Source organism: Cupriavidus sp. HMR-1 (assembly GCF_000319775.1).
In the GTDB taxonomy this organism is placed as follows: domain Bacteria; phylum Pseudomonadota; class Gammaproteobacteria; order Burkholderiales; family Burkholderiaceae; genus Cupriavidus; species Cupriavidus metallidurans.
Window position 1 is genome coordinate 1 of sequence record NZ_ANKP01000252.1, and the last position, 57,282, is coordinate 57,282.

Genomic DNA, 57,282 nt, shown 5'->3' on the forward strand with positions numbered 1-57,282 from the left:
TGTGCGTGAGCACGAGATTCGATGGATGCGCGAGCACGGTAATTGATGGTCGGCTGCGGCACCGTCCATCACCAATGTTGCGTGCCGTCGGGCAACGCTGATGGACGTGGCGATCTATCGCGGTGGACCGGATGCGGAGCAGCGGCACTGATGTAACAAGGGGCCCGGCGGGCCCCTTGTTACTGGATCAGAAGTCGTTATCTGCGAGATCGCCAAGGCCATCAGGATGCTCCTGCCGATCTTCGGCCAGCCACTGGGCCAAGGCCAATTGATAGTGAGCATGCAGACGGTCGCGCAGATCGTCGAGCAATTCGATCACAGCCCAGGCCTGCGCGGGCGTCCAGTTGGCATCAATGAGCAGGGGCAGCCCCTGGGCGATGCCGGATGGCTGGTGGAAGGTCATGGTGATGTCGTCGTTGTGTTGATGGACGTGGCGGCGATGGCCAACGGCGCCACTCACCGCCTGGCGCGGCGGTTCAGGGTTGCGCTGTAGGTTTCCAGATAGAGCTTCTCGTCGATCTGCGGTAGCTCCCGCTGCGCGGCCTGGGCCAGAAGCTCGCCCGCCAGGTTCATCAGGATGCGGTAATTGCCGGCGGCGTGCTCACACAGGGTCTGGCGCAATGGCATGGTCATCAGGGTGGCGTTGCCGGCGGCGGCCAGCAAGTGGTCCAGGCAGGCCTGCAGCTCGTCGATGCTCGCACTCTCCAGCGCCAGACGGCAGCGGATGCGGCTGCCCAGCGGGATCAGGTCCTCGCGGCTGAACTTCTCCGGCAGGCGAGCGTCGCCGGCAAGCACCACGCACAGCAGCAATTGCGAGTCGAAGCGTGCCTGTGCGAGCAGGCGCAGTTCCGAGAGGGCTGGCACCGCCATCTCCTGGGCTTCATCGATGAGCAGCACGCAGCGGCGGCGGCTGGCCTCCATGTGGGTGAGCCAGCGCTCGCGCAGCGCCTTGAAGCCGCCCCAGCGATTGTGGGGCTTGAGCGGTACGGTAAAGATGTCGCTGAGCTCGCGATAGAAGTCCGCCAGATTGCTCTGTGGGTGAGCGATCGAGCCGACCATCAGATCGGGGACGCGCATGAGGCGCTGATGGAGCAGGCGCAGCGTGACGCTCTTGCCGCAACCGGGGTCGCCATGCACCATGGCGAAGCCGCCTTCGCGGGCCATACCGTTCTCAATGCGCCAGCAGAAGTGATCGAGCTTGGGTGGCACGAACACGGCCTCGACGGGGATGTCCTGGGCGAAGGGGTTGAACTTCAGACCGTACAAGGCCAGCAGGTTGGGTTGATTCATAGCTTGGTGGGTGCGGGTGGGAGATAGGCCGGCGGCAGGCCGGTGGCGGCGTGTTCGGCGAGCAACTGACGCAGCAGCGGCGCAGTGCCAGCCTGCGCGGGTTCCTCGTTAGCAGGCGAGGCACCCTTGGCCGTGAGATGCGCGCGCCGTGCGTCGGCATTGGCAGACTTGTCCAGCGGGAACACGGCGGCCAGGATCGCGCCGATGCGCGCATCGATCAGGTCGACTTGGGAGAGATCCCAGCGCGCGTAGCTCAGGCAGACTTGCTCGAGGTGGCGGTAAGCGCCGGGGATCTCGAAGCGCACGCCGTCCAACGTGAAGGTGCCGTCGGTTCTGCGCTGGCGGCGATGCTGGCGGATACGGAAGGCCCGGCGCAAGGCCAGCGCCTCGGGACTGGGGCGCGAGACGTCGGCACAGGACAGGTAGCGCTGCAGAGGCGTCGCCTCGAGTTCGGCGTGTTCCTTGTGGTGGTATTCCTGCTCGACCCAGGCCTGCGTGGCGAGGTTCAATTGCTCCAGGGTGAGGTGCGACTCACCTTCGAGCATGGCCATCAGCCGGGACTCGAGCTGTCCCCAGAAGCGTTCCTGCTTGGCATTCTGGTATGGGCTGTAGGGCAAGGTAGTCTGGTGCAGGATGCCCAGACTGGCCAGCCCCTCGACGAACTCGTCGGCCATCATGGCTGCGCCGTTATCGGTCATGATGGCCCGCGGCAGCCCTCGCTTCATGATCGCCTGCGAGACGCCGTGCACCAGCGAGGCAGTGGTCTCGTCGAGGAACCACTGCAGGTGGCAGACCAGCCGCGAATGGTCGTCCATAATGCAGAGCAGCAGCGGCTTGTGCCACTGCCCATCGGGGGTGAGCACCTTGCGCGAACCATGGTGGAAGTCCAGGTGCCAGAGCGCGGCCACGTGGTCGACCTCGTAGCTACGCACCTCGCGTGCCTCGCGGCGAGCCGCAGCAGCGATGGCCCCATCCGTGCTCGAGCGCGGGGTTGGCTTGCGCACCAGACCCTGCGCCTTCAGATACCGGCACACCGTGGTGTAGGACGGCAGCGTGTCCGGGCCATCCTTGGTCGCGACGCGCAGGTTGTCGTAATGCAACTGCATGGTCCAGCCGGGGTGCTGACGGTACTGCTCGACCAGCGCTTCGATGATGGCTGGGCTCAGACTGACGAAGTGGCCGCAATCGTCGCGCAGTCGGTTCTTGAGTTGATCGACCGGATCCTGGACGTGACGGGCCCGGTAATACCAGCGTTCGATGGAAGACGCGCCGAACTGAACGTCGGCGCCGGTGATGGGGTGCCGCCAGACCTTGGCGGCCAGTGCCTGGAACGCTTGCTGCAATTCTCCTTTGGCAGGCGGCGAAGCCAGCAAAGGGCCAATGACCGAGAAGCGCAAGCGCGCCCATCGGTTGCGATGATCAATCGATAGTGACATGACTCTCCGTTGGGGGGATAACGGGAGCAGGCTACGGGCAGTGCGGGTGACCCGCCATCGACATGTTCTGCGGGAGATTCCCCTATCTGGCGCATCCCTCAGCCAGCGTGGTCAGGCCGGGCCCAGCAGCAGAAGCAACACCGCGGCCAGACGCTCGTCTTCGCTGTCGTGCTCGACCGATTGCAGCAGGCAGTCGGGATAGATGAACGGCTCGGGCGTTGGCGGGATGAGGCCACGCAGCCACCGACCGACGGGGGTCTTGGGGAAGGTCTCGGTCCACCACTGACGCCAGCGCTTGAGCGTGGCCCAACTGATCGCCGGCAGGCCGTCCAGGCAGGCGCCAGTGGCACGGCTCGATCGCAGTACCAGGACAATGGCCAGCCAGACACGCCGGCCGAGAAAGCGCACCGAATCGGGCGTCATGCGTTTGCGGCATCCGGCACAGCACAGGCTCAGGCGCGTATTGCAGTCCGGGTGTGCTGCCGGTGGGCATCCGCGCGGCTTACGCGGATAGTTGGCACTGTGCAGCACAGAGCCGCAATGGCAGCAGCCCCTGTCTCGCGCCACCTTCATCAAGTCTTCGTCGATCCGGCGCAACAGGGCAAAAAACGCTGGCGTTTGTAGCAAGGCATGGCACACTGCTGAGGTCTCCTTCATTGCTCGACACAATAAAGGCGACATCTTCCCTCAGGCGCGTGCATGCACGCTCCCTGAGGGAACCCCTCCAGCGTCCATCACCGTTCTTGCTCAAATCCCCACGCTTTCGGCATCACGAAAGCTGCTTATGCACACCAGCCAAGTGGCGTGAACACGATACTGCGTACCCGGACGGGGGATGTCGACCGGCTGGAAGGCGGTACCGATCCACGGCGCGAGGGTGTGGTGCTGGGCGACACCGTCAGGCCCTGAAGCGGGCAGGTAGGAGGAGGATTGTACGAATCTGTGACACCAGCTTCGCCATTGTCTGGCGCTTGACTTGCGTCAAGCCGAGGGGGCGATTCGGTGGCTACTATTCAAACCGTCATGGAGATGCGGGGGCGCTCTTCATGACTTGTCTACCCGTTTCCGGAATGGAAACTTAACCCGCTGCACCTCCCGGTGCCGCGGGTTTTTCTTTTTGCGGGCCGACGCTTGTGACCCTATTCTTGACCCCGCTTTCCCGGGGCTGAATCAGGCGACGCGCAGGCTATCCACCACCTTGTGCAGAAAGCTCTCGCACGCGGTGAGCTGATCCAGCGAGACGAACTCGTCGGGCTTGTGCGCCTGCTGGATATCGCCGGGGCCGCACACCACGGCCGGAATGCCCGCGCGCTGGAACAGGCCAGCCTCGGTGCCGTAGGCCACCTTGTTGGTATCGCGGTCGGCGGTCAGCGCGCGCACGAGCTGGGTGATGGCATCGGTCTCGGCGGCATCGAGCGAAGGCGCGGCGGCGATCTTGCTGATAGCCATGCCAGCATCCGGATGCTCGTTGCGCATCTTCGGCAACAACACATCGTTCGCGTGGGCCTGGATGCGCGCCAGGATCGCTTCCGGATCCACGCCAGGAAGATTCCGAAATTCGAAGACGAATTCGCACTCGGCGGGAATGGTGTTCAGCGCGATGCCGCCCTGGATCGTGCCGGTCGAAGCGGTCGTAAACGGCACATCGAAGGCCTGATCGTAAGGGCCATTGGCCTTGAACTCGTCGGCGATATCGCGAATGAAACAGATCAGGCGCGCGGCGTACTCGATCGCATTGACGCCCTTCGGGGTCAGCGACGAGTGCGCTGCCTGGCCCTTAACGCAGCACCGGTAGGCATTGATGCCCTTGTGCGCCACGATCACGCGCATGCTGGTCGGCTCGCCGACGATGCAGCCCGAAGGGCGCACGCCACGGTCACGCAGCTCGGCCAGCAGGTACGGGGCGCCCATGCAGCCGATCTCTTCGTCGAACGACAGCGCGTAGTGGACCGGCTCGCGCAGCCTGGCATCAAGGATGGTCGGCAGCAGCGCCAGGCTCGTGCCGATGAACCCCTTCATGTCACAGGTGCCGCGACCGTAGAGCTTGCCGTCGCGTACCACCGGCTTGAACGGGTCGGTGCTCCAGTTCTGCCCGTCGACGGGCACCACGTCCGTGTGCCCGGACAGCACGATGCCGCCATTGGTGGCGCCATCGGCTGCGGGAATCGTCACGAACAGGTTGGCCTTGTCGCCCTGCGGGTTGTAGCTCAGATGCGGGCGCAGGCCCTTGGCCAGGAAGTGGTCGCGCACGGATTCGATCAGGCCCAGATTCGAATGGCGGGAAGTGGTATCCATCGATACCAGGCGCTCGGTCCATTCGAGCGCGCTGCCACGCGCGGGGGCATTGGTGGCGGCGGATCGGTTGTCGGGTTGGGCTGGCATGGGGCGTTGGAACGTCTGATTCATTGGGGGTTTGATCGTACACCTGGCCCGGCATCAGGCCAACTGGCGCAGCGTGTGCTTGATGGTTTGCGCGCGGGTAGCTACGTCGGGCATCTTTGCCTCGATGCGCAGCTTGTCCTGGCCGGCCAGCTTGATATGCCGATTCTTTTGTACGAGGTCGATGATGCGGATGGCGTCGATCGGTGGATTCGGCACGAACTGCATGCTGACCGTGGCTTCGCCTGCGTCGATCTTGCGCACGCCCAGCGGCGCCGCGGCGATACGCAGCCGGTGCGTCTCGATCAGTGCCTGCGCCTGCGAGGGCAGCCGGCCGAAGCGGTCAATCAGCTCCTCCTGGATGTCGTCGACGCGCTCGCCGGCCTCGCAGTTGGCCAGGCGCTTGTAGATCGACAGGCGTTCGTGGACATCCGCGCAGTAATCATTCGGCAGCAGGGCAGGCGTGCCGAGGTTGATCTCTGTCGTGGCGGCCAGCGGTGCCATCAGGTCCGGCTCCTTGCCGGCCTTCAGCGATTTCACGGCGGCATTGAGCATGTCCGTGTAAAGCTGGAATCCGATTTCGTGGATTTCGCCTGACTGCTTGTCGCCCAGCACTTCGCCGGCGCCACGGATTTCCAGATCGTGCATGGCCAGATAGAAGCCGGAACCCAGTTCCTCCATCTGCTGGATGGCTTCGAGCCGGCGTTGCGCCTGGCGCGTCAGCCCCTCGACATCATGCACGAGCAGATATGCATAGGCCTGGTGGTGCGAACGACCCACGCGGCCGCGCAACTGATGAAGCTGGGCCAGACCGAACTTGTCGGCGCGATGAATCAGGATGGTGTTGGCTGTCGGCACGTCGATGCCGGTTTCGATAATCGTCGTGCAGAGCAGGATGTTGTCGCGGCGCGAGACGAAGTCCCGCATCACGCGTTCGAGTTCGCGCTCGTGCATCTGGCCATGGGCCACGGCGATACGGGCTTCCGGCACCAGTTCGGCCAGCTTGGCGCGCTTGTTCTCGATCGTTTCCACTTCGTTGTGCAGGAAGTAGACCTGACCACCGCGCTTCAACTCGCGCAGGATGGCTTCGCGGATCACGCCGTCTTCTTCGCGTCGGACGAAGGTCTTGATGGCCAGTCGCTTCTGCGGCGCCGTGGCGATCACGGAAAAATCGCGCAGGCCTTCCAGAGCCATGCCCAGCGTGCGCGGGATCGGCGTGGCGGTCAGCGTCAGCACGTCGACTTCGGCGCGCAGTGTCTTCAGCGCTTCCTTCTGGCGCACGCCAAAGCGGTGTTCCTCGTCGATGATCACGAGCCCCAGGCGCTGGAACTTCACTTCGTCGGACAGCAGCTTGTGCGTGCCAATGACGATATCGACGGTTCCTTCGTTGATCTGCTTGATCGCAGCGTCGATTTCCTTTTTCGTCTTGAAACGCGACAACTCGACGATACGCACCGGCCATTCGGCAAAGCGGTCGGAAAGCGTCTGGAAATGCTGCTCGGCCAGCAGCGTGGTTGGCGCGAGCATGGCGACCTGCTTGCCGCCCAGCACCGCCACGAACGCCGCGCGCAGCGCGACCTCGGTCTTGCCGAAGCCGACGTCGCCGCAGACCAGCCGGTCCATCGGCTTGCCCGACGTCATGTCGGCGATCACGGCGGCGATGGCCGCGGCCTGGTCAGGCGTTTCCTCGAAGCCGAAGCTCTCGGCAAACGCCTCGTAGTCCTTGGGCTGCAACGGGAAGGCAAAGCCCTCGCGCAGGGCGCGGCGCGCGTACAGGTTCAGCAGTTCGGCGGCCGTATCGCGGATCTGCTGCGCGGCGCGGCGTTTGGCCTTGTCCCACTGGCCCGTGCCCAGCGAATGCAGCGGGGCCGTCTCCGGATCGGCGCCCGAATAGCGCGAAATCACGTGCAACTGATGCACGGGCACATAAAGCTTGCTGCCTTTGTCGTAGTCCAGGTGCAGGAATTCCTCGTCGCCCTGACCCATGTCCAGCGTGACCAGACCCTGGTAGCGGCCAATGCCATGCTCGCTATGCACGACGGGGTCGCCGATCTTGAGTTCGGCCAGATCGCGCACCATCGCATCGACGGTACTCGCCTGTTCCTGCTTGCGCCGGCCCGAGCGGCGTGCCGTGCCGGCGTAGAGTTCGGCCTCGGTTACGAATGCCATCTGGGCCGACGGCAGCGCGAAGCCGGTCTGCAGCGGTGCCACCGCGATCGAGAAATGCGAATCCCCCGCCAGGAAGGCGGCGAAGTCGTCAACGATCATCGGGCGCAAGCCGCTTTCCGCGAACAACTGCAACAGCGTCTCGCGTCGGCCGGCGGAGTCGGCGCACATCAGCACACGCGTGGCCTTGTTGAGCAGCAGCGATTCCAGGTTGACCAGCGGATCTTCAGCGCGGCGATTGACCGATACATCGGGCAGGTGTCCGGCGAAGGCGGGCGCGTCGGCAGGCGCGGCGTCGCGCTGCAGTACCAGTCGCGCCAGCGGCTTTGCGCCGACGAAGAACTGTTCTTCCGACAGGAACAGGTCCGCTGGCGGCAGCAGCGGCCGCTCGCGGTCATGACGCATGAAGTTGTAGCGCTGGGTAGTGTCGGCCCAGAAGCGGCGAATGGCCTCGTCCACATTGCCCGAGAAGGCAAGCTGGGTGCCCTCGGGCAGATAGTCGAACAGCGTCGCGCTTTGCTCGAAGAACAACGGCAGGTAGTACTCGATACCGGCCGACGGCACGCCATTGCCGATGTCCTTGTAAATCGGTGATTTGGTCGGGTCGCCCTCGAATAGTTCGCGCCAGCGGCCCCGGAAGGCGGTGCGCGCGGTTTCATCGAGCGGGAACTCGCGGCCGGGCAGCAGGCGGACTTCCTTGACCGGATACAGGCTGCGTTGCGAGTCGGGATCGAATGCCCGGATGGTCTCGATCTCGTCGCCGAACAGGTCGATCCGGTACGGCAGGGCCGACCCCATCGGATACAGGTCAATCAGGCCGCCGCGCACGCTGTATTCGCCGGGGCGCATCACGGCGCTCACGTGCTCATAGCCGGCCAGCGTGAATTGCGCCTTCAAGGCCGCTTCGTCGAGCTTGGCCCCCTGCTTGAAGAAGAACGTGTAGGCCGCCAGGAACGCGGGTGGCGCCAGCCGATAGAGGGCGGTCGACGCCGGCACGAGCATCACGTCGCACTGACCACCCTGGATGTCGTGCAGGGTCGCCAGGCGCTCGGAGACCAGGTCCTGGTGCGGCGAGAAGCTGTCGTACGGCAGGGTTTCCCAGTCGGGCAGCAGACGCACGCGCAGTTCCGGGGCGAACCAGGGGATCTCTTCGGCCAGACGCTGCGCATCGACGGCATGGGCGCAGACGACGGCCACCATCGGCGCGCTGCGGCGATGCTGCCGCGCATAGGCGGCAACCGCGAGCGCGTCGGCGGAACCGGTCAGGCCGTTGACGGCATGACGCAGACCCGGTTTGATCAAGGGGAAGCTGGCGAACGGAAAAGCGGCGTGGTTGTCAGGCATTGGCAGCAGAGGCGCTTGAAACGACAACACCCCGCCGGCGTTTGCGAGGGCCCCTTGTTGCCCTGTGACGGGCGGGGCCCGGGCTGTTCACGGGCGAGGATCATGGTTCATGCCCACTGCATCGGCAGCGCCAGATGGCGGCGGGCGAGGGCCGTATTATAGAATGCACCCCGGCCGGTTTGCCGGCCGGTTTCCGATATTCCATTTCCCGCAAATCCGTGTCAGATCGCCGCTTTGCCCTGATTCCCTGTGCCGGTACCGGCAGTCGTGCCGGAGGCCCCATCCAGAAGCAGTACCAGACCGTGGCCGGACGGCCGATGCTTTGGTATGCACTGGCCGCCTTTTCCGCTTGCGATGCCATCAGCGCCACTGCCCTGGTGCTGGCCCCCGACGACATGCCGCTCGAGTCCCGTTTCGGCGCCGCCGCCTTTGCCGGGCTCCGCTTCGATACGGCGTTCGTGGGCGGCGATTCCCGCCATGCCTCGGTACTCGCCGGTCTCCATCATCTTGGGACCATGGGCGCAGTGGATACCGACTGGGTGCTCGTGCATGATGCGGCCCGGCCCGGCCTGACGCCCGCGATGATCGACACACTTGTGCGCGCGGTCGAGTCCGACGATGCTGCCAGCGAGCCGATCGGCGGCATTCTTGCCGTGCCGGTGCCGGACACGCTCAAGCGTGCCGACGCCGCTGCCCGCATCGGCGCTACCGTGCCGCGCGAAGGGCTGTGGCAAGCCCAGACACCGCAGATGTTCCGAATCGGCGTGCTGCGCCATGCGCTGGAGGATGCGCTGGCCGCGGGCGCGGTGGTGACCGACGAGGCGAGCGCGATCGAGCGGCTTGGACTGCATCCGCGCCTGGTCAATGGTTCGCTGCGCAACTTCAAGGTGACGTACCCCGAGGATTTCGCGCTGGCGGACGTACTGTTGCGCACTGGCACACCGACTTCCAACACGTGACAAACGTGATCCATCCAGACAAAGGAGCCGCATTGAACCCGTTCGATATCCGCATTGGCCAAGGCTATGACGTGCACGCCCTGGTGCCGGGCCGCAAGCTGATCCTCGGTGGCGTGGACATTCCGCACGACCGCGGACTGCTTGGTCATTCCGATGCCGACGCGCTGCTGCACGCCGTGACAGATGCGTTGTTCGGTGCCGCGGCACTGGGCGATATTGGTCGCCACTTTCCCGATACCGATCCGAACTTCGCTGGCGCCGACAGCCGGGTACTACTGCGTGAGGCGGCCCGCCGCGTGCGCGAAGCGGGTTACGAGATCGGCAATGTCGACGCCACGGTCATCGCGCAGAAGCCCAAGCTGGCACCGCATATCGGCGGCATGGTGGCCAATCTCGCGGAAGATCTTGGCCTGCCCGTCACGCGCTGCAACGTGAAGGCGAAGACCAACGAAAAACTGGGCTTCGAAGGAAAGGAGGAGGGGATTGTGGCGCAGGCGGCGGTACTGATCTACCGCCGCAACGGCGACGCCCAGGACTGAGCTTTGTCGCCTGAAGTCTGAAACGCGCTGTTGGCCGTCAGGCCTTCGGCGCTGTAGTTGCCGCCGCTTCTGCGGTGATCGGATAGACGTAGTCGATCAGCCGCGCCATGGCACCGTGACGCGCGCCGGCTTCCGTGCGTTTCTCGAATCCCATCTGCTGGCACAGGCGGTTGGCGGAAGCCATTTCCGGCATGGTGCGGCAGACCAGCGTCTTCGACCCGATGTCGCGCGCACGCTGGATGCAGATCTGCATCAGTCGGTGCCCCAGTCCAAGTCCCCGTGCCTGCGGGCTGACCGATAGCAGCCGCGCCTCGGGCTGCGTGAGCGTGACCATGCTGCCGTCGAGGGCCGGCACGGTTGCGTCGGGGTGGCAGAACAGCACCGCGCCGCTGATGCCGTGGTCGGTCTCCGCGACCCACCACTCCATGTCCGGGTTGTCCTTGGCGGCCAGCACGGACTGCATGCCGCGCTGGAACGACGCGCGACAGTCCTCCATGATTTCGAGCTCATATTGCCCGTAGGCATGTTGCGTGACGGCGGCGATGTCGCCCCAGTCGTAGGTCGCGGCCAGGCGAAACCGGAAGCGAGGCGAATTTTGCGAAGGCAGGGTGCTCATGGCGGTAACGATGACGTGGCCTTGGGTGGATTGTAGGCCGTCCGGTGCACAAATGCATCGGTACAACGATGTCTGATGTGTGACATTTCCACGATGCGTGCGTATTCACGTTCGCCGCGCAGCAAAGGAAAAGCCGGCGGCACCCGTGAGGGTGCGCGCCGGCTTGTATCCGTCACGCAGGTAATTCACCCGCGTACCTTTCGGATTACTCGGCAGCGATCACATTCGCGGCAGCGCCGATCACCGCAGCGATGCGGCCCACATCGCGCAGTTGCTGAGCAGTCATGCCTTGCTCGGTCTTCAGCAGCTGGTAGTGCGATTTGATGCAGAAATGGCACTTGCCGATGACCGATGCGGCCAGCGCGTACATCTCGAAGCGCCGCTTGTCCACGCCACCATGGGTGGCGTAGGCGTTCATGCGCAGGCCGGCAGGCTGGCTGGCCAGATCGGGGTCCTCGGCCATCTCGACGTAGGGATACCAGAGGTTGTTCATCCCCATCAGCGCGGCGGCCGTCAGCGCGCCGTTGACTTCTTCCGGCGACAGCACGTGCGCATTGCGGATGGCATCGACCAGGACCTTGCTCTTGGCGGCAAAAGCGGCCGCAAGCGCCACGCCAACCGCGTCGTTGCCTTCCAGCGACGAGCGTGCAATCGTGCCGTCCACGTTCAGACGGATGTCCTTTGCATAGTCAGGGATCAAATTCTTGATCGTGCTGAGGAATTCCATTTATTTCTCCTATCGTCGAGGGCTCAAAAAACCCGCGCGGGGCGGGTTTCGACGTGAAAGGGCGCTGGCCCTTCCACGCTTGATGCGCCAGTTTGCTCGAGGCGACTGGCAGGCAGGCCGATTACAGCGTGGCGCCGCCAACTGCACGGTTGCACGGGCAGAGTTCGTCCGTTTGCAGGCCGTCCAGGATACGCAGGACTTCTTCCGGGTTACGGCCGACGTTCAGGTTGTTCACCGAAACGTGCTGGATCGTGTTGTCCGGGTCGACGATGAACGTGGCGCGCAGTGCAACACCGGCGGCCTGGTCGCGCACGCCCAGTTGATCCACCAGCGAACCGGTCACGTCGGCGAATTGCCACTGGTTCAGCTTGTTCAGGTCCTTGTGTTCGCGACGCCATGCCAGCTTCACGAACTCGTTGTCGGTCGAGCCACCCAGCACGATCGCGTCACGATCGGCGAAGTCGCCGTTCAGCTTGGCGAAGGCCACGATTTCGGTCGGGCACACGAACGTAAAGTCCTTCGGGTAGAAGTAGATGACCTTCCACTTGCCTTCGAACGACTTTTCGGTGATGTCTTCAAACGCCGACTGGCCGTTCTCTTCGTGGTTGTTGAAACCGGGCTTGACGCCAACGACGTGGAAGGCTTCGAGCTTGTCACCAACGGTCTTCATACACTTCTCCTGATACGGTTGAACAGAATGAGGCGCGCATTCGCATGGCGAGTTCCCTGATGCAATGGAAATGTCACTTGTGCGAGTGCAACAAAAGGGGATTATGCGTCGTCGGAGGCGCTGCGGCCAATTGATATTCTCAAACAGCCCGATAGGCAGCGCCTAGGGGGAGAGACGAAGCACGGGGGAGTATGCCATGCACGGACGCGCAAGGCGGGGACACCGTAGAAATTCAGGGGGATCTAAAACGGGTCACGCCGCCTTCACGCTTGCCTGCTATGCGATACGGCAGGAATGTGAAGGCGGCGTGTGGCGTCAGGTGACGCGCGATGCGTGCCGTGTGATGTTATGCGGCGCTCAGCGCGGACTGCTCGCGACGTGTGCGGAAGATGATGATCGTGGCGACCAGACCGCATGCAGCGGCGAACATCAGCCACAGGCCCGGCGCGGCCTTGTTGCCCGTGGCGTGGATCAGGTAGGTCGAGATCGCCGGCGTGAAACCACCGAACAGTGCCGTGGCCAGGCTGTATGCCAGCGAGAAGCCGGCGGTGCGCACGGCGGGCGGCATGACTTCGGTCAGCGTGACGACCATTGCGCCGTTATAGCTGCCGTACAGGAATGAGAGCCACAGTTCCACCATCAGCAGGCGTTCGAACGACGGGGCAGCCACCAGCCACGATACGGCGGGGTAGGCGGTCACCAGCGTGGCGATCGTGAAGAACACCAGCAGCGGCTTGCGGCCAATGCGGTCGGACACTGCGCCCATCAGCGGCAGCCAGATGAAGTTCGACAGGCCGACGCACATCGTGACGATCAGGTTGTCCACGTCGTCGAGCTTGAGCACGGTCTTGCCGAAGGTCGGCGTGTAGGCGGTGATCATGTAGAACGACACCGTGGTCATCACCACCATCATGCAGCCGGCGATGATGATGCCCCAGTTGTCGAGCATCGAACGATAGATCTCGTTCACGCTCGGGCGATGCTTGCGCGTGCGGAACTCCTCGGTTTCCTCGAGCGAGCGGCGGATGATGAACAGGAACGGCACGATCAGGCAGCCGATCAGGAACGGCACGCGCCAGCCCCAGCTATCCATCTGCGCCGGCGCCAGCGTGGCGTGCAGGATCACGCCGAGCAGGCCCGCGAAGATCACGGCTACCTGCTGGCTGGCCGATTGCCATGCCACGTAAAAGCCTTTCTTGCCGGGCTTGGCGATCTCGGACAGATACACCGAAACTCCGCCCAGTTCCACGCCTGCGGAGAAACCCTGCAGCAGTCGTCCGAACAGGACCAGCAGCGGTGCGGCCACGCCGATCGTCGCGTACCCTGGCACAACGGCAATGAGCAGCGTGCCGGCCGCCATCAGGATCAGTGTGAGGATCAGGCCCTTGCGACGGCCGTGGTGATCGATATAGGCGCCCAGGATGATGGCGCCCAATGGTCGCATCAGGAAGCCCGCGCCGAACGTGGCCAGCGAGAGCATCAGCGATGCGAATTCATTATCGGAAGGAAAGAACGTACGGGCGATGGCTGCGGCGTAAAAGCCATAGACCATGAAGTCGTACATTTCCAGGAAGTTGCCGCTGACAACGCGGAACACGGTGCGGAATCCGTGTTGTGACTGGGTGGTGCTGGACATGGCTGTCTCTCGATCACCGCCGGTTGGCCGGCGGTATGTTTTCGGTGTGGGCAGCCAGGGCGTTTGGGGTTGCGGCAGGCGGTGCCATGGCTAGGGATGCAACGGTATGCATCGGACCTGTCGATGGGCGGAAGTTTGCGCCGAATCGCTGTCAATCGCCTGTCAACAAGCTTACAAAACCCTATCGTTTGCTGTCGAAAACCTGTCAATGCGCCGCATCGAATACATTCGCGGCGATTTTCGCGAGATGGCGCTCAGGCGCGCCGGAAGATTGCGCTGACCACCAGCCCGGACTTGGGCGCCGGACGGTTGGCAAGGACCAGCCTGCCGCCGTTGCGCTGCAGGATGCGGTTGACGATGGACATGCCCAGGCCGGCCCCCTTGGCCTCGCTGCGGGCGGCGTCGAGCCGGTAGAACGGGCGCGTCAGCAGCGACAGTTCTTCGTCCGGCACACCCATGCCGTTGTCCGCCACGACCAGCACCGCATCCTTGTCCTCGACGCGCGTGGAGATCTCCACTTCGGCCATGCCGGTCTCTTCGTCCTTGGCGTAGCGCCGCGCGTTCTCCACGAGGTTGTCGAGAATGCGCTGGATCTCCATGCGGTTGGCCATGGCCATCACCGGGCCGTTCGATCGCACGTGGATGCGCACGTCGTCATGTGCGGCATAGACGCCGACTGACTCCTGCACGAGCGTCGATAGATCGACCGGTTCCACGACTTCCTGCCCCGGCCGGGCATAGTTCAGGAACTGGCCGATGATCGCGTCCATCTGTTCGATGTCGGCGATCATCGCGTCGCGGGTGATGTTGTCCACGGGGGACATTTCGGTTTCCAGCCGCAGGCGGGTGAGCGGCGTGCGCAGATCGTGCGAGATGCCTGCCAGCATCACCACGCGGTCGTCGTCGAGCTGACGCAGGTCGTGCACCATCTGGTTGAAGCTGCGGTTGGCCTGCGCCACTTCGCTAGCGCCCTGTTCGCGCAGCGGCGGTGGATCGCCACCGGACCCGATCTGGCGCGCGGCGTTGGCCAGTCGTTTGAGCGGATAGTTGACGCGCGCGGTGATGAATGCCGCGCCGATGATCGACAGCATCAGTGCCGCGATACTCCACCAGAGCCACTGGATGCCTGGCACGCGCTCGAATCGTTCGGGGCTGATGGCGACCCAGTAGTCGTCGCCTTCGATTTCGAAGCTGACCCACACGCCGGGGATGTCGTTGACCGTGGTCGCGATGACAGTGTCTTCGCCCAGGCGGCCGCGAATCTCCTGTTGGACGAGCTGCGTCAGGAACGGGTTGGCCGTGGGCGCCGCGAAGTCATCGTCCTTCTCGCGCGGATAGACCTTGATGCCCTCGTTCTGGACGAGGTCGAGCAAAAGGAACCGGCGACGAGCCGGGTCCGAGTAGAGCAGGGCCGCGCGGGTGAGCTTGACCACGCTGACTACCTGCATGGCGATCTGCTGGGCACGCGGTGCGCGTTCGAAGAGCCGGTAGCTCTGGAACCAGATACCCAGCGAGATCGCCAGCAACAGGGCGATCAGCATGAAGGTTCGCCAGAAGAGCGAACCAAAGAACCGCGTTGCGGTACGGCCGAGAGCGGTCGCCACGTTGAAGCTGTGAGGTGCGACCGGAATTACTTCACGCCATCGGGGATAAAGACATAACCCAGGCCCCAGACCGTCTGGATGAAGCGCGGGTTACCCGGATCTGGCTCGATCAGCTTGCGCAGGCGAGAGATCTGCACGTCCAGGCTGCGGTCGAAGACTTCGTACTCGCGGCCGCGTGCCATTTCCATGAGCTTCTCGCGCGACAACGGCTGGCGCGGGTGGCGCGCGAAAACCTTGAGCACCGAGAACTCGCCCGTGGTGAGCGTGATTTCCTCGTCGTTCTTGGTCAGCGTGCGCGTGGCCAGGTTGAGCACGAAATCGCCAAAGGCGAACGTTTCCGGGGTTTCCGACGGGGCGCCAGGCACTTCGGCCGGACCCTTGCGGCGCAGCACCGCGTGAATCCGCGCGATCAGTTCACGCGGGTTGAAAGGCTTGGGCAGATAGTCGTCCGCGCCCATTTCCAGGCCGACGATACGGTCCACGTCCTCGCCCTTGGCGGTGAGCATGATGATCGGGGTCTGGTCGTTGGCGCCTCGCAGGCGGCGGCAGATGGAAAGGCCGTCCTCGCCCGGCATCATCAGGTCCAGCACCAGCAGGTCGAAACGTTCGCGCAGCCAGAGCTTATTCATGGCCGTGGCGTTTTCCGCCACGAGGACCGTGAAGCCCTGCTCGCCGAGATAGCGGCGTAGAAGATCGCGCAGGCGCGGGTCGTCGTCCACGACGAGAATCTTGTGGCTGGTATTTTCCATGGCGGTATCTTAGCGACTATCGCTTTCGCTCAAAATGGCTTAACAAAACGTTACATACTTTACCCTGTGGTATGGCGGCGTGCACCTTTTGTGCATTTACACTCCGCAAACCGTATTCCTGATGCCGATTTTCGGTCCAATTCCAGGAGCGGCCACCACGGGCATCCAACGCCCCTTGCTGACGGCAGGGGCCACGCAGCCTCCCCCCAGTTGATGCTGGATGGCAGGCAGTCGGGGTGCCGTCGAAACCGCCATTATCCAATGAAAGTGAAGCGAATCCGGCCTGGGCATACCCTGCGGTGCGCGACGTACGCGCGAGCAGCATGTCTGGCTGGCCTGACCCTGCTGATTACGGCTGCATCCGACGTGGCGCTGGCCCAGTCGGCGGGTATGGCACATCTGCTTCACACATCGAAAGGCCAGTCCTCATCCAGCGCCCAGGTCGGCAACGGCCAGGCCTCGGAGCGGGGTCGCTCGTCCGCTCGGCGGCCCGACAAGGCCGAGTCCGAACGGGATATGGCCGACCGCGCCACGCGGCAGGGTCAGCGCGGTGGCAATCCCCGCCTGTCGCCTGACGAGCGCAAGACGTTACGCAAGAATCTCTACGATCTCAGCCGCGAGATGTACCAAGGCGGCTGAGAAACCGCTTCTGGGCGATCCTGGCGCCGTTGCGCGGCCTTGCCGTACCGCGCCCCCGAAGCCCAGTCCACTCAGTCCACTCAGTCTTTCACCCGGAAATGCCGCAGGAAGTCCACGAAGACTTCAGCAGCCTGTTGCGCATCTTCCTCTGTGATCGTCTCGAGCGGGTTGTGGCTGATACCGCCATTGCCACATCGGACGAACAGCATCGCCACATCGATGATGCGGTGCATCATCATCGCATCGTGGCCCGCGCCTGAAGGCAGTTCGAACACTTCATGGCCACGCTTTTTCAGCACTGCACCGAATTGATCCATCAGCCAGCGCGCGCAGGGCGCATTGTTGACCGGCGTCACGCGCTCCACGCTGGCCTGCAGGCCGCGCTTTGCGGCAATCCGCTCGATCCCGGCGACGATATCGGCGATGGCGGCCTCGCGAATGCCGTCTTCACCGGCGCGGATGTCCATCGAGAACACGCACGCGGCCGGAATCACGTTGCTTGACCCGTTCGGCACCTGAAGCTGGCCCACCGTGCCCACCAGCGTCGGCACCTGGGCGCAGCGCGACTCCACAAGCAGGATCATCTCTGCGGCACCCGTCGCGGCATCGCGGCGCATATCCATCGGCGTGGTGCCAGCGTGGCTGGCCAGGCCCTCCACACGTACCTGGAAGCGGCTGCTTCCGGCAATCTGGGTCACGATGCCGAGCGGCAATCCGCGATTGAGCAGCACCGGGCCCTGTTCGATATGGACTTCGACAAAGCCAGCCAGTGTCGACGGATCGACCGCCGCAGCGCGCAAGGCGTCGATGTCGCCGGCGCCGGGCAGGCCGGAGTCGGCCAGGGCCTCGCGCATCGTCGCGCCATCCACGTCAGCGCGGTCGAGCAGCGCAGGGTCGAAGCGTCCCGCCAGCACGCTACTGGCCAGAAAGCTGGTCTTGAAACGCAGGCCTTCTTCCTCGGCAAATCCAACCACTTCGAAGTGATAGGGCAGGCGAATGCCGGCATCGCGCAGCGCGCCAACGACGGCAATTGGCAGCAGGATGCCGAGCCTGCCGTCATAGCGGCCGCCATTGCGCACCGTGTCGAAGTGCGAGCCCGTCATCAGCACCTTCGGATTGGCCGCGGCCGGATCGGCGGCGTAACGGCCAATCACGTTGCCGATCGCGTCGATCCGTACCGTCATGCCGGCATCCTCCATCCACCGTGCCAACTGCGCTTGTGCCTGGCGGTGGGCGGGCGTCAGATAGGCGCAGGTCAGGCCATCCTCCATATCCGAGAAGCGGGCAAGGGCTTCAGCGCGTTCGAGGATCGACTGGCCGAGGGAAGGTGTGGCGGTGGTCATGGCGTCAACGACAGTAGGGCAGAAAGGCAGAAAAGCAGAAAAGCGGAACGAAGCCGGGGGTTAGCCATTCTTCAGCCAGGTTTTCCAGGCAATCCAGAGCTTGCGCATCGGCGTCAGATCAATGCGCTGGTTCAGGACCTGGAAGTCGCTGGCTTCGATTTCGTCCAGAAGGGCGTGCTGAATGGCCGCGAAGGCCAGTTGGGCACGCTGGGATCGACGATCGGCGCGCGGCAATGCGGCCAGTGCCTCGCCATACAGCGTGCGGGCTTTTGTGGCCTGTTCCCGCATCAGCGCGACAAAGCGGTCCGAATGGCGCGACTGCAGGATGTCCGCGGCGGGCACTTCGAAGCGTTGCAGCGTATCGACAGGAATATAGATACGGCCATGGCGCGCGTCGCCACCGACATCCTTCACGATGCGCACCCGCTGCAAGGACAGCCCGAGCTGTTCCGCGGCATCGAGAGTGCGCGGGTCGGTGTGGCCAAGCACGCGGGCCGTCAGCTTGCCGAACGTGCCGCCCGAGGCCTGGCAGTATCGAACCAGTCCGATCTCGTCCAGATAGCGCGATTGCGCCAGATCCATCTCGGTGGCGGCGAGCATCTCGGCCATTTCGGCCTGCGGCAGCGCATCCAGATGCGGCTGAAGCGCCTGGCTGACCGGGTGGGCTGCTCCCCCGTCGTACAGGCGGCGCAATTCCGCGCGCCACCAGTCCAGGCGCTGGTGGGCTACGCCGGCGTCATGGTTCTCGTTGACGATGGCATCGAGTTCCTGGCGCCAGGCTTGCAGCGCGGTCAGGGCGTTGCGGCGGTCGGAGGGGAGGAGGAGGCTACTGTAGTAGAAGCTGGAGCCGCTCTGGGCGGCCTTGTCCTGGCAATACTGATCGGGCGTCACGCCAATCTCTTTGAATGTGGGGCGGCGGGGGCGGCGCCAAAGGCGCGGATTGTAGCACCGGGAGAAGCCGCCGGCGCCTTCAGGCGCCCGCTGACGCTTGCTGCGGACCTTTCGTCGCACGATACGCCTGTTCGTCATCCGCCGTTTGACGCACTCGAGGGTGATCAGTATATTACTGACCGGCCAGTTATTAATTTCTTCCCTTGGCCCCAGGCATCCGCGCAGATGCCTGAAAGTTATCCCAAAGACGCATTCCAGAGAGTCGCTCGCCGTCAGGCGAGGGCCACCGGCTGCACCCGTTCCACCGACCAGATATCGCTTGTCCATGCCAGTGCATTACGCCGGGCCGGAAGTTGCGGCCGTAGACGCTGAAGTTCGTTCTCTCGCGCCGCTGCCGGAACGCCGGCGCGGACGCCGTGCCGCCCGGCCCATCGCCGCGGGGCTGGCCGTGCTTGCGCTTTCGACCGCCTTGATGTTGGCTGGCTGCGGCAAGCAGGCGGAATCTGTCGAGTACGTGCGGCCGGTTCGGTTGCTGCAACTGAACCCGGCAGCGGGCAAGACGGCCTTTGAATTCTCGGGCGAGGTGCGCCCGCGCGTGGAGTCGCGCCTGGGATTCCGCGTGGGCGGAAAGATCGCCGCCCGTCTGGTGGACGTGGGTGCCACCGTGCGCAAGGGGCAGCCGCTGGCCAGGCTTGATCCGACCGATCTGGGGCTGGCGGAAGCCGGCGCGCGTGCCCAGTACGACGCGGCCAAGACCGACCGAGATCTCGCGGCGTCCGATCTCAAGCGCTACAACGAACTCGCGGCCAAGGGATTTATCAGTGCCGCCGAGCAGCACCGCCGTCAGGCCACCTACGATTCGGCCGCTTCGAAGCTGGAGCAGGCCCAGGCCAATCTGCGCAACCAGTCGAACCAGACCGGCTATGCGGTGCTGACCGCCGACGCCGATGGCGTGGTGACCGCGATCGACACCGAGGTGGGGCAGGTCGTTACACCGGGCCAGCCGGTGATCCGTGTGGCGCAGACGGCCGAAAAGGAAGTGGCGATCGGCCTGCCGGAAGATCAGGTCGACATGCTGCGTGGCATTACGGAAGTCACGATTCGCACCTGGTCGGAACCGGATCGCGTGCTGCCGGGACGGGTTCGCGAGATTTCCGCAGCTGCCGATACGGTGACGCGGACGTACCCGACGCGCGTCAGCGTGCCGAATCCGCCGGCTGACCTACGCATCGGCATGACCGCCGTGGTGACCTTTGTCCGGTCCGGCGACAGCGCCGCGATTCGCATTCCGCTGACGGCCCTGCTGCAGAACCAGGGCAGCAATCAGGTCTGGGTCTATCAACCGGATTCCGGCGGCAAGGGCACCGGTGGCACGGTCAACCCGGTGCCCGTGATGCTTGGCAACGCCGACGGCAACCTGATCGAAGTGCGAAGCGGCTTGAAGCCGGGTCAGGTCATCGTCACGGCGGGTGTGCACCTGCTCAGGCCGGGGCAGAAGGTCAGACCGATGCAGAGCATTGCTCCGGCACAGCCGGCCTCGAATCCTGGCGCGCCGCTGGCCGCGCTGGATAGCCGCCTGGGCTGAGGGCGGCGCATGGAACATTCCCGCTTCAACCTGTCGCGCTGGGCGCTTGAGCACCAGCCGCTGACCCGCTACCTGCTCGTTGTGCTGCTGCTGGGCGGCCTGTTGGCCTTCTTCCAGCTAGGGCAGGATGAAGATCCGCCGTTCACGTTCCGCGTGATGGTCGTGCAGGCGCTCTGGCCTGGCGCTACCGCCGAGCAGATCGCCGTGCAGGTGACCGACAAGATCGAACGCCAGCTTCAGGAAGTGCCATACGCGGACAAGATCCGCAGTTTCTCGAAGCCGGGCGAGACCACGGTGATCTTCCAGCTGGCTGACAACGCGCCGGCTAAGGACACCGCGCAGATCTGGTACACGGTGCGCAAGAAGATTGGCGACATCCAGCCGACGCTGCCGCAGGGCGTGCGTGGGCCGTTCTTCAATGATGAGTTCGGCGATGTGTACGGCTCGATCTATGCGCTCTCGGCCGACGGCTTCACTTACAAGGAACTGCGCGAGTACGCGGATCTCGTGCGGCAGGAGATGCTGCGCATCCCCGCCGTGGCCAAGGTGTCCCTGCTGGGGCTGCAGGACGAGAAGCTCTATGTCGAGTTCAATCAGGCCCGCTTCGCGCAGCTTGGGCTGGACATCAACGCGATCGCCAACCAGATTGCCGAGCAGAACAATCCCACGGGTAGTGGTGTCCTCGTGACGCCGACCGACAACCTGCAGGTCCGCATCACCGGGCAGCTTGGCGGGGTGGCAGACCTGAAGAACCTGGTCCTGCGGGGGCCGAACGGCATCGCCAATATTCGGCTGGGCGACATCGCGCACGTCTATCGCGGGTATGTCGATCCCCCGGTGAGCCGGATGCGTTTCAACGGCAAGGATGTGATCGGCCTGGGTATTTCGATGGAGAAGGGCGGGGACATCATCGCGCTGGGCAAGGAACTGCGCCGCGTGGTCGATGGCCTGCGCAACCAGTTGCCGGTCGGCATCGAGATGGATCAGGTCCAGGATCAGCCGCAGGCCGTGAAGCACTCGGTGGGCGAGTTCGTGCGGGTGCTGATCGAGGCCGTTGTGATCGTGCTGGGTGTGAGCTTCGTCTCGCTCGGGCTCCATACGCGGCCGTTACGGCTCGACGTACGTCCCGGACTCGTGGTGGCGCTGACGATTCCGCTGGTGCTGGCCGTGACGTTCCTGTTCATGAACATATTCGGCATCGGGCTCCACAAGATATCGCTTGGCGCCCTGATCATCGCGCTGGGCCTGCTGGTGGACGACGCGATCATCGCGGTCGAAATGATGGTGCGCAAGCTGGAGGAAGGCTTCTCCAAGATGGAGGCCGCCACGTTTGCCTACACCTCCACGGCAATGCCGATGCTGACCGGCACGCTGATTACGGCGGCAGGCTTCCTGCCCGTGGGGCTGGCGCGCTCGACCGTTGGCGAATACACGTTCGCGATCTTTGCTGTGACGGCGCTGGCGTTGGTGCTGTCCTGGCTGGCGGCGGTCTACTTCACACCGTACCTGGGCTATTTGCTGCTCAAGACGCGCCCGAGCGACGGCGGCCATCACGAGGTGTTCGATACGCCGTTCTACGCCCGCTTCCGCGCGCTGGTGAACTGGTGCGTCACGTGGCGCAAGACCGTGATCGTGGTCACGCTGGCGGCGTTCGCGCTGGGGCTGTTCGCGTTCAAGTTCGTCGAGAAGCAGTTCTTTCCCGATTCGAGCCGCCCCGAGTTGATGGTTGAACTCTGGATGCCGGAAGGCACGAGCTTTGTGCAGACCGAAGCCGAAGCCAAGCGCTTCGAAGTGGCGATGCGGCGCGACAAGGCCGTGGGCAGCCTGACCACGTTCATAGGTACCGGCGCGCCGCGCTTCTACCTGCCGCTGGACCAGATCCTGCCGCAATCGAACGTGGCGCAGCTGATCGTGATGCCGGCGGACGCGGAGCAGCGCGACGTGCTGCGCAAGCGCATCGAGCAGGTGCTGGCCACGGAGTTCCCGCAACTCCGGGGCCGCGTGAAGCTGCTGCCGAACGGACCGCCCGTTGCTTACCCGGTGCAGTTCCGGGTGATTGGTCCGGATGCCGCCGGGGTGCGCAAGGCGGCGGATCAGGTGCGGGCCATCATGGCAGCCAATCCGAACACGGTCGGCGTCAATGACAACTGGAACGAGAACGTGAAGATGCTGCGTCTCGAGCTTGACCAGGACAAGGCACGCGCGCTCGGTGTGACCACCAATGCGATTGCCCGCGCCACGCAGGCGGTGCTGACCGGCGTGCCGGTCGGCCAGTATCGCGACGCGGACAAGCTGATCGATATCGTCATGCGCACGCCGAAAAGCGAGCGCGACACGATGTCGGACCTGAACAACATCCTGGTGCCGACCAGCACGGGCCGCGCCGTTCCGCTGACGCAGGTGGCGCGCGTGACGCTGAAGTCGGAGCCCGGCGTGCTCTGGCGCGAGAATCGCGACTTCGGCGTTACCGTGCAGTCCGACATCGTCGATGGCATCCAGGGCCCGACCGTGACCGCGCAGATCGATCCGAAGCTCGACGCGATCCGCGCTACCCTGCCGCCCGGCTACCGCATCGCGATCGCGGGTGCGCAGGAGGAAAGCGGCAAGGCTGGCGCATCGATCGCCGCGCAACTGCCGCTGTGCATCTTCCTGATCTTCACGCTGCTGATGCTGCAGTTGCACAGCTTCTCGCGGTCGGTGATGGTGTTCCTGACCGGCCCGCTGGGTCTGATTGGCGCGGCGGCGACGCTGTTGCTCCTGCACGCGCCGATGGGGTTTGTCGCCCAGTTGGGCATTACCGCGCTGCTGGGCATGATCATCCGCAATTCGGTGATTCTGGTTGATCAGATCGAGCAGGACATCAAGGCGGGCATTCCGCCATGGCAGGCCATCGTCGAGTCAGCGGTGCGCCGGGCCCGCCCGATCATGCTGACAGCCGCAGCGGCGGTGCTGGCGATGATTCCCCTGTCGCGCTCGACGTTCTGGGGGCCGATGGCCGCCGCGATCATGGGTGGCCTGATCGTCGCCACGGTGCTGACACTGTTGTTCCTGCCCGCGCTGTACGCGGCGTGGTTCCGCGTCCGGCCGCCGGAAGGCGGGCAAGGGGTGATGACGAACTGAGGGTTTGGGGCTGGCAGCAGGCTGCTACGGCCTGCGCTTCTTCCATTCGTAGTCGGGCGGCGGGTCAGCCGCGCCCGGCTTGCCGACCGAGTTCGGATTTTCCGAGCAGAGCGTGACGAAGCTGACCGGCTCGCCGGCAAACTGGCGACGACGCAGCGCCTCCGCGAACTGCAGCGCATCCTTAAGGGCGTCACCGGGGAACGATTGCGCGTGCGGGGCCAGACCGTCGGCGGTGGCCTCGGTCCAGTAGATCATGTACATACCGGGAGCATCTCCAGCTTGGGTGGGCCCGACAGTGGGTCCGCGATGCCGGCATGTTAGCGCGCGAGGAGATAAGGCGCGAGGCTTCAATGCGCGAGGAGCCTGATCAGGCCAGCCAGGCGCGAATGACCAGCGCGCTGCCCGAAAGCAGCACGATCACGTTCACCACGCGAAGGAACTGCTCGCGCGACATGCGCAGCGTAATCTGGCGCCCGACCCACAGCCCAGCGATCATCGCCGGTGCCAGTGCCACCGCGAGCTTCAGCAGTTCCGCGTCCGCATAAACGCCCGCCAGCAGGAACAGCACCAACCGTGTCAGTGTGGACAATCCAATCAAGGTCGATTGGGTGACGCGCATGGCGTCCTTGTCGAGCCGACTCGACAGATAGATCGCGTATAGAAAGCCACCGCTACCGAACATTGCGGAGCAGATGCCACCGACCAACCCGAACGGCACGGCGGCGGATGAGGAAAGTCGCGTGGCCGGCCGCTTGCCGAGCAACGACCAGATCGCATACGCCGTGACGAAGACACCCAGCACGGCGGGCAGCAGGTCGGCGCGTATCCGCAGCAGCAGTGCCGCGCCGATCAGGCTGCCGATGAGCAGGCACGGCACCAGCCGCCGCAACTCGGTACGATCGGCGGCGTGTCCGTCGCGTGCCAGGTTTAGAAGTGCCGCCGAGCAGTCCATTAACGCCAGCAGTGGCACGATCTGCGCGACGGGCATCACATAGGCCAGCACAGGTGCTGCCACCAGCGCCGTGCCGAATCCGGCAATGCCGAAGATGACGTACGCCACGGCCAACGCGGCGCTCATGGTGGCATAGGGGGGCAGGGAAACGTCGGGAAGCAGGGCGGACAGGTCCATCGGCGAGGCGGGGATTGGGAGAGGATTCAGCGTAGCGCCGGGCGACGTGCCGATCGATCGCAAATGCCGCACGCTGCCATCGCAAATCGGCATGGCAGCCAGAGTCCATGAAGGGCGTGGCAAACTCTCGCTCATGACGCCCTCCCTGAAGCAGTTGCGCTATTTCGTCGAGATTGTGGACGCCGGCAATTTCAGCCTGGCGGCCGAACGGCTGTTTATCGCCCAGTCGGCGCTGAGCCGGCAGATCCGTGACATGGAAGCGGCGCTGCAGGTGGAATTGCTGGTGCGCAAGCCTCGGCATGTGGAGCCGACGGCGGCGGGGCAGGTGTTCTACGAATCGGCGCGCCGCATTCTGTCCGACATCGCTGGCGCGGCCGTGCAGGCCCGCCAAGTGCAGCGTGGTGGGGTCGATGCGATACGCCTGCTCCATTCGAGCTCGGTCGTGCTGACGCCGCAGCGTTGCGGCTGGTTGCACCGCTGGCAGTCCGACCATCCCGCCGCCCGCTTTGAAATTGCCCAGGCATCGTCGGAGCAGCAATCGGTCGACATCGAGGAAGGCCGTGCCGACCTCGGGTTGGCGCGTGATCCGGTGCTGCGCCGCTACCCGAACATCCAGATCGATCCGATGGCCGGGGAGCGGCTGGTCGTGGCTGTCTGCGCCGACCATCCAATGTCGCGACGGGAATCGCTGACGCTGAGTGCCTTGCGAGAGATGCCGTTTGTCTCGCTGCCGCACCCGGAGCGGGGCGGGCTTAGCTACCGCGTGGCGCAGCTTTGCCAGGCGAGCGGCTTCTATCCCACGGCGGCCGGTGCGATTTCCCGCAAGCTTTCGCAGCTATCGCTTGTGGCGGCGGGCTTCGGCGTAGCCGTGGTGCCGGAATCGATGCAGTGGTTCGGGCCCGATGGCGTCCGGTTCGTGCCATTGTCCGATGCGGGCGCGACGACACGTGTGGTACTGCTCTCCCGCCGGGATGCGCCCGAGCCGGTGGCGGCGCTCCGTACGCTGGCGCTGTCCGCCGGCGATGCCTGAGCCCGTCAGGCCAGTTCGAATACGACGTCCTGGGCGCCTTCCCACAGCACCTTGGTGCCCAGGGCGCGCAGGTTTTCCTTGCCCTCGACGATGGTCAGGAAGTGGTTGCCCGCCAGTTGTCCCAGCTTGCTGGCGAAGCAGCAGCTCCCGTAGGCCAGGATGATCTCCGTCTCGCTGTAGCCGCCTGGGTAGAACAGGATGTCGCCCACGGACGGATGGCTCGTGTGGTTCTCGAAGTCGACACCAAGCCTGAACTCGCCCAATGGAATCCAGCAGCCCTCGCCACTCCAGCGTACGTGGATCAGCTTCTGCCGATAGGGCAGCAGTTTCAGAAACGCGGCAACGGTCTGCGGCGCATCGGGGTTGGTATCGGCGATAAAGGTGTAGCCGGCGGCGGAGATGCGGAGTCGGGTCATGATGTGATTGCCGTGATGGGAGCGGTTGGCGCCATCCGCGTCGCCGACGAAGATCGGGGAGCGGTCTGGCACCAGCTTAGTTCAGGCGATCGCCGTCATCAATGTTTCAGCCACGGCAATCAGGCTGCGGTCGCTCCCCATGGGGCCAATCAGGGATAGTCCCAGTGGCGCGCCGTCGCGCCCGGATAGCGGCAGGCTGAGTTGAGGGAATCCGGTCAGCGGGGTCAGGCACAGCGTATGCGCCGCGGTGGTCCGGTAGTCTTCGAGTGCTTCCATCGGTGTCGTACGCAGTGGCGCGATGTCCGGCATCGTCGGTAGCAACAGGATGCCGTCTTGACCCAGCAGACGGCCCAGGTGAGCCGTGAACTCCCGGCGCACGGCGCTCGATTTCTCGAACTGCGCTGCCGTTACCTCCTTGCTGAACGCGAATCGGCCGGCGACATCGGGCCCCAGCTGCAGGCCATAGTTCTCAATCAGTGCGCCGTCCGCCCGCCACGCCTCCCAGCCTTGCACGTAACGAAAGGCCCAGTACAGATCCGACAGCGGACGATCGGCCACGTCAACAGGCGAGGCTTTACCGAGCACGGCCTCGATGCGAGCGGCGGCGGGTGCAAGCGCCTTGCGCGCCTCGGGCGTTGGCAGTTCGAACAGGTCGGCTGCCAGCAACAGCCTGGGCTGGCTGGGCAGCGGATTGGCATCCGCACCTAGCAGGACGTCGGCCACGCGCGCGAAGGTGGCGATATCCCGGGCGAAGAAGCCGCACGTATCCAGTGTTTCGCACAGTGGCATGCAGTGAGTCAGCGATATCCGGCCATGTGACGGACGGATGCCGAACAGACCGCAATGACTGGCTGGTGCGCGGACCGAGCCACCGGTGTCGGTGCCGAGCGCGAAGTCGCACAGCTTGTTCGACACTGCGGACGCCGAGCCCGACGACGAGCCGCCCGTAATGCGATCGGGCGCCGTGCCGTTGTACGGGCCGCCGTAGTGATGGTTCTGTCCGTTCATCGAGAACGCGAGCTCGTCCGTATGGACCTTGCCGACGAACGCCGCGCCTGCGTCGAGTAGTTTCTGGACGGTGGGCGCTGTCGTGGTCTTGATGCCAGAGCGTGCTAGCACATGCGGATTGCCGCCGCCCGTGGGGTAGCCGGAGACGTCGAAGAGGTCCTTGACGGCGAACGTCAGGCCGTGAAGCGGGCCGCTGGCCGCGTTGGGCACGGGGGCATCGGGGTATGGCAGAAAGGCGCGCGAGGGATGGGTGGCCAGGCTCATGGGTGTGATTTCCTTGGAATCGATCAAACGGTTTCAGGCGACGCATTCGGTGGCAGCGGGCGCGGTAACCCGCACACAGCTGACGCGATGTCCGTTGCCGAGCGATACGGCTTTCGGTATCGCCGACAGGCAGGCCGCACTGGCCTGCGCGCAGCGTGGTGCGAACGTGCAGCCGGGCGGCAGCGCGGCCAGGTCAGGCGGCGCGCCACCGATCGTCGCGAGGCGTTCGCCACGGCCCATGCCATGCTGTCGGCTTTGCAGCAAGGCGATCGTGTACGGATGGCGCGCGTCACGCATCAGGGTGCGGATGGGGCCTTCCTCGACAATGCGTCCGCCATACATCACGGCGACGCGATCGGCGATTTCCACGGCGGCGCCGATATCGTGGGTGACAAAGATGATCGACAGGCCGAGCTCGCGCTGCAGTTCGCGCAGCAGTATCAGTACCTGGATCTGCACCGTGGCATCGAGTGCCGTCGTGGGCTCGTCGGCCAGCAGGATCCTGGGCTGTGCGGACAGCGCCAGCGCGATCATCGCGCGCTGACGCATGCCGCCCGACATCTCATGCGGATAGGCTGCCAGGCGTCGTTCCGGGCTGGGAATGCGCACGGATTCCAGCGCCTTGAGTGCCAGCGCACGCGCTTCCGATGTCGATACCCTACGGTGTGTGCGGATGCATTCGACAATCTGTTGCCCAACCGTGTAGACGGGGTCCAGCGCCAGGAGTGGCTCCTGAAACACCATGGCGACGGTGCCGCCGCGCAGGCGGGCCAGCGCGCGTTTGTCGAGATCCAGCACGGACTGGCCGTCGACCTGAATCTCGCCGGATATCGTCGTGCGGCGTGGCGGGTGCAAACGCATCAAGGCGCGTAGCGTGACGCTCTTGCCAGAGCCCGACTCGCCGATCAGCGCCACGGCTTCGCCCGGCGCTACTTCCAGCGATACACCGTTGACGGCCTGGATCGTCTTGCCGCCGCTTGCAAAGGACACACGCAGATCTCGCACGGAGACTGCGGGTGGATGGGAATGGAGGGGGTCGGTGGACATTGGTGTCTCCGCGAGTTCAGGGCGTGGCGGCATGCAGGTTCGTCGTCAGCCGGCGCAGCGGCAGCGAGTGGCCGCCGTCTGGCATGGCCATCAGGCATGACACCGGATGGCCGGTGAGCGTGTCGGTGAGCACAGGCTCGCGCCGTTCGCAAATGGGCTCGGCACGCACGCAGCGCGGATGGAAGCTGCAGCCCGATGGCGGATTGATCGGGTTGGGCGGATCGCCAGCCAACGGCGCGGCCAGCGTGCGCTGGTCGGGATCCATCGAAGGCATCGATGTCAGCAGTGCCCGCGTATAGGGATGGGCCGGGTTGGCATAGACGGATTCGGTTGCGCCGATCTCCACGACCTTGCCCAGATACATGACCATGACGCGGTCGCAAAGGTAGCGAATCACATTGAGGTCGTGGCTGATGAACACGTAGGTCAGGTTGAACTCGGCCTTGAGGTCCATCAGCAGGTTCAGTACCTGGGCTTCCACGGACTTGTCGAGGGCGGACACGGCTTCGTCAAGAATGACAAGGCGGGGCCGTGGCGCCAGCGCACGCGCAATGTTCACGCGCTGGCGCTGTCCGCCCGACAGTTCGTGCGGATAGCGGCCGGCGAATCGCTTCGGCTCCAGCCCGACGCGCTCCATCAGGTAGCGGGCGCGTTCCGTGGCTTCCCGTGCGGAAACGCCGTGGACACGTGGCGTGAACGCAATCGATTCCTCGATAGTCAGTCGTGGATTGAGCGACGAGTAGCTGTCCTGGAATACCATCTGCACCTGACTGCGGAACGCCTTCATCGGCAATTGCCGGGAATCAACGCCCTGTGCATCGAAGATCAGTTCGCCGCTGTCCTGCGGCGTGAGTTGCATCAGCAGGCGTGCCGTGGTGGACTTGCCGCATCCAGATTCCCCGACCACGCCAAGTGTTTCGCCCTTGAGGACATCGAAGCTCACGCCGTCCACGGCACGCACGACACCGCCCTTGCGCAGCGGGACGGGGGACTTCAGCGGAAAGTGCTTGACCAGCTGGCGTGCGATGAGCAGCGGCTGCGCCCGGCCGCCGACATCATTGGGGGCGGTAGGCAGGGGTACATGCGTTTCAACCATGCTCACTCCTTGATTTCCATGGCCGAGCGAATGCCATCGGCCAGCAGGTTGAACGAGATCGAGGTCAGGAAGATCATCGCGCCGGGCAACGCGGCCACCCATGGCTGGGTGTAGATGGCGGTGCGCAGGGTGTTCAGCATCAGGCCCCATTCGGGCTCTGGTGGCTTGACGCCAAGCCCCAGGAACGAGAGCCCGGAGGCCAGGATCATCGAGACCGAGATCAGGCTCGTGGCATAAACGAAGATTGGGCCGAGTACGTTGTTGAGGACGTGCACGCGCACGATGGTCAGCGACGATGCGCCCGAGGCGCGGGCGGCATCGACGAATTCCCGGTTGCGTACCTGCGTGGTCACGCTTTCGGCGACGCGCACGATCTGCGGCACGAACACGATGGTCAACGATAACAATGCGTTGCCAACCCCCGCGCCCAGTGTGCCGGATAGCGCAATGGCCAGCAGTACCGAGGGAAACGCATAGAGGATGTCGGTGAGCCGCATGATGACGGTGTTCGTCCAGCCACCCGCATAACCGGCGACGATGCCGATCGTGCTGCCGATCAGGAAGGCGAGCAGTACCGGCGTGATACCCATGAACAGCGACAACCGCCCGCCAAGCATCAGGCGCGACAGCATGTCGCGGCCCAGTTCATCGGTACCAAGCAGGTGACCGTCGAAGCCGATCGGCTTCAATCGCTTGAGAATCGACGACGCATAGGGGTCGGCAGGCATCAGCGCCGGCGCGAAGATCGCCGTCAGGACAAGTACGATCAGGATCAGCGCGGCCAGCATCGCGAGCTTGTTGCGCAGCAGCCGGCGGCAGACCGTGGTCCAGTATCCGGGCGAACGCTCCACGGGTAGCGGTGCCACGGCCTTGTTCAGTGTCATTTCCATCGTGGCGTCCTCAGTTGCGTTGGATACGGGGGTCGAACAACGTCTGCAATGCATCGACCAGCAGGTTCAGCATCACGAAGAACACTGCCAGGACGAGAATCGTGCCCTGCAACAACGGGAAATCGCGCTGGAAAATGGCGGAATTCAGCAGGAAACCGGTGCCCGGCCAGGAGAACACCGTTTCGATCAGGATCGAGCCACCGAGCAGATAGCCCAGTTGCAGGCCCATGATCGAGAGCGCCGTCGGCGTCACGTTCTTGACCACGTGACGGAATACGGCAACGTCCGACAATCCGCGCGCGCGCAGGCCGACAATGAACTCGTTGGACAGGATCTCGGCCACCAGTGCGCGGATGGTGCGGGCCACGATGCCCATCGGAATCACCGACATCGTGACCGCGGGCAGCAGCATGTACTGGATGTGTTCCCAATCCCAACTCCAGTCGCCCGATCCATTGGGGCCGGCGCCGGTGGCCGGCAGCCATCCCAGCAGCACGGAGAACGCAATCACCAGCACCATGCCGAGCCAGTAATGCGGAATGCTGACGCCCAGCACCGACAGGAACGACGCCACACGATCGGGAACCGAATCGCGCAGGTAGCCGGCCACGAAGCCGAACAGGCAGCCGAACGTGAAGCCGATCAGCGTGGCGACGGCGGCCAGGCGCACGGAGTTGACAACGGCAACCGACACCTCGCTCATCACTGGCCGGTTCGTGGCGATCGACGTACCGAGGTCCCCATGCAGCGCGCGCAGCAGCCAATGGAGAAATTGCTCGAGAAACGGCTTGTCGAACCCGTACAGCGCGGTCAGTTGTCGCCGCAGATCCTCGGATGCATCGGGCGGCAGCACCGATACAAGGGGATCGCCGGGGGCAATGTGGACCAGCGAGAAGCAGAGCAGGGCGACCCCAAGCAGGATCGGCAGGGCATATGCGATGCGGCGAAGCAGGTAAGTCATGGTCTATGGCCGGCTTGGGAACAGGCAAATACGTTGGCGCGGGAAAGTGCCCCCTTCCGCGGAGGAGGGCACTGCGGCGAGTCCGTCAATCGATCGACATCGTCGCGATATCGATGAACCAGCTCTGCGGCTGCACCACCCCCTTGACCTTCCGGGAAATCGCGCGCGGGCCCACATCGTGGGCGATCAGCACGAATGGCGCTTCTTCGACGATGCGTGCGTGGAGTTTTGCCAGCGCGGCGTCTCGTTCTTTTTCGCCAAACGAGGTGCGCGCGGTCTCGATCAGCTTGTCAAACTCCGCGTTGCCGAAGTAGCCCCAGTTGTTCGAGACCGGCGGCTGCGTCTTCGTGCTGACGAAGCGGACCATGGCAAAGAAAGGGTCCATCGCCGCAAAGCTCACATTGATCGCGTTGGCGCCATGCGCGCTCGCATCCTTCGCGCCAATGCGCCAGTTCGTGAACAGCGTGTTCCATTCGACGACGTCAAAGTCCACGTCGAAGAAGCACTCCTTGAGGTTTTGCTGTACGTACTCGTTCATGGGCAGCGGCTGCATCTGGCCAGAGCCCGATGCGGATACCTGGACCTTTACCTTCACCGGCTTGGCGGCGGAGTATCCGGCCTCTGTCATCAGCTTGCGCGCGGCCGCGGGGTCGTACTTGATGGTGAATGCCGGATTGCCCCACCACGGGTTTCCGGCTTCGACGATGCCCTTGGCCTCGGCCATGTAGCCGCCGAGCAGTGTCTTCAGGCCGGCGCGATTCACGCAAAGGTTCGCGGCCTGGCGCACGCGCTTGTCGAGCCACGGGGAATTCGGCGCGAATGACAATTGCCATGGCCACATGTGCGGCTGCGCGTTGGCGTACACATCGAAGCCACGGCTCTTGATCTGCGCGATGGCATCAGGTGCCGGGGCCTCGATCCAGTCCACCTGGCCTGACAGCAGTGCTGCGGTGCGTGCATTGGCCTCGGGCATCGGCAGCATCACGACCTTGTCGATCTTCGGCACCCGCTTGCTGTCCCAGTAGGCGGGGTTCTTGGCAAGCTCCAGGCGTTCGCGCGGGACGAAGCGGGTCATCTTGAATGGACCCGTACCCGATGCGTCCGCTGCAAAGGCCACCCATGCCTGCTTGCTGCGCTCCGCTGGGTCGGTCACGGAGGCAGGGACCGCCGCGTACTTCTTCTCCCACTGGGTCGGCGACGCCATGAACAGGTTCGACACGTTGTACGGCAGGAACGAATCGGGCTCTGACGTGACGAGTTGGACGGTCATGTCATCGATCTTCTTCGCGCTGCGCAACGTGGGCATGCGCGAAGCGGTGACGCCAACCTGGCTGGGGTCGAACTGCTTCGCGGTCTTGTCGAGCACCTTGTTGACGTTCCAGACCACGGCATCGGCATTGAACGGCGAGCCGTCGTGAAACTTCACGCCTGGGCGCAGCTTGAACGTCCATTCGGTCTTGTTCTTGTCGTCGACCTTCCATTCGGTTGCCAGATCGGGAATCAGCAGGCTCGGGCCGTTGCTCTTGGACAGGTCCCACTGGGTGAGTGCGTCATACATCGGGATGCCAGTGAACCGGTTGCCTTCGAAACCCTGGTCAGGCTGGCCGAGCGTACGCGGGATGTCGGCGGCCGTCATGCCGATGCGGAGCACCTTCTCGGCCATCGCGGCGCCGGGCAGGGCCAGCAGCGACAACGTGACGGCGGCGAAGACGGTGCGAATCGCGGCGGAAAGGCCTTTTGAATGGGAGGACGTGGAGTGGGTCACGGGCGGGGCTCCTGAAACGGAATGGGCTGTGGATGGACATTGCTCCGTCAAGCAATTGATGTGCCAGTGACCATGCACCATCGATGGGTGGTCATGGCCGAGACTGTCCGCACCTGTCAGTGGTCTGCTTCTTGCTCGTACCCGGGTCGATGTTCACTCACTGCAGACAACACAGACATGGATTCGCAATTCACTCCTCGCATCAATGGCGCACGCCTGTGGCAATCGCTGATGGATCTGGGCGCGGTCGGCGCCACGCCTAAGGGTGGCGTATGCCGTATTGCACTGACCGAAGACGACCGAAAGGGCCGCGACCTCGTGGCGAGCTGGTGCCGCGAGGCTGGGCTCGACGTGCGCGTGGACGAGATCGGCAATGTGTTCGCACGACGTGCCGGCACAGAGCCCACCGCACCAGCGGTGGCCACGGGAAGCCATATCGATACCCAACCGTCCGGCGGCAAGTTCGACGGCAATTTCGGCGTGCTGGCGGGTCTGGAAGTGATGCGCACGCTCAACGATCTGGGCGTTGCCACGCGTGCACCGCTGGAGGTGGCGATCTGGACCAACGAGGAAGGCACGCGCTTTACGCCCGTGATGATGGGATCGGGCGTATTCGCGGGCGTATTCGATGCGGAGTCCGCCAGACGGCAGCAAGACCGAGACGGCGTGAGCGTTGGCGATGCGCTCGCAGCTATCGGCTATCGCGGCACGCAGCGTGCGGGTGAAGTGCCCGGTGGCATGTATGCGGCCTACTTCGAGGCGCATATCGAGCAGGGGCCAGTCCTGGAGGCCGCTGGCCTACCGATTGGCGTGGTATCCGGGGCACTTGGGCAGCAATGGTACGACGTGACCGTCACCGGCCAGGATGCGCATGCAGGCCCGACGCCGCTGGCCTTGCGTCACGACGCGCTGCTGGCTTCGGCGCGCATGATCGAGGCGGTGAATCGCATCGCGCGCGACGAAGCCCCGCATGGCCGCGGCACGGTGGGCTTCCTGGAAGTCATGCCGAACTCGCGCAACGTGATACCAGGGCGCGTGGATTTCTCTGTGGATGTTCGCCATCTCTCGCAAGATGGCCTTGACCGGATGGACGCAGCGATGCGCGCGGCGTTCGCCGGTATTGCCGATGCGACGGCCGTGGACGTGGAAATCCGGCAGGTGGTCAAGTTCGAACCCTGCCTGTTCGCGCCGGCGTGCGTCGATAGCGTTCGCCGCGCGGCGGCTGGGTTGGATCTGCCGCACATGGATGTGGTCAGCGGCGCCGGACACGATGCGGTGTACGTGGCACAGCGCGCACCCACCGGCATGATCTTCGTACCGTGCAAGGACGGCATCAGCCATAACGAGCTGGAGGATGCGCTGCCCGAGCATATCGAGGCTGGCGCCAACGTCCTGCTGCGGGCCATGCTGGAGCACGCGCGATAAGCACCTGCTGGCTCAGTGGGCGATCGATCGCGAGATCGCCCACGCGCATTCGACCACCAGCGGGCCAAGCTTCTTCTGCGCGTCGGCCATGGTCCAGCGGCTGGCTGGTGGCGAAACATGGACCGCCCCCACTGCCTCGCCACGGCTGTTCACTACCGGTGCGGCAATTCCCATGTCGCCCAGGAACAGTTCCTCCTCGTTGCACGCGTAACCGACCGTGCGGCACGCCACGACGCGCTCGAAGATGGTCTCCACCTCGGTCAGCGTGGCCGGCGTGCGTGGCGCGCGCGCGGACGCTTCAAGCATCGCTCGTACGCGTTCGTCCGGCAGCGTGCTCAGGTAGGCGCGTCCCGAGCTTGTGCAGTACATCGGAATCCGCATGCCCACCGGCGTCAGCACTGGCATGTGCTTGGCGGTCACGAGCTGCGCCATGTAGACCATCTCCAGGCCGACAGGCTCGGTCAGGTTGGCGGTCTCGCCGCTGGCATTGGCCAGTTGCGAGAGGTAGGGGCTGGCGATCGGAATCAGCGCGTCCGCGGCAACGTAGTTGTAGCCGATCTCCATCACCCTGGGCGTCAGCCGGAAACGCCTCGTCTGGGGATGCTTGTCGACGTACCCGAGCCGCTCCAGCGTGTGGATCGTGCGCTGGGCGGAGCTTTTGGTCATGCCTGTCAGTGCCGCCAGCTCGGCCAACGTCAGCGTGCGATGCACGGCGCTGAATGCACGCAGCACGTCGAGGCCCTTTTCAAGGGACTGGTTGAACAGCGGATCGGGGCGTTCTTTGTCGTCGGTGGTCATGGTCTTCGACCTGGAGTTGGCACCATCGGCGTGACCCGCTGCACCACGATGTAGATGTATTGCACCAAGATGCGGTCGAATCGATTATCGATTTCAGGCCGATTGCTCATGATACGCGAGCCGTTCTATCTGCGAAGCTGCTTGGTGTTTACCCCTACAATTTCTCGGGTTGTGCTCAGTGAAATATCACACTAGTATCACTGCAACATCAAACAGATTCCGATCTGCCGTGGCGAATCCCATCCGACTGGTCGGCGCAGCCGACGCCGAACCCACAATCCCGACCCTCGCCCAGAGCGGGGCGGCCATGCGCGAACACGCATACACCGAGATCAAGCGTCGCATCATCTCGTGCGAGTTCCGGCCCGGCGAGCCGCTGAACGAGGCCCAGGTGGCCGCGTTGCTCGGTCTCGGTCGTACTCCCGTGCATCAGGCGCTGCATCGCCTGGAAGTGGAAGGGCTGGTATCGATCCTGCCGCGCAAGGGCGTGCTGGTGACGCCGCTGTCGCTCAATGAAGTGCTCGACATGATCGAAGTGCGCGCGACCAATGAGGTGCTGTGCGCCACCCTGGCATGCGAGCGCGGTCACGACAGCGATTTCAAGGCGATGCGCGACATCGTCGACCGCTCGCCCGAGCTGGTCGCCAGGCGCGATATCCCGGCGCTGGCCGCGCTGGACCTGAAGTTCCACACGGCGATGTCGGCCGCCTCGCGCAACCGCGTGCTGGCCGATCTGCTGCGCGGCCTGCATGAGAAGCAGGCGCGTTTCTGGTTCCTCTCGCTTTCGGATCCGCAGCACCTGGAGAACGTCTACCAGGAGCATCTGGAGATCGTCGACGCCTTGGAGCGGCGCGACATACCGGCGGTGCGCGAGGCCATCCGCGAACATATCGACGAATTCCGGAAGAACATCATCCGGACACTCTGACCGACCCTTTTCCCCTCGTAACAAGGTAGTACGCAATGCCGACACTGCATCTTCAGGTAGCCGGCGGGGGCGCGCTCGCCCTCGACATCGAACGATTGATCATCGCTGGCTGGACCGGCCGCGACATGGACGCCGTCCAGCACCATATCGACGAACTCAAGGCGCTCGGCGTCAAGCCGCCCGCAACCGTGCCGACGTTCTATCCGCTGGCCGCCGCGCTGCTGACCACCGACGACGTGCTCGAAGTGCCGCGCGACGATTCCTCGGGCGAAACCGAGTTCGTGCTGCTGCGGGGCGCAGACGGACTCTATATCGGCATCGGTTCCGATCACACCGATCGCAAGGTCGAGGCCTATGACGTGACGGTGTCGAAGCAGATGTGCGCCAAGCCGATGGGCCACGAAGTCTGGCGTTTTGACGAGGTGGCCGACCACTGGGACGTGCTGGAAATGCGTTGCTGGCGCGTGCGCGATGGTCAGCGCTCGCTGTATCAGGAAGGCAAGGTGACGCGCCTGCTGGACCCGCGCGACCTGATCCAGCGCCTGACCGGCGAAGCGCAATTGCCCGTGGGCACCGCAATGTTCTGCGGCACGCAGGCAGTGATCGGCGATCTGGGCCATGGCGAAGCGTTCGAAGTGGAACTGCACGACCCCGTGCGCAACCGCACGCTGCGCCATGCATATCGCGTGGAATCACTGGCGGTGGCCGAATGAGCGCGCCGACCATAGCTCAACTGGCCGCAGCGCTGGCTGCAGGCCGCACCACGAGCGTGGCGCTGACCGAGGCTGCGCTGGCTAATATCGCCCGGCATCGGCAGGCGGGCGGATCGGCCTTCATGACGGTCGATGCAGAAGGCGCGCTGGCCCAGGCACGTGCAGCCGATCAGGCGCGCAGCGCGGGCCTTGTGGCCTCGCCGCTGGCCGGGCTGCCGATCTCGATCAAGGACCTGTTCGACGTTCGCGGTCAGGTCACGCGTGCCGGATCGAAGGCCCTCGACGGCGGTGCGCCGGCGCAGGCTGACTCGCCCGCCGTGGCGCGACTGCGTGCCGCTGGGGCGGTGCTGATCGGCCGTACCAATATGAGCGAGTTCGCGTTCTCGGGCCTGGGGCTGAATCCGCACTACGGCACGCCGCGCACGCCGTTCGACCCCGAGCGTGTTGCCGGTGGATCGACATCGGGTGGCGCGGTGAGCGTGGCCGAAGACATGGCTGTCGCTGCGCTCGGCACCGATACCGGCGGCTCGATCCGCATTCCGTCGGCATTCTGCGGCTTGACTGGTTTCAAGCCGACGGCGCGTCGCGTTCCGCTGGACGGCGCAGTGCCGTTGTCGACGTCGCTCGACTCCGCCGGCCCGCTGGCGCGCTCGGTTGCCTGTTGCGTGGCAATGGATGCGGTGCTGAGCGGCGAGACGCTGGATACCCGTGCGGCGGACCTGCGTGGACTGCGCTTCTACGTGACGCGCGATTTCGTTTGCGACGGTCTCGACCCGGAAGTGGCGCAGGCGTTTGAAGCCGCACTGGCTAGGCTGTCGGCCCAGGGCGCGACGATCGTCCCGTTCGACTTCCCCGAACTGCGCCGCCTGCCGGAGATCAATGGCGGTGGAGGCCTGACCGCGGCTGAGTCGTGGGCCTGGCATCGCACGTTGCTGGCGGCCAAGGGTGACCAGTACGACCAGCGAGTGGCACAGCGCATTCGCCGGGGCGAGAAGCAGTCGGCGGCGGATTACATCGACCTGCTGGCCGCACGATGCGCAATGCAGCAGCGTGCCGCCGTTTTGCTGCGCGACGCCGATGCGTGGCTGATGCCGACCGTGGCCGTACGCCCGCCGCGTCTCGATGCCCTCGAACGCGATGAAGACTTCTTCGCGGTCAACGGCCTGGTACTTCGCAATGCAAGCGTGATCAATTTCCTCGACGGCTGCGCGGCGACGCTGCCAGCCGGCGAAGGCATTGGCCTCGGCGTGTGCGGCCTGCATGGCAGTGACGCGCGCGTGTTGCAGGCGGCCGCGGCCATCGAACGCGCCTTCGATTGATGCGCTGATCGTTCTTTCCGCCGGATCCCACGGCTAGCACAACGCAAGACCGAGAGGGCCGCGCCAACGCAGCGCGGCCCCGCCCACCACACCCAAGGAGTAGTCACAGATGTCCATCGTGATGAGCGGCGCCCCTGGCGCCCCGGAGAGCCTGCCTGCCGCGGAACTGGCTCAGCAACGCAACGAGGCGTATCGCAAGATTACCGTGCGCCTGATCCCTTTCCTGGTCTTCCTGTTTATCCTGGCCTGGATCGACCGCGTCAACGTCGGCTTTGCCAAGCTGCAGATGCTGCAGGACTTGCAGTTCAGCGAGGCCGTGTACGGGCTGGGCGCGGGGATTTTCTTCATCGGCTACTTTCTGTTCGAGGTGCCGAGCAACCTGCTGCTCGAGAAGATCGGCGCCCGCAAGACGCTGGCGCGCATCACGATCCTCTGGGGCCTGGCGTCGATGGCGATGATCTTCGTGAAAACGCCGATGCAGTTCTATACGCTGCGCTTCGTGCTCGGCGTCTTCGAGGCGGGCTTCTTCCCGGGCGTGGTGCTGTACCTGACATACTGGTTCCCGGCCGCGCGTCGCGCACGTATCAATGGCCTGTTCATGACGTCGTTCGCAATAGCCGGAGTGGTGGGCGGCCCGCTGGCCGGCTTCATCATGAGCGCAATGGACGGTGTGGATGGCCTGGCCAACTGGCAATGGCTGTTCGTGATCGAAGGGATTCCTTCGGTGCTGGCCGGTATCGCGGTGCTGATGTACCTGCCGGAGAAACCGGTCAACGCGAAGTGGCTGACGCAGCAGGAGCAGACCATCGTCACGCGCGACGTGGAAGCCGAGGCGCGTGACCCCAACAAGCACTCGTCGCTCAAGGACGCCTTCGCCAATGCACGCGTGTGGATCTGCGCGGCGATTTACTTCTGCGTCGTTAGCGGCAACGCCACCATCGCATTCTGGTCGCCGTCGATCATCAAGGAACTCGGCGTACAGGGCAACTTGCAAATCGGCCTGGTCTCCGCAATCCCGTTCGTGGCCGGCACCATCGCCATGGTCCTCAACGGTATTCACTCGGACCGCACCGGCGAACGCCGCATGCACTGCGCGATGGCAACGCTGGTGGCAGCCGTGGGCCTGACGCTGACCGGCTTCCTGCTTCACAGCGCCGTGCTGGCCCTGATCGCGCTGACGATCGCCTCCATCGGCATCCTGGCCGCCTTCCCGGTGTTCTGGTCGCTGCCGTCGGCATTCCTTGCCGGCACCGCAGCCGCAGGCGGCATCGCGCTGATCAACTCGATCGGCAACCTGGCCGGCTTTGTGGCGCCGTACATGATTGGCTGGTTCAAGACCAGTACCGGCCAACTGGCTGGCGGCCTGTACTTCGTGGCCGCACTGGAAGCCTGCGCGACGGTACTGGTGATCGCTTTCATCCGCGCCCGCCACTGACCACGGCGCGGGATGCCCGTAGGGCGGGCAGGGGACTGGATTCCCCTGCCGCCTTGCGTTACAATCCGCTTCCTTATTGCGCCGCAGGCAGAAGTTACGCCGGCGGCACGGACGGTGTCCCGGCGCCTAGTCGCCGCAAGCAAGAAAAGGCGGGCAGTTCCAGCCGCCTTTTTTGCTTTGTTGACCACCGTCCAAGGACCGCGAGGGTGGCGAAATTGGTAGACGCACCAGGTTTAGGTCCTGACGCCAGCAATGGTGTAGGGGTTCGAGTCCCCTCCCTCGCACCAAGTTACTTCAAAAGTTACTCGTCAGTAACTTTCAAACTCCCCGCCAAGTCACGCCACTAACGCCGCAATCCTAAGTCCAGCAAGGCCTGGCGGGAACTTGGCGCGTTGTCGCATCACCTGCCACACATCACTCCACGGCACTGTGGAATCACCCCGCGCTCCCCGAAATTTCCGCGCGAACTCTCCGTGGTGTTGCTATGGCATCCATCCAAAAGATTGCGAACGGCTGGCGAGCGCAGGTCTATGTCAAGGGCCAGCGATATGACCGGACGTTCCCAGCAAGGCAGCGGCCCAGCAATGGGCCGTCACGCGCGAGGCTGCGCTACGCGCGATCGGCGCTGGCCAGGGAAGCGAGACGCACACCGTAGGACCCTTCGTGAGCGTGGCAGCGTCGGCGATTGTATGTGCCGCGACAAGTCGCTATTTCTCTGAAAGCTGTCGATGGCGACGCCTGATGACCCTGCACTGCCTCGAACCGCCGTTCCTGTTCGGGAACCGGCAACATTGGTCGGATGCGCCCATGCTCGCTAGCATTTTAGAGGTCATATTCGAGCGGACGGAGCGCGATCTCCTTGCGGTCGTGGGCGGAACGATACAGTGAGCGCATCCGTAACTGTTTGACCTTGCCAACTTTCTGGATTGGGCTTCCTCGGCCTTCTCCAGTTCCCCCGTCATGACGTGCATGGACATTTGCTGCATTGCGGCGCGCTGTCTCCATCGCCCCAATGATTAAGTAGCGCCAACTGCGGCAGCGCCAGTCTAGCAATACGAAAGGTTGATTGATCTATCGGCCGGTTTGCACGAATACTCAGCCAAAGTTAGTTCATCCCGCATCCCCATGGTGAAGTGGAGACAGGAACCATGACATTTGGCACCGCACAGATTGGATCGACGTCGCGCTATCGCACGAGCATCATGGTATCGGGCCACGCCATCACGGCCGATGAGCCCCGTGCGCTTGGCGGGCAAGGGGTTGGCCCGGCACCCTATGATCTATTGCTGGCAAGCTTGGGAGCGTGTACTGCCATCACACTCAGGATGTATGCCGAGCGCAAGGGCTGGCATTTGGAGTCGCTGGAGGTCTCCATGCGGCTTGTCGGGACGGACGCGCTCCGTATCGAGCGGACGCTTGTCATGAAAGGCTTGGAAGAGAGCCAGAGAATGCGCATGGCGGAGATTGCCGAGCGTACGCCCGTCACGAAGACGCTGCGGTCCGGGTTGCCGATCGACACGCGCCTGGCTTGATGCCGGCGCGTTTCAGGTCGGCCGCTTTCAAGCATTCCCACACTGGCTGGCAACGAACCCGCCGGACGCTGGGCGGAAGAGGAGAGCGCTCATATGATCCAGCAGAATACAGGCGGAGTCGGGTCGCGCAGACATCAGATGTTTCCCGTTCTGACGCCGATTCAGGTTGAGGCGGCTAGCCGATTCGCAAGCGGTCCGCCGCGCGTGTTCGCATCGGGTGAAACTGTCTTTGCCACGGGGGACAGGAACGTACCGGTTTGGCTCGTGCTGGATGGTTCCATTGATGTTCTGCGCCGCAATGGCCTGGACGAGAGCGCGCCCATCACTACCCATCGCGCGGGGCAGTTTACCGGAGAGGTCAGCCAGATCGATGGCCGTGCGTCGCTTGCGCTGGCGCAGGCGGGTCCGGACGGCGCCACGCTGCTGCCATTCGATCCACCGCACTTGCGCGCGCTGATGATCGGATCGGCGGAGGTTGGCGAAATCGTCATGCGCGCATTGATCCTGCGGCGCGTCAGCCTGATCGAGCATGGTGGCTCGGGTACGATCTTGATTGGTGCGTCAGATGATTCGCACCTTCTGCGCCTGCAGGGATTCCTGACCCGTGGCGGCTACCCCAATCACATCATGGACCCTCGGATCGATGGCGATGGACGTAGCTTCGTTGAGCGGATGGCGCTTCTTCCTGCCGATATGCCGCTGGTGGTCTGCCCCGGTGGCGCCGTATTGAAGCGGCCGGACGAGCGTGAACTGGCGGCCTGCCTCGGCATTCTCCCCAAGATCGAGCAGCGGAAAATCTACGACGTTGCCGTCGTGGGTGCGGGGCCGGCCGGGTTGGCTGCTGCGGTCTATGGCGCTTCGGAGGGCCTCTCGGTGATCGTTCTTGATGAGCGCACCATGGGCGGGCAGGCCGGAGCGTCGGCGCGAATCGAAAACTATCTTGGTTTTCCGACCGGCATCTCGGGGCAGGCGCTCGCAGGCCGCGCATTCACCCAGGCCCTGAAGTTCGGGGCCGAGGTGGCCATCCCCGTGAGTGTGGGGTGGCTGGATCGCGATGGAGATCGGCTGACGCTGGGGCTCTCCGATGACTCGACAGTGGCAGCGCGTACTGTCGTGATCGCGTCAGGTGCTGCCTACCGGCAACCAGACATCGCCGGCCTCAGGCATTTCGAAGGCGCTGGGGTCTCCTATTGGGCATCCCCGATCGAAGCCCGCTTGTGCGCCGGCAAGGAAATCGCCCTTGTCGGCGGCGGCAACTCGGCGGGCCAGGCGATCGTGTTTCTTGCTCCGCACGTGAAGCGGCTTCACGTATTCGTGCGGCGAGACCTGTCGGAGACGATGTCCCGCTACCTCATCGATCGTATCTCCGCGCTGTCCAACGTCGACATTCATGTCGGCACGGATCTGATCGGGCTCGCACCCCATGGCGAGACGCTTGCCAGCGCCACAGTGCGCGATCGCGCCAGCGCGGCGTTGAGGCAATACGAAATCTGCCATCTCTTCCTGTTCATCGGCGCGACACCGCATACCTGCTGGCTCAACGGTTCATTAGCGATGGACGACAAGGGCTTCATCTTGACTGGTGTATCGACGTCTTCGCTCGAGACCAGCATGCCCGGAGTCTTTGCCATCGGTGACGTCCGAGCGGGCTCGACCAAGCGAGTGGCTGCCGCAGTCGGCGATGGGGCTGCCGCCATTTCACAGATCCACGATTACCTCAGCAAGCAGGCCAAGGAGGCGGCGTGAAAACTTGTGACCATACGGATACGATCCGTGACGTTGTACCAAGTGCCCGGGGTTGCGAAGAGTGTCTGAATGTGGGCAGCACGTGGGTGCATCTTCGGTTGTGCCGGGCGCGCGGTCACGTTGGTTGCTGCGACAACTCTCCCCTCAGGCACGCCCGTGCGCATTACGAGAAAACCGGACATCCAATCATCGAGGGATACGACCCTCCTGAGGCATGGGGGTGGTGCTACGTCGATCGGGAGGAAGTCACGCTTCCGGACCAGACACCGCAGAGAGGACCGATTCCACGGTTCGTCTGATGGTCGGGTGTGCAGTCGCGTCGCCCTTGGCGGCGGCGTCGCTGGATGAAATCTTGAGTTCAAAAAATTTGATTGATTTGTGCGCGAATCCGAGGATTCAAGTACAGAGTCCGCCGCTATAGTTCCCTTCATCGCGCAGAAACTAGCCAAAAACACCGCCAAACAGTGCGACCACGCGACGCCAGTTCGATTGCTGAATTTAGTTGAATAGACTTGCTGCGCAGCCCCCAGGATTGCAACGAGATTGCAGTCCCAGACACACAGGAGAATCCACATGTCCAAACTACCGTTGCTCGACCCTGCCGATTGCGCCCTGATCCTCGTTGATGAGCAGGCGGGCCTAGCGTTTGCTGCTGGGTCTCAAGACCCGCAGATTCTGCGCAGCAACGGGCTTGCGGTTGCCAAGACGGCGGTCGCCTTCGACTTGCCGGTTGTGGTTTCCACCTCGGCCTCGAAGGTGTACAGCGGCCCATTGATGCCAGCGTTCCGGGAAGTGCTGAAGGACGTCACCCCGATCGAACGGCGCAACATGAATCTGTGGGAAGACGATGCGGTGCGCAATGCGATCACGGCGACCGGAAAGCGTACGCTGATCATTGCGGGCTTGCTGACGGAGGCCTGCGTGAGCTTCCCGGTTCTTTCCGCGTTATCAGAGGGGTATCAGGTCTACGTCGTGGCCGATGCCTGTGGTGGATTGAGCCCGACAAGCCATGACCTCGCGTTGCGACGGATGGCAGCCGCTGGCGCAGTCATGACCTCCTGGCTTCAACTCCTGCTCGAATTCCAGCGGGATTGGACCCGCCACGAAACCTATGAGAAGGCTCGCGCGATTGTGGTGGAGCATGGTGGTGGGTACGGCACGGGTCTGGCGTATGCGCGTGACATGATCAAACCGGCGTGAGCGTCCTTGACGCAGGTGCTCAATGCTCTTCGGAGGACGTAACGGACATGACGGCCATCAGCGATTCGCAATCCCACGACAACCCGGCAGCCAGCCTGTGGGCGCAATGCCGCACGGCAGTGCTGCTCACCATCGTGGGTGGCGCCATCGACACCATCGGCTTCATCGCCTTGCTCGGTTTCTTCACCGCCCATGTGACTGGCAACCTGGTGCTGGCAGGCGCGGCCCTTGTGAAAGGGGGCACGGGACTGTGGGTGAAACTGGGCGCCATTCCGCTATTCATCGTCACGGTCATGCTGGCCAAGATGTGGATCGACCGCTGCAGCCAGTCCCACAAGACCCTGGGCTGGCTTTTCGTGGCGGAGGCGGTGTTCCTGTCCGCCTTCATGCTGGTGGGACTGTACTTCGATCCGCTCCTTGATCCTGGCGCCGGTGAGCTGGCACTGACGGGTGGCCTGGGTCTGATGGCTCTGGCAATCCGCAACACGGCGAGCAAGACGTTGATCAAGCACATCAGCCCCAGCACGATGATGACGGGGAACACCACGCAGTTTGGCATCGATCTATCCAACTTCGTGCGCACGTTCAGCCGCGAACACGGGGTCGCCGTGCTGAAAAGCGGAAGCATCGTCGTCGGGTTTGTCGCGGGCGCGTTCCTTGGCGCGGTGCTTTACATGCGCATCGGCTTCTGGAGTGTGCTGCCTTTCACGCTGGCGATCTTGTATCTGGCCAGTCTTGCGTTCCGCAAGCAGTTCATTTGAGCACTGCCATGACCATCAACAAGAGTCGGCTGGAATCATTCAGCGATGGGGTGATTTCCGTGAGCTTGACGCTGATGCTCTATCAGATTCAGCTTCCTGCGGAGTTCAACTGGACTGGCGTACGTGCAGAGGCGCCTCACTTCTTTGGATACGTGCTCAGCTTTATCTATGTCGGCATCTACTGGAACAATCACCATCACCTGTTCCAGATGGTGCGTGGTATCAACGGGAAGGTCATGTGGGCGAACCTCAATCTGTTGTTCTGGCTGACGATGATTCCCATCACCACCACCTGGACTGGCAAGTCGGAATTCTCGGAGATTCCAACCGCGCTGTACGCCTTTGTGCTGTTCATGTGCGCCGTATCCTATTGGATTTTGCAGCGCGTCATCATGGCATCGGAGGGACAGGGCTCCATGCTCGCAGGTGCCATTGGCAAGGATCGGAAGGGCAGGGTGTCGCTCGTCGTCTACGCATTGGCGATCGTGGTGAGTTTCTTCAGCAGCATCGCGGCAACACTCATTCTGATTGCGATGGCTGCATTCTGGTTTCTGCCCGATTCGCGAATCGAGAGCTATCTTCTGGGGCAGGGCGGCAGGGATTCATAGGCGGCCGGGAAGCGCGCCGTCTGTGTCAACCGCAGTCCAGCCTCGCGCCCCCCCGGGGCTATATGTTCTCCACTTCGCCGGCAGCAGCCTGCAGGACGCGGGCGAAATGCTGGGGCGGTTGACCACCGGTGATGCGCTGGCTGCCGACCCGGTATGTGGGCACCGAACGGATGCCATCCAACTGGGCCTGTAGTTCCTGGGTCACGACGCTGGCTTCTCCGGTCGAGCCGTCCAGATACTCGCGCACGTTGGCTGCGTCAACGCCAATCGAAACCGCGATGTCTACCAGTACGTCCAGAGAACCAATGTCCTGTCCGCGTGTGAAATAGGCTTCCATCACTGCGCTGAACAAGTCATCCGCGCGTGCGGCGTCGTGGTCCTGTACGTAGCGCATAAGGCGGTGTGCCAGGCGTGTATTCGGCGTGACCAGTATCCGGTCGTAGTTGAATGCAAGACCCACGCGTTTCCCAGCCGCCGCAACCTCCGCATCCAGCACCTGGGACCGCTCCCAGCTGCCAAACTTGCGGCTGCGATATGCCTTGCGATCCGAGCTGGGTTTCGGCATGTCCGGGTTGAGCTCGTAAGGCTGGTATTGCGAGCGGAATCGGCCAGCCATGCCAGCCTGCTCGATGCCGGCCTTCAGCGATTGATGCCCGATCCAGCACCAGGGGCAAATGAAGTCATAAGTGATGACGATGTCTATCGGTGTCATGGAGCGCTCCAGTCCTGAAACGAAATGGCGATGACACAAAGGTAAGGCACGCGTCCGGATTCCTGAATAGGGACGCCGCGCAACCCAGCGTTGCGTTCGATGCAAGGCACGGCCGCCGACAGGGCAGCCGTGTGTCAGTCCACCTTCAGCGTGCCGGTACGGGGGCGAGCGATTCGTGCGGCGTGGCGGTCCGTTGCGCGGCTTTATGGACCATCGTGTAGGCGTAGTCCACACCCATGCCGTAGGCGCCGGAGTGCTCCTTCACGAGTTGCATCACGGCATCGTAGGTGTCGCGATGCGCCCAGTCGCGCTGCCATTCGAGCAGTACCTGCTGCCATGTCACCGGCACCACGCCGGCCTGGATCATGCGTTGCATCGCGTAGTCATGGGCTTCTCGGGTATTGCCACCACAGGCATCCGCAACCACGTAGAACTCATAGCCGGCGTCCTGCATGGCGCACAGGGCGAAGGTGGTAATGCACACCTCGGTCCACAGCCCGGCAGCCACGATCTTCTTGCGGCCGGCCGCCTTCAGCGCATCGCGCACCTTCTGGTCGTCCCAGGAGTTCATCGATGATCGCTCGAGTGTTTTCGCGTTCGGGAACACGTCAAGGAGCTCTGGAAACGTGTAGCCCGAGAACGACTCGCTTTCCACGGTGCTGATGGTGGTCGGGATATTGAAGATCTTGGCGGCCTTGGCAAGGCCGACCACATTGTTCTTCAGCGTCTGACGATCGATGGACTGAATGCCGAACGCCATCTGCGGCTGCGTGGCCAGAGGGGACTGGATCTGCAGGCCAGGCTGGGGCAGATGGGCATTCATATTCCGATCATCTTCATGACTGGGTACGGAGACATCGCCATGAGCGTCGCGGCCATGAAGGCCGGTGCCGAAGACTTCATGGCCAAGCCGTTTCGCGACCAGGATTTGCTGGACGCCGTATCCGCCGCGCTGGAGAAAGACCGTTTGCGCCGCCAGGCGGTTGGCAAGGTTGATGAGATTCGGGCGAACTACGCCACACTCACGCCACGCGAATCCGAAGTCATGGGACTGGCCGTGACAGGACTGCTGAACAAGCAGATTGCGGGCGAGATCGGCATCAGCGAGGTTACCGTCAAGATTCACCGCGGGCAGGCGATGCGCAAGATGCGGGCGCGCACGTTTGCCGATCTGGTATTGCTGGCGCAGCAGCTTGGCATCTGCAAGGCCAATCACTGACCGATTGTCAGGACGTTGCGCGCGGGAGAGGGTTCCCCCGCGCGATTGACATGCTCAGGCGATCAGCGTCCGGGCGACCAGCGTTGCGGCCGCCACGCTTGACGTACTGACCGCCAGCCAGCATCCCAGCAGGAGGGCGCCGTTGACCACGCTTCGATCTGATTTCATCTTGTGTGCTCCGTGGGGTGACTGGCTGCGGGCATGCATCAGCGCTCGATCACCGGTGCGTGCACGGGCGCGATCGATGCGTGCGGGGTCGCCGTGCGTTGCGCGGCCTTGTGAACCATCGTGTAGGCGTAGTCGATGCCCATGCCGTAGGCGCCTGAGTGTTCCTTGGCCACGGCCATCACCGCGTCGTACGTTTCGCGGTTCTTCCAGTCGCGCTGCCATTCCAGCAGAACCTGTTGCCACGTCACCGGTACCACGCCGGCCTGGATCATGCGCTGCATGGCGTAGTCATGCGCTTCCTTGGTGGTGCCGCCCGAGGCGTCGGCCACCATGTAGATTTCGTAGTCGCCTTCAAGCATGGCGGAGAGCGCGAAGGTGGTGTTGCAGACCTCGGTCCACAGGCCGGCCACGATTACTTTCTTGCGGCCGTTGGCGGCCAGCGCGTCGCGTACTTTCTGGTCGTCCCAGGAGTTCATCGAGGAGCGTTCCAGGGTTTGCTTGCCGGGGAATACGTCGAGCAGTTCCGGGTAGGTGTAGCCCGAGAACGACTCGCTTTCTACGGTGGTGATGGTGGTCGGCACGTCGAAGACCTTCGCAGCCTTGGCCAGGCCCACAACGTTGTTCTTCATGGTCTGGCGGTCCATCGACTGGACGCCGAAGGCCATTTGCGGCTGGTGGTCAATGATGATCAGCTGGCTGTTGCGCGGGGTCAGGACTTCCAGTTTGGCGTTCGACATGGTGCTCTCCACTAAGTTTTATTCAAGGAATTTGAGTTCTTGATCTGGCAGCGCCGCTTTCGCTTCGTTGCGTTGTTGCGCTGTCCATGTGCAGAACTATAGCGATGGCGAGCGCACAAACATCCGATCTGGATTGTAAGTGTTATTCAAATTTTTTGATCTTTGGAATTGGGCGGTGAAATCATGGGCGCGAAGTCGAACCGCATGCCATGCGCGGTCCTGAAGCCCTGACGCGCTCTCGCATTTCAAAAGCGACTGAGTTCTATCCATTGGGAGCGAGATGAACACGACAACCCTCAACCCTCAGGACATCGTGACCAGCATCATTGTTCACGAGGTCGAGCCCGGCGCCGCCGGGCAGTATGAGACGTGGCTCGCCGACATCCGTGTCGCCTGCTCCAGGTTTCCCGGCTACCTGAGCACCGATGTGATCCGCCCGGTCGGCAAGAGCCGTGAATACGCGACGATCGTCCGTTTCGCTGACTTCAAAAGCCTGAATGCCTGGATGGAATCCGATGAGCGCCGGCAGCATATTGCGCGGATGCAGTCGTCGCTGCGGCAGGGCGATCGCTACGAGATCCGAACCGGTCTCGATTTCTGGTTCACGCCGAAGCACGCACCGGTCAAGGTGCCGACCGCGTGGAAGCAGTGGCTTGTCACGTGGAGCGCGATCTTGCCGCTCAGCATTGTTGTACCGCTGGGGGTGGTGCCAATGCTCACCCGTCTCGGCTTCTCCCGTGACTCGTTTGCCGACAAGGCCGTCGTTTCGGCGGCAATCGTGTTCCTGATGGTCTACGTGGTGATGCCGCGTTATACCCGGCTTGTGGCGCGCTGGCTGTTCAAGTGAGGGCGCCGACGGTTTAGGCGTGGCTCCGGCTCAGTGGAGGATGTCTCCCATCGGCCGGCTACGGGTTTTGCCTGACACGCACCGTATCCGTTGATTTGATTGAGTTTTCCGGGGCGCTGTGACGTTCCGGGTCCTTGCGGAGGAAAAATTCTGCTTGATCTTCCCGATTCGATGTCCATAATGCAAACGTTTGCAAAAACATGAGAAGAAGGAAGAAACCATGGAGACGATGCAATCTCGATCGACGCCGCAATCCATTGATGACCTGGCCCTGATCGACGACGAATGGTCGGTAACCGACGTTGTCAGGCGTGCAATGGAGGGAACGGAGAATCCGCGCCTGCGCACGGTAATGGCGGCGCTGGTGCGGCATCTGCACGAATTCCTGCGCGAAGTGCGTCCGACCGATGAGGAGTTCGAGTTAGGGCTCGAGTTCATCGCCGCGCTCGGCCACGCCACGCACGCCACCAACAATGAGGTCGTGCTCGCCGCCGACGTGCTGGGCCTGTCGACACTGGTGACCACGATGAACAACAGCACAGTGGGTGGCCGTACTCCGGGCGCGCTGCTGGGGCCGTTTTATCGCGCCAATGCACCGCGTTACCAGTGTGGCGATTGTGTGGTGCAGGACGATGCACCGGGTCTGCCACTGTTTGTCAGCGGCACCGTGCGCTCGACCGACGGCACGCCATTGCGCGGCGCGACGATCGAAGTCTGGCAGGCGTCGCCGGTTGGGCTCTATGACAATCAGGACCCAAACCAGCCGGACCGCAATCTGCGCGGACTGTTCCAGACCGATGCCGAAGGCGGCTATCACTTCCGCACCGTGCGTCCGGCCGGCTATCCGGTACCCACCAACGGCCCGGTCGGCGAACTGCTGGCCGCGCAGTTCCGCCATCCGTATCGCCCAGCGCATATCCATTTCATCGTCGCCGCGGCGGGCTATCGCACGCTGGTGACGCAGGTGTTTGCCGACGACTCCGACATTCTCGAAACCGATGTCACGTTCGGCGTGCATCGCCAGCTCGTTGGCCGCTTTCAGCAGGTGGAAGCGGGACGCAGCCCGTGGGGCGACGTACCCGCGCCGTTCTACACGCTCGCATTTGATTTCACGCTGGAACCGGGCGTTCAGACGTTCCCGCGTCCGCCGATCGATTGATGGACCGACGAACCCGTCGCTCCACCGTCGCAATGTTTATCACGACCTTCCATTCATCCAACCGAACATGCCTATTCATTCCCTATCCGGCAAAGTCGCCGTGATCATCGGTGGCACCGGCGGCATTGGCCTCGCCACAGGCCATGCGTTGGCAGAGATCGGCGCCAGCGTGGTGCTGACCGGACGCGATGCGGACCGCACCGCGAGCGCCGTCGCCACGCTGCCGGCCGGCAATCATCTGGCTGCTCATGCCGAAGTCGGCGACAGCGCCACGCTGCGGCTGCTTGCGGACGACGTCCAGCATCACTACGGACGTGTCGACATCCTCGTCAACACGTCGGGCTTCACACGTGCGATTCCGCATGCCGATCTCGATGCGCTCGACGATACGTTGATCGACGAAATGTTTGCCGTCAACTGGCGCGGCCAGTTCGCCGCGATTCGCGCGTTCGCACCACTGCTGCGCGCGAACGGTGACGGCCTGATCGTCAACGTCGGCTCGATCGCGGGGCGTACCGGGCAAGGCAGCAACGTTGCGTACTGCGCGGTCAAGGCGGGCCTCGACGTCATGGCAATGTCGCTGGGCCGTGCACTCGCTCCTGCAATCCGCGTGCTCAATGTTTCGCCCGGCGTAGTGGATACCGGCTTCGTACCGGGCCGCGATAGCAGCTTCAATGAACGCGCGGCCAAGACCACACCGCTGCGGCGGATCGGCCAGGCGCAGGACGTGGCCGACGCCATCGTCGCGTGCGCCACATCGCTTCGCTTTGCCACGGGCACGACCATCGTCGTTGATGGCGGGCGCCAGCTCGGCTGATTCCTTTTCCTCTCAGTTCAACGTATCCATGCACGCACGCAAGACCATCATCACCTGCGCGGTGACCGGCAACATCGTCAAGCCAGACCAGCATCCCGGCCTGCCCATCACACCGGAACAGATCGCCAACGCCGCGCTCGAAGCGGCCGAGGCTGGCGCCGCCGTCGCGCACATCCATGTACGCGATCCGGAAACGGGCAAACCGTCGATGCGTCTCGACTACTACGCCGACGTGATCGACCGCATCCGCGCGCGCAACCGTGCGCTGATCATCAACCTGACTACGGGCCCCGGCGGGCGCTTCGTGCCCGACGAGGACGAGCCGCGCGTGGCCGCGGCGGGCACCACGCTGCTGCATCCGCTCAAGCGCGTCGAGCACATCGCCGCATTGCGTCCCGACGTGTGCTCACTCGACCTCAACACGATGAACTCGGGCGCCGACGTGGTGATCAACACGCCGGGCAACGTCCGCAAGATGGCCGAGGTGATTCGCGCCGCGGGCGTGATGCCGGAACTGGAGATCTTCGATTCTGGCGATCTGAACATGGCGCTCGACTTCATGCGTGATGGCGTGCTTGAAGGCCCGGGGCTGTGGACCTTCGTGCTGGGCGTGAAGTATGGCTTCGCACCCACGCCGGAAACGATCTTCTACGCCCGCAACATGCTGCCACCGGGCGCGCACTGGTCGGCGTTCGGCATCGGCCGCGCGGAGTTCCCGATCGCCGCGCAGGCCTGGCTGGCGGGTGGCCACGTCCGAGTCGGCCTGGAAGACAACATCTATCTCGAAAAAGGCGTGCTGGCGCCGAGCAACGCCGCGTTGGTCGCCAAGGCGCGCGACATCGTGAAGTCGCTCGGTGGCGACATCGTGAAGTCGCTCGGTGGCGACATCGCTTCATCCGCCGATGCGCGCCGCACGCTCGGACTGCGCGAAGTCTGATTTCTCTCTACTGCATGTCAATCATCATGAACACTATTCAGGTCAAACGAAAAGCCGCGAACATCGACGAACTCGATCTCACCCTGTTGGGCGTGCCACGCCCCGAGGCTGCCGACGGCGAATGCGTGATCGAAGTGGCCAGCGCCGGGGTGAACCCGAGCGACGTGAAGGCGACGCTCGGTCTGATGCCCCACGCGGTTTGGCCGCGCACACCTGGGCGCGACTACGCAGGCATCGTCATAGATGGACCGGCCGCGCTTATCGGCCAGCAGGTATGGGGCAGCGGCGGCGAGCTTGGCATCCGCCGCGACGGCACCCATGGCAAGTACCTGCGCGTCAACGCGCAATCGGTGCGCGCCAAGCCGGCAACGCTGTCGCTGCTGGAAGCGGGTGCGGTGGGCGTGCCGTTCATCACCGCCTACGAGGGCTTGCGGCGCGCGGGCATGCCAAAGGCAGGCAGCGTGGTGCTGGTCGGCGGTGGAAATGGCAAGGTGGGGCAGGCCACGATCCAGATCGCCACGGCGCTCGGCGCGCGTGTCTTCGCCGTCGAGCGTGGCGCCGAACCGTATCGCGGTCACGCAAGCGGGCCGGTACGCATGATCGATGCCAGTCGCGAAAGCATTGCCGAGGTGGTCCGGACCGAGACCGGCGGCCATGGTGCGGACATCGTCTACAACACCGTGGGCAGCCCGTACTTCGAGCAAGCGAATCTGGCCATGGCGATTGGCGCCACGCAGATCTTCATCTCGACGATCGAGAAGCCGGTGCCGTTCGACATCTTCGCGTTCTATCGCGGCCAACACACGTATGTCGGCGTCGATACGCTCGCACTGGACAGCCAGGCATGCGCGAGCATCCTGGATGCGCTCGCCCCGATGTTCGCCTCCGGTGCGTTGAAGCCATTCCCGGTACTCGACGACTACACGTATGCACTTGCGGATGCCCGCGAGGCGTATCGCGCGGTACTGCAGGGCGCCAGCGAGCGCGTGGTGCTCAAGCCATGAACACCACCCGGTTCGCACAGGCGCCGGCCTACTTCCCGGCCAATCACGAAGGCATGCATTGCCTGCGCTTGCAGGGGCACGAAGCTGGGCCGTCCGAGGCGTTGTGGATGGGTGTATCCGTGATCCTCCCGGGCGGCCACACGTCCATGGATGCCTCCCCCGTGGAAAAGCACTACGTGGTGCTGGAAGGCGAGGTATGCATCCGGACGCCCGGGGAGAGCGTCACGCTGGGCCAGTTCGACTCGGTGCGGCTGGCGCCGGGAGAAGGGCGTCAGGTGTCCAACCCTGGCAATCGCCCGGCGATGCTGCTGCTGGCCATGCCTTATCCGAAAGCTGTCAATCCATAACCATAAGCAGTTGACCCTTGACGCCCTCGTCCGCCCCGGAATGCAAACGTTTGCTGGTTGCGCAGCCCGAGGCGGGCATCAGAAGAACATAAAAAAACTGGAGACAAAAAGATGCCCCCGATACTGCACCTGCGCCGACGCCAGGTCATGCCACTGGTCGTCATGGCGACCGGCCTTGTAGCCGACGCCAGCGCGGAAACCAACGTGACGATCTATGGCCGGCTCAACACGGCCATCGAGTATTCGAGCGCAAGTACCTCGACGAATGGCACGTCGCTCGGCAGCGTGGTGCGCCAGACCAATAACCGTTCGGTGTTCGGCTTCCGCGGTGAGGAAGATCTGGGCGGATCGCTGAAGGCGGTGTGGCAGATCGAAAGCAACCTGTCGATCGATACCGGGCAGGGACAGATCGCGGGACGCAATTCGCGTGTCGGCCTGCAGGGCGACTATGGCCTGTTCTTCATGGGACACTGGACCACGCCCTACACCGAGGCAACGATGGGCTATGACCCGTACTACCCGACCACTGCCGGCTACATGGCGCTGATCGGCAACGGATCGACCTCGAGTTCGGACAACGTGCAGGACACCAGTTCGTTCGACCGGCGCCAGAAGAACATCGTGCAGTACCGTTCGCCGTCACTGGCCGGCGTCAGTGTTTCGCTCGGCTGGGGGCTGCCAGAGGAAAAGCTCACCGTGCCGCGCAATCCGGCGCTGTACTCGATGGCTGCCGTCTACGAACGTGGCCCGCTGAACGCGACCGTCGCCTACGAAATCCACCAACACTATCAGGCCGCGGGCCGCAACGACGATGCGCTGAAATTCGGCATCGCTTACCAGTTGTTCCAGGGGACGCGCCTTGCGGCGATCTACGAGCACCTGCACTACCGCACCGATACGGGTGACCTGCAACGCAACGCCTATTACGCGTCGCTGGTGCAGCAGGTAGGTACCGGCAGTGTGCGCGCTGGCGTTGCATATGCCGCGAACGGGACAGGGTCGTCGACCAGCACGATTGGCTACTTCCGCAGTGGCGCCGAGACGGGAGCTATCCAGTTCACGGTTGGCTACGACTATCCGCTGTCGAAGCGCACGGCGTTGTTCGCGTACTACAGCCGCATCAACAACAAGAAGAACGCGGTCTACGACTTCGCAATCAACCAGCTCGGCATCAAGGCTGGCGCCGACCCGCAAACGGTGGCGCTCGGCATGCGCCACTTCTTCTGACGTTCGAATACCCGCACACGCACACGCACACGCACACGCACCCGCACCCGCACCCGCACCCGCACCCGCACCCGCATCGCGAGGAGACCTATCATGCTTCGACGTTTCAAGGCGCTTGGCGCCATGCTTTCCCTTGCAATCGCATCGACCATGGCGACGGCAGCGCCGCCGCACTATCCCAGCAAGCCGATCCGGCTGGTCGTGCCGTTCTCGGCCGGCAGCGCCACCGACATACTGGCGCGCATCATCAGCACCAAGATGGGCGAAGGCGGCGCGTATCAGATCGTCGTCGACAACCGGCCCGGCGCGGGCGGCACGCTCGGCGCTACCACGGTGGCCCGGTCGGCGCCGGATGGGTACACCCTCATCCTGGTCTCGGTGGGCCACGCCATCAATGCGACGTTGTATCCGAAGCTCGGCTATGACACGGTCAAGGATTTCGCGCCGGTTTCGCTGGTGGCATCGGTGCCGAACGTGTTGGTGGTGAACGCGGCGAGTCCGTACAAGTCGGTGCGTGATCTGGTGACGGCGGCGAAGGCCAGGCCGGGCGCGATGAACTTCGACTCGGCGGGATCGGGCAGTTCCACGCACCTGAGCGGCGAGTTGTTCAAGATGCAGGCCGGGATCGACATCGTGCATATTCCGTACAAGGGCACTGGCGAGGCACTCACCGATGTCATGGCCGGGCGCGGTGACATGATGTTCGCGCCGACGCTTTCCGCCATGCCGTTTGTCAAGCAAGGCAAGCTGCGCGCGCTGGCAGTGACCACGCCCGCGCGCACGAGCGTGCTGCCCGATATCCCGACGGTAGCGGAGGCCGGACTGCCGGGCTACGCCTTCGATTCCTGGTTCGGCCTGCTGGCGCCGGCGGGTACCCCGAAGGAAATCGTCGATGCGCTAAACGCGGAGATCGGCAAGGTGCTGGCTTCGCCAGACGTGCGCGAGCGGATGGCTGCACAGGGTGCCGAGCCCCGCCGCAGCACACCGCAGGCGTTCGCCAGCTATATCCAGGTGGAGATCGGCAAGCTCGCGCCAGTGGTGCGGCAGTCGGGGGTGACGGCGGGGCAGTAAGCGGCGCCGCCATCTGGCAGCAAGCGGGCACGGGCGTGCTGATCGCAGGCGCTAGAATGGCGCATCGCCAACCCGTAATCGCACCGCCCGCTGCCAACATGCCCGAGCGCAAACGCCTGACTCTCAAAGACCTGGCTGCCGAGATTGACGTCCACTACTCCACCGTCTCGCGCGTGATGAATCCGGCCACGCGGCATCTGGTGGCCGACGAGGTGGCCGCACGCATCCTGCAGTTGGCCGAGCAGCGCGGCTTCCGGCCGAACCGGATCGCGGCCGGGCTGCGCACGCAGCGCTCCGGACTGGTCGGTGTGGTGCTGCCCGATATTGCCAACCCGGTGTTCCCGCCGATCCTTGCTGGTATCGAATCGGTGCTGGCGCGTGACGGCTATGTGCCGATCGTCGTCAATGCCGGCGCCGACAAGTCGCGCCAGCGGTTCGTTATCGACCAGTTGATGGGACGGCAGGTGGAAGGGCTGGTGCTGGCCACGGCCGAGCGCGACGACCCGATCCTCGACTACTGCCTGAAGCTTTCCATCCCAGTGGTGATGGTCAACCGGGGCGAGCCGACGGGGTGCGCGTCGTGCGTGGTCAGCGATGGCCTGCTGGCGATGCGGCTGACTGTCGATCACCTGGTGAAGCTCGGTCATCGGCGCATCGGTCATATCGCCGGACCGGAGACCACTTCTACCGGCCAGCAGCGCCGCGAAGGTTTCCTGCAGGCGGTCAAACGCCATCGCCTGCGCCGCGACGATTACGCGGTGGTGGAGGCCGCCAGCTATTCGCGCGAGGCCGGCCGTGAGGCCTGCGCCGAACTGTTCCAGTCACTGCCGGGCCTGACGGCGATCGCGGCCGGCAACGACCTCGTCGCGATGGGCTGTTATGACTATTTGCGCGAGCACGGCATCCGCTGTCCCGATGACGTATCGGTTGTCGGACACAACGACATGCCGTTTGTGGATGCGCTGACCCCACCGCTGACGACGATCCGCATTGCCGTGCATGAGATGGGCGAGCAGGCCGCTACGCTGCTGCTCAGGAAGATCGGCAAGCCCGAGGCGCCAGTGGTATCCGTTTCGCTGACGCCCGAACTCGTCGTGCGTGGCTCGACGGCCGTGCCGCGCTAGGCGGCTACGGCCAGCATCGGCGCATCATCAGTCCGAATTGCCGCTAAATTGCACCGAATCCTGAATCATCAAGTCATCCTCGCCACGGCAAACGGGGAGGGGATGCTTGCGAAGCAACCCTCTTTTGCCGCGGCGGCAATTATTGTCCA

The 57,282-nt window shown here is 63.9% G+C and carries 52 protein-coding genes, 1 tRNA gene and 2 pseudogenes; 28 read left to right on the forward strand and 27 right to left on the reverse strand.

The genetic code is table 11. From position 1 onward, the window contains the following. Nucleotides 1–187 precede the first annotated feature (187 nt). The 6 genes from D769_RS27265 to mfd all read right to left on the reverse strand — a co-directional run bounded on the left by D769_RS27265 (nt 188) and on the right by mfd (nt 8,615). Complete coding sequence (locus tag D769_RS27265) at nt 188–403, reverse strand: hypothetical protein (RefSeq protein ID WP_011229369.1); 216 nt, start codon at nt 401–403, stop codon at nt 188–190. A gap of 53 nt (nt 404–456) precedes the next feature. Continuing rightward, nucleotides 457–1,290, reverse strand: coding sequence for an AAA family ATPase (locus D769_RS27270; RefSeq protein ID WP_008651548.1), 834 nt, complete (start codon nt 1,288–1,290; stop codon nt 457–459). Then, nucleotides 1,287–2,726, reverse strand: coding sequence for an IS481 family transposase (locus D769_RS27275; RefSeq protein ID WP_008651549.1), 1,440 nt, complete (start codon nt 2,724–2,726; stop codon nt 1,287–1,289). The genes D769_RS27270 and D769_RS27275 overlap by 4 nt, the downstream gene beginning before the upstream one ends. A gap of 111 nt (nt 2,727–2,837) precedes the next feature. Beyond that, nucleotides 2,838–3,149: a hypothetical protein gene (locus D769_RS32045; protein WP_008651550.1), complete on the reverse strand. Its 312-nt coding sequence runs from the start codon at nt 3,147–3,149 to the stop codon at nt 2,838–2,840. 747 nt (nt 3,150–3,896) lie between these two features. After that, nucleotides 3,897–5,108, reverse strand: a complete 1,212-nt coding sequence (gene argE, locus D769_RS27290) for an acetylornithine deacetylase (protein ID WP_193750070.1) — start codon at nt 5,106–5,108, stop codon at nt 3,897–3,899. Nucleotides 5,109–5,162: 54 nt separating this feature from the next. Next, nucleotides 5,163–8,615 (reverse strand): transcription-repair coupling factor, encoded by a 3,453-nt coding sequence (gene mfd / locus D769_RS27295; RefSeq protein WP_008651552.1) that lies wholly within the window; start codon nt 8,613–8,615, stop codon nt 5,163–5,165. Between the two features lie 134 nt (nt 8,616–8,749). On the opposite strand from mfd, the gene ispD reads away from it, so the two are divergent. Further along, nucleotides 8,750–9,574 carry a 2-C-methyl-D-erythritol 4-phosphate cytidylyltransferase gene (gene ispD, locus D769_RS27300; protein ID WP_008651553.1) on the forward strand — a complete coding sequence of 275 codons (825 nt, stop codon included), beginning with the start codon at nt 8,750–8,752 and terminating at the stop codon, nt 9,572–9,574. A 32-nt stretch (nt 9,575–9,606) separates the two neighbouring features. Continuing rightward, complete coding sequence (gene ispF, locus D769_RS27305; protein ID WP_008651554.1) at nt 9,607–10,113, forward strand: 2-C-methyl-D-erythritol 2,4-cyclodiphosphate synthase; 507 nt, start codon at nt 9,607–9,609, stop codon at nt 10,111–10,113. A 37-nt stretch (nt 10,114–10,150) separates the two neighbouring features. Here ispF and D769_RS27310 read toward each other — a convergent pair whose 3' ends face one another. The 6 genes from D769_RS27310 to ompR form a co-directional block, all read right to left on the reverse strand. Further along, a complete protein-coding gene (locus tag D769_RS27310; protein WP_008651555.1) occupies nt 10,151–10,729 on the reverse strand; it encodes a GNAT family N-acetyltransferase in 579 nt (192 codons plus the stop codon). 205 nt (nt 10,730–10,934) lie between these two features. Beyond that, nucleotides 10,935–11,456 (reverse strand): carboxymuconolactone decarboxylase family protein, encoded by a 522-nt coding sequence (locus D769_RS27315; RefSeq protein WP_008651556.1) that lies wholly within the window; start codon nt 11,454–11,456, stop codon nt 10,935–10,937. Nucleotides 11,457–11,577: 121 nt separating this feature from the next. After that, the gene (locus D769_RS27320) at nt 11,578–12,126 is read right to left on the reverse strand and encodes a peroxiredoxin (RefSeq protein WP_008651557.1); all 549 of its coding nucleotides are present in this window, start codon (nt 12,124–12,126) and stop codon (nt 11,578–11,580) included. 346 nt (nt 12,127–12,472) lie between these two features. Beyond that, entirely contained in the window at nt 12,473–13,762 is a 1,290-nt protein-coding gene (locus tag D769_RS27325; RefSeq protein ID WP_008651558.1) for an MFS transporter, read from the reverse strand. A 254-nt stretch (nt 13,763–14,016) separates the two neighbouring features. Beyond that, a complete protein-coding gene (locus tag D769_RS27330) occupies nt 14,017–15,366 on the reverse strand; it encodes an ATP-binding protein (RefSeq protein WP_035882586.1) in 1,350 nt (449 codons plus the stop codon). Between the two features lie 26 nt (nt 15,367–15,392). Next, nucleotides 15,393–16,115 carry a two-component system response regulator OmpR gene (ompR, locus tag D769_RS27335; RefSeq protein WP_006576352.1) on the reverse strand — a complete coding sequence of 241 codons (723 nt, stop codon included), beginning with the start codon at nt 16,113–16,115 and terminating at the stop codon, nt 15,393–15,395. A 261-nt stretch (nt 16,116–16,376) separates the two neighbouring features. Here ompR and D769_RS27340 point away from each other — a divergent pair, with 261 nt between their 5' ends. Next, nucleotides 16,377–16,754 carry a hypothetical protein gene (locus D769_RS27340; RefSeq protein WP_008651560.1) on the forward strand — a complete coding sequence of 126 codons (378 nt, stop codon included), beginning with the start codon at nt 16,377–16,379 and terminating at the stop codon, nt 16,752–16,754. 80 nt (nt 16,755–16,834) lie between these two features. Here D769_RS27340 and D769_RS27345 read toward each other — a convergent pair whose 3' ends face one another. Together D769_RS27345 and hpnD are read right to left on the reverse strand one after the other, a co-directional pair. After that, nucleotides 16,835–18,097 (reverse strand): Zn-dependent hydrolase, encoded by a 1,263-nt coding sequence (locus D769_RS27345; protein ID WP_008651561.1) that lies wholly within the window; start codon nt 18,095–18,097, stop codon nt 16,835–16,837. 60 nt (nt 18,098–18,157) lie between these two features. Further along, on the reverse strand, nt 18,158–18,988 hold the full coding sequence (gene hpnD, locus D769_RS27350; RefSeq protein WP_035882646.1) for a presqualene diphosphate synthase HpnD: 831 nt from the start codon (nt 18,986–18,988) through the stop codon (nt 18,158–18,160). Nucleotides 18,989–19,313: 325 nt separating this feature from the next. Between hpnD and D769_RS27355 the strand changes: the two genes are divergently transcribed. Both D769_RS27355 and D769_RS27360 read left to right on the forward strand, forming a co-directional pair. After that, entirely contained in the window at nt 19,314–20,573 is a 1,260-nt protein-coding gene (locus D769_RS27355; protein WP_008651563.1) for an efflux RND transporter periplasmic adaptor subunit, read from the forward strand. Between the two features lie 9 nt (nt 20,574–20,582). Next, nucleotides 20,583–23,693: an efflux RND transporter permease subunit gene (locus tag D769_RS27360; RefSeq protein ID WP_008651564.1), complete on the forward strand. Its 3,111-nt coding sequence runs from the start codon at nt 20,583–20,585 to the stop codon at nt 23,691–23,693. Nucleotides 23,694–23,717: 24 nt separating this feature from the next. On the opposite strand, the gene D769_RS27365 is transcribed toward D769_RS27360, so the two are convergent. After that, complete coding sequence (locus tag D769_RS27365; RefSeq protein WP_008651565.1) at nt 23,718–23,954, reverse strand: hypothetical protein; 237 nt, start codon at nt 23,952–23,954, stop codon at nt 23,718–23,720. 106 nt (nt 23,955–24,060) lie between these two features. Continuing rightward, on the reverse strand, nt 24,061–24,915 hold the full coding sequence (locus tag D769_RS27370) for a sulfite exporter TauE/SafE family protein (RefSeq protein WP_008651566.1): 855 nt from the start codon (nt 24,913–24,915) through the stop codon (nt 24,061–24,063). Here D769_RS27370 and D769_RS27375 point away from each other — a divergent pair. After that, on the forward strand, nt 24,914–25,852 hold the full coding sequence (locus D769_RS27375) for a LysR family transcriptional regulator (protein ID WP_152415084.1): 939 nt from the start codon (nt 24,914–24,916) through the stop codon (nt 25,850–25,852). The genes D769_RS27370 and D769_RS27375 overlap by 2 nt on opposite strands. Before the next feature lie 5 nt (nt 25,853–25,857). Here the strand turns inward: D769_RS27375 and D769_RS27380 are convergent, their stop codons facing one another. The 7 genes from D769_RS27380 to D769_RS27410 all read right to left on the reverse strand — a co-directional run bounded on the left by D769_RS27380 (nt 25,858) and on the right by D769_RS27410 (nt 33,197). Next, complete coding sequence (locus tag D769_RS27380; protein ID WP_008651568.1) at nt 25,858–26,268, reverse strand: DUF3830 family protein; 411 nt, start codon at nt 26,266–26,268, stop codon at nt 25,858–25,860. An 81-nt stretch (nt 26,269–26,349) separates the two neighbouring features. Next, on the reverse strand, nt 26,350–27,540 hold the full coding sequence (locus tag D769_RS27385) for an amidase (RefSeq protein WP_008651569.1): 1,191 nt from the start codon (nt 27,538–27,540) through the stop codon (nt 26,350–26,352). A 33-nt stretch (nt 27,541–27,573) separates the two neighbouring features. Continuing rightward, nucleotides 27,574–28,587 (reverse strand): ABC transporter ATP-binding protein, encoded by a 1,014-nt coding sequence (locus D769_RS27390; RefSeq protein ID WP_008651570.1) that lies wholly within the window; start codon nt 28,585–28,587, stop codon nt 27,574–27,576. A gap of 16 nt (nt 28,588–28,603) precedes the next feature. Then, nucleotides 28,604–29,683, reverse strand: a complete 1,080-nt coding sequence (locus D769_RS27395) for an ABC transporter ATP-binding protein (protein WP_052018177.1) — start codon at nt 29,681–29,683, stop codon at nt 28,604–28,606. 2 nt (nt 29,684–29,685) lie between these two features. After that, a complete protein-coding gene (locus D769_RS27400) occupies nt 29,686–30,573 on the reverse strand; it encodes an ABC transporter permease (protein ID WP_008651572.1) in 888 nt (295 codons plus the stop codon). A 10-nt stretch (nt 30,574–30,583) separates the two neighbouring features. Further along, nucleotides 30,584–31,534, reverse strand: a complete 951-nt coding sequence (locus D769_RS27405; RefSeq protein WP_008651573.1) for an ABC transporter permease — start codon at nt 31,532–31,534, stop codon at nt 30,584–30,586. An 85-nt stretch (nt 31,535–31,619) separates the two neighbouring features. After that, nucleotides 31,620–33,197 carry an ABC transporter substrate-binding protein gene (locus D769_RS27410; RefSeq protein WP_241227912.1) on the reverse strand — a complete coding sequence of 526 codons (1,578 nt, stop codon included), beginning with the start codon at nt 33,195–33,197 and terminating at the stop codon, nt 31,620–31,622. A gap of 279 nt (nt 33,198–33,476) precedes the next feature. On the opposite strand from D769_RS27410, the gene D769_RS27415 reads away from it, so the two are divergent. Then, nucleotides 33,477–34,724: a Zn-dependent hydrolase gene (locus D769_RS27415; protein WP_008651576.1), complete on the forward strand. Its 1,248-nt coding sequence runs from the start codon at nt 33,477–33,479 to the stop codon at nt 34,722–34,724. 12 nt (nt 34,725–34,736) lie between these two features. Here the strand turns inward: D769_RS27415 and D769_RS27420 are convergent, their stop codons facing one another. After that, nucleotides 34,737–35,522, reverse strand: coding sequence for an IclR family transcriptional regulator (locus D769_RS27420; RefSeq protein WP_008651578.1), 786 nt, complete (start codon nt 35,520–35,522; stop codon nt 34,737–34,739). Between the two features lie 229 nt (nt 35,523–35,751). Between D769_RS27420 and D769_RS27425 the strand changes: the two genes are divergently transcribed. From D769_RS27425 to D769_RS27470, 11 genes are all read left to right on the forward strand, one after another. Further along, nucleotides 35,752–36,450, forward strand: a complete 699-nt coding sequence (locus D769_RS27425) for a GntR family transcriptional regulator (protein WP_152415085.1) — start codon at nt 35,752–35,754, stop codon at nt 36,448–36,450. Between the two features lie 35 nt (nt 36,451–36,485). Next, nucleotides 36,486–37,163 carry a DUF2848 domain-containing protein gene (locus D769_RS27430; protein WP_008651580.1) on the forward strand — a complete coding sequence of 226 codons (678 nt, stop codon included), beginning with the start codon at nt 36,486–36,488 and terminating at the stop codon, nt 37,161–37,163. Further along, entirely contained in the window at nt 37,160–38,482 is a 1,323-nt protein-coding gene (locus D769_RS27435) for an amidase (protein WP_008651582.1), read from the forward strand. Before D769_RS27430 ends, D769_RS27435 begins: the two co-directional genes overlap by 4 nt. Nucleotides 38,483–38,591: 109 nt before the next feature. Next, a complete protein-coding gene (locus D769_RS27440; protein WP_008651583.1) occupies nt 38,592–39,917 on the forward strand; it encodes an MFS transporter in 1,326 nt (441 codons plus the stop codon). Nucleotides 39,918–40,117: 200 nt separating this feature from the next. Further along, nucleotides 40,118–40,204 (forward strand) — tRNA-Leu (locus tag D769_RS27445). Between the two features lie 861 nt (nt 40,205–41,065). Then, complete coding sequence (locus D769_RS27450; RefSeq protein WP_008651585.1) at nt 41,066–41,449, forward strand: OsmC family protein; 384 nt, start codon at nt 41,066–41,068, stop codon at nt 41,447–41,449. A gap of 93 nt (nt 41,450–41,542) precedes the next feature. Beyond that, nucleotides 41,543–43,195, forward strand: a complete 1,653-nt coding sequence (locus D769_RS27455; protein WP_008651587.1) for an FAD-dependent oxidoreductase — start codon at nt 41,543–41,545, stop codon at nt 43,193–43,195. Next, on the forward strand, nt 43,192–43,494 hold the full coding sequence (locus D769_RS31490) for a UBP-type zinc finger domain-containing protein (protein ID WP_008651588.1): 303 nt from the start codon (nt 43,192–43,194) through the stop codon (nt 43,492–43,494). Before D769_RS27455 ends, D769_RS31490 begins: the two co-directional genes overlap by 4 nt. A 289-nt stretch (nt 43,495–43,783) precedes the next feature. Continuing rightward, nucleotides 43,784–44,395, forward strand: a complete 612-nt coding sequence (locus tag D769_RS27460; protein WP_241227911.1) for a hydrolase — start codon at nt 43,784–43,786, stop codon at nt 44,393–44,395. 47 nt (nt 44,396–44,442) lie between these two features. Beyond that, entirely contained in the window at nt 44,443–45,156 is a 714-nt protein-coding gene (locus D769_RS27465; protein WP_008651591.1) for a YoaK family protein, read from the forward strand. Nucleotides 45,157–45,164: 8 nt separating this feature from the next. Continuing rightward, on the forward strand, nt 45,165–45,764 hold the full coding sequence (locus D769_RS27470; protein ID WP_008651592.1) for a TMEM175 family protein: 600 nt from the start codon (nt 45,165–45,167) through the stop codon (nt 45,762–45,764). 58 nt (nt 45,765–45,822) lie between these two features. Here D769_RS27470 and D769_RS27475 read toward each other — a convergent pair whose 3' ends face one another. Together D769_RS27475 and D769_RS27480 are read right to left on the reverse strand one after the other, a co-directional pair. Then, nucleotides 45,823–46,476, reverse strand: coding sequence for a DsbA family oxidoreductase (locus tag D769_RS27475; protein WP_008651595.1), 654 nt, complete (start codon nt 46,474–46,476; stop codon nt 45,823–45,825). A gap of 145 nt (nt 46,477–46,621) precedes the next feature. Beyond that, nucleotides 46,622–47,245 (reverse strand): annotated as a pseudogene (locus D769_RS27480) (hydrolase); the annotation flags it as partial. On the opposite strand from D769_RS27480, the pseudogene D769_RS27485 reads away from it, so the two are divergent. Then, a pseudogene (locus tag D769_RS27485) lies at nt 47,237–47,695 on the forward strand (LuxR C-terminal-related transcriptional regulator); the annotation flags it as partial. The pseudogenes D769_RS27480 and D769_RS27485 sit on opposite strands and share 9 nt — an antisense overlap. Before the next feature lie 206 nt (nt 47,696–47,901). On the opposite strand, the gene D769_RS27495 reads toward D769_RS27485, so the two are convergent. After that, entirely contained in the window at nt 47,902–48,600 is a 699-nt protein-coding gene (locus D769_RS27495; protein ID WP_008651604.1) for a hydrolase, read from the reverse strand. Between the two features lie 280 nt (nt 48,601–48,880). On the opposite strand from D769_RS27495, the gene D769_RS27500 reads away from it, so the two are divergent. From D769_RS27500 to D769_RS27540, 9 genes are all read left to right on the forward strand, one after another. Beyond that, entirely contained in the window at nt 48,881–49,447 is a 567-nt protein-coding gene (locus D769_RS27500; protein WP_008651605.1) for an antibiotic biosynthesis monooxygenase, read from the forward strand. 220 nt (nt 49,448–49,667) lie between these two features. After that, nucleotides 49,668–50,606 (forward strand): intradiol ring-cleavage dioxygenase, encoded by a 939-nt coding sequence (locus D769_RS27505; protein WP_008651607.1) that lies wholly within the window; start codon nt 49,668–49,670, stop codon nt 50,604–50,606. Nucleotides 50,607–50,673: 67 nt separating this feature from the next. Then, nucleotides 50,674–51,423: an SDR family oxidoreductase gene (locus tag D769_RS27510; RefSeq protein WP_040011300.1), complete on the forward strand. Its 750-nt coding sequence runs from the start codon at nt 50,674–50,676 to the stop codon at nt 51,421–51,423. Between the two features lie 28 nt (nt 51,424–51,451). Beyond that, nucleotides 51,452–52,360, forward strand: coding sequence for a 3-keto-5-aminohexanoate cleavage protein (locus tag D769_RS27515; RefSeq protein ID WP_008651610.1), 909 nt, complete (start codon nt 51,452–51,454; stop codon nt 52,358–52,360). 26 nt (nt 52,361–52,386) lie between these two features. Then, nucleotides 52,387–53,364, forward strand: a complete 978-nt coding sequence (locus D769_RS27520; protein WP_008651611.1) for a zinc-binding alcohol dehydrogenase family protein — start codon at nt 52,387–52,389, stop codon at nt 53,362–53,364. Next, the gene (locus tag D769_RS27525; RefSeq protein ID WP_008651613.1) at nt 53,361–53,711 is read left to right on the forward strand and encodes a cupin domain-containing protein; all 351 of its coding nucleotides are present in this window, start codon (nt 53,361–53,363) and stop codon (nt 53,709–53,711) included. Before D769_RS27520 ends, D769_RS27525 begins: the two co-directional genes overlap by 4 nt. Before the next feature lie 111 nt (nt 53,712–53,822). After that, nucleotides 53,823–54,938 carry a porin gene (locus D769_RS27530; protein ID WP_008651615.1) on the forward strand — a complete coding sequence of 372 codons (1,116 nt, stop codon included), beginning with the start codon at nt 53,823–53,825 and terminating at the stop codon, nt 54,936–54,938. Between the two features lie 123 nt (nt 54,939–55,061). Further along, entirely contained in the window at nt 55,062–56,009 is a 948-nt protein-coding gene (locus D769_RS27535) for a tripartite tricarboxylate transporter substrate binding protein (RefSeq protein WP_241227913.1), read from the forward strand. Nucleotides 56,010–56,065: 56 nt separating this feature from the next. Continuing rightward, nucleotides 56,066–57,133: a LacI family DNA-binding transcriptional regulator gene (locus D769_RS27540; protein WP_008651617.1), complete on the forward strand. Its 1,068-nt coding sequence runs from the start codon at nt 56,066–56,068 to the stop codon at nt 57,131–57,133. The last annotated feature ends 149 nt before the right edge of the window (nt 57,134–57,282 follow it).

Excerpts from the sequence above, each read along its gene's own strand:
- D769_RS27265 (WP_011229369.1), bottom strand. The coding sequence starts at position 403 with ATGACCTTCCACCAGCCATCCGGCATCGCCCAGGGGCTGCCCCTGCTC.
- D769_RS27270 (WP_008651548.1), bottom strand. The coding sequence starts at position 1,290 with ATGAATCAACCCAACCTGCTGGCCTTGTACGGTCTGAAGTTCAACCCC.
- D769_RS27275 (WP_008651549.1), bottom strand. The coding sequence starts at position 2,726 with ATGTCACTATCGATTGATCATCGCAACCGATGGGCGCGCTTGCGCTTC.
- D769_RS32045 (WP_008651550.1), bottom strand. The coding sequence starts at position 3,149 with ATGACGCCCGATTCGGTGCGCTTTCTCGGCCGGCGTGTCTGGCTGGCC.
- argE (WP_193750070.1), bottom strand. The coding sequence starts at position 5,108 with ATGCCAGCCCAACCCGACAACCGATCCGCCGCCACCAATGCCCCCGCG.
- mfd (WP_008651552.1), bottom strand. The coding sequence starts at position 8,615 with ATGCCTGACAACCACGCCGCTTTTCCGTTCGCCAGCTTCCCCTTGATC.
- ispD (WP_008651553.1), top strand. The coding sequence starts at position 8,750 with ATGGCGGCGGGCGAGGGCCGTATTATAGAATGCACCCCGGCCGGTTTG.
- D769_RS27310 (WP_008651555.1), bottom strand. The coding sequence starts at position 10,729 with ATGAGCACCCTGCCTTCGCAAAATTCGCCTCGCTTCCGGTTTCGCCTG.
- D769_RS27315 (WP_008651556.1), bottom strand. The coding sequence starts at position 11,456 with ATGGAATTCCTCAGCACGATCAAGAATTTGATCCCTGACTATGCAAAG.
- D769_RS27320 (WP_008651557.1), bottom strand. The coding sequence starts at position 12,126 with ATGAAGACCGTTGGTGACAAGCTCGAAGCCTTCCACGTCGTTGGCGTC.
- D769_RS27325 (WP_008651558.1), bottom strand. The coding sequence starts at position 13,762 with ATGTCCAGCACCACCCAGTCACAACACGGATTCCGCACCGTGTTCCGC.
- ompR (WP_006576352.1), bottom strand. The coding sequence starts at position 16,115 with ATGGAAAATACCAGCCACAAGATTCTCGTCGTGGACGACGACCCGCGC.
- D769_RS27340 (WP_008651560.1), top strand. The coding sequence starts at position 16,377 with ATGAAAGTGAAGCGAATCCGGCCTGGGCATACCCTGCGGTGCGCGACG.
- D769_RS27345 (WP_008651561.1), bottom strand. The coding sequence starts at position 18,097 with ATGACCACCGCCACACCTTCCCTCGGCCAGTCGATCCTCGAACGCGCT.
- D769_RS27355 (WP_008651563.1), top strand. The coding sequence starts at position 19,314 with ATGCCAGTGCATTACGCCGGGCCGGAAGTTGCGGCCGTAGACGCTGAA.
- D769_RS27360 (WP_008651564.1), top strand. The coding sequence starts at position 20,583 with ATGGAACATTCCCGCTTCAACCTGTCGCGCTGGGCGCTTGAGCACCAG.
- D769_RS27365 (WP_008651565.1), bottom strand. The coding sequence starts at position 23,954 with ATGTACATGATCTACTGGACCGAGGCCACCGCCGACGGTCTGGCCCCG.
- D769_RS27375 (WP_152415084.1), top strand. The coding sequence starts at position 24,914 with ATGGCAGCCAGAGTCCATGAAGGGCGTGGCAAACTCTCGCTCATGACG.
- D769_RS27370 (WP_008651566.1), bottom strand. The coding sequence starts at position 24,915 with ATGCCGATTTGCGATGGCAGCGTGCGGCATTTGCGATCGATCGGCACG.
- D769_RS27380 (WP_008651568.1), bottom strand. The coding sequence starts at position 26,268 with ATGACCCGACTCCGCATCTCCGCCGCCGGCTACACCTTTATCGCCGAT.
- D769_RS27385 (WP_008651569.1), bottom strand. The coding sequence starts at position 27,540 with ATGAGCCTGGCCACCCATCCCTCGCGCGCCTTTCTGCCATACCCCGAT.
- D769_RS27390 (WP_008651570.1), bottom strand. The coding sequence starts at position 28,587 with ATGTCCACCGACCCCCTCCATTCCCATCCACCCGCAGTCTCCGTGCGA.
- D769_RS27395 (WP_052018177.1), bottom strand. The coding sequence starts at position 29,683 with ATGGTTGAAACGCATGTACCCCTGCCTACCGCCCCCAATGATGTCGGC.
- D769_RS27400 (WP_008651572.1), bottom strand. The coding sequence starts at position 30,573 with ATGGAAATGACACTGAACAAGGCCGTGGCACCGCTACCCGTGGAGCGT.
- D769_RS27405 (WP_008651573.1), bottom strand. The coding sequence starts at position 31,534 with ATGACTTACCTGCTTCGCCGCATCGCATATGCCCTGCCGATCCTGCTT.
- D769_RS27410 (WP_241227912.1), bottom strand. The coding sequence starts at position 33,197 with ATGGCCGAGAAGGTGCTCCGCATCGGCATGACGGCCGCCGACATCCCG.
- D769_RS27415 (WP_008651576.1), top strand. The coding sequence starts at position 33,477 with ATGGATTCGCAATTCACTCCTCGCATCAATGGCGCACGCCTGTGGCAA.
- D769_RS27420 (WP_008651578.1), bottom strand. The coding sequence starts at position 35,522 with ATGACCACCGACGACAAAGAACGCCCCGATCCGCTGTTCAACCAGTCC.
- D769_RS27430 (WP_008651580.1), top strand. The coding sequence starts at position 36,486 with ATGCCGACACTGCATCTTCAGGTAGCCGGCGGGGGCGCGCTCGCCCTC.
- D769_RS27435 (WP_008651582.1), top strand. The coding sequence starts at position 37,160 with ATGAGCGCGCCGACCATAGCTCAACTGGCCGCAGCGCTGGCTGCAGGC.
- D769_RS27440 (WP_008651583.1), top strand. The coding sequence starts at position 38,592 with ATGTCCATCGTGATGAGCGGCGCCCCTGGCGCCCCGGAGAGCCTGCCT.
- D769_RS27450 (WP_008651585.1), top strand. The coding sequence starts at position 41,066 with ATGACATTTGGCACCGCACAGATTGGATCGACGTCGCGCTATCGCACG.
- D769_RS27455 (WP_008651587.1), top strand. The coding sequence starts at position 41,543 with ATGATCCAGCAGAATACAGGCGGAGTCGGGTCGCGCAGACATCAGATG.
- D769_RS27465 (WP_008651591.1), top strand. The coding sequence starts at position 44,443 with ATGACGGCCATCAGCGATTCGCAATCCCACGACAACCCGGCAGCCAGC.
- D769_RS27470 (WP_008651592.1), top strand. The coding sequence starts at position 45,165 with ATGACCATCAACAAGAGTCGGCTGGAATCATTCAGCGATGGGGTGATT.
- D769_RS27475 (WP_008651595.1), bottom strand. The coding sequence starts at position 46,476 with ATGACACCGATAGACATCGTCATCACTTATGACTTCATTTGCCCCTGG.
- D769_RS27495 (WP_008651604.1), bottom strand. The coding sequence starts at position 48,600 with ATGTCGAACGCCAAACTGGAAGTCCTGACCCCGCGCAACAGCCAGCTG.
- D769_RS27500 (WP_008651605.1), top strand. The coding sequence starts at position 48,881 with ATGAACACGACAACCCTCAACCCTCAGGACATCGTGACCAGCATCATT.
- D769_RS27505 (WP_008651607.1), top strand. The coding sequence starts at position 49,668 with ATGGAGACGATGCAATCTCGATCGACGCCGCAATCCATTGATGACCTG.
- D769_RS27510 (WP_040011300.1), top strand. The coding sequence starts at position 50,674 with ATGCCTATTCATTCCCTATCCGGCAAAGTCGCCGTGATCATCGGTGGC.
- D769_RS27515 (WP_008651610.1), top strand. The coding sequence starts at position 51,452 with ATGCACGCACGCAAGACCATCATCACCTGCGCGGTGACCGGCAACATC.
- D769_RS27520 (WP_008651611.1), top strand. The coding sequence starts at position 52,387 with ATGAACACTATTCAGGTCAAACGAAAAGCCGCGAACATCGACGAACTC.
- D769_RS27525 (WP_008651613.1), top strand. The coding sequence starts at position 53,361 with ATGAACACCACCCGGTTCGCACAGGCGCCGGCCTACTTCCCGGCCAAT.
- D769_RS27530 (WP_008651615.1), top strand. The coding sequence starts at position 53,823 with ATGCCCCCGATACTGCACCTGCGCCGACGCCAGGTCATGCCACTGGTC.
- D769_RS27535 (WP_241227913.1), top strand. The coding sequence starts at position 55,062 with ATGCTTTCCCTTGCAATCGCATCGACCATGGCGACGGCAGCGCCGCCG.
- D769_RS27540 (WP_008651617.1), top strand. The coding sequence starts at position 56,066 with ATGGCGCATCGCCAACCCGTAATCGCACCGCCCGCTGCCAACATGCCC.